At 61.0% G+C, this 57,671-nt stretch carries 41 protein-coding genes (1 of these 41 only partly in view); 18 read left to right on the top strand and 23 right to left on the bottom strand.

Annotated elements, in window-relative coordinates; all coding sequences use genetic code 11:
* Positions 1–50 precede the first annotated feature (50 nt).
* The 4 genes from ligA to OK411_RS10215 all read right to left on the bottom strand — a co-directional run bounded on the left by ligA (position 51) and on the right by OK411_RS10215 (position 7,787).
* Positions 51–2,408, bottom strand: coding sequence for an NAD-dependent DNA ligase LigA (ligA, locus tag OK411_RS10230; RefSeq protein WP_217879666.1), 2,358 nt, complete (start codon positions 2,406–2,408; stop codon positions 51–53).
* A gap of 139 nt (positions 2,409–2,547) precedes the next feature.
* Positions 2,548–3,411 (bottom strand): cell division protein ZipA, encoded by an 864-nt coding sequence (gene zipA / locus OK411_RS10225; protein WP_071171595.1) that lies wholly within the window; start codon positions 3,409–3,411, stop codon positions 2,548–2,550.
* Between the two features lie 225 nt (positions 3,412–3,636).
* A complete protein-coding gene (gene smc, locus OK411_RS10220) occupies positions 3,637–7,125 on the bottom strand; it encodes a chromosome segregation protein SMC (protein WP_217879665.1) in 3,489 nt (1,162 codons plus the stop codon).
* 2 nt (positions 7,126–7,127) lie between these two features.
* Entirely contained in the window at positions 7,128–7,787 is a 660-nt protein-coding gene (locus OK411_RS10215) for a GntR family transcriptional regulator (protein WP_039763015.1), read from the bottom strand.
* A 268-nt stretch (positions 7,788–8,055) separates the two neighbouring features.
* Between OK411_RS10215 and xdhA the strand changes: the two genes are divergently transcribed.
* From xdhA to guaD, 4 genes are all read left to right on the top strand, one after another.
* Positions 8,056–9,510: a xanthine dehydrogenase small subunit gene (gene xdhA / locus OK411_RS10210; protein WP_217879664.1), complete on the top strand. Its 1,455-nt coding sequence runs from the start codon at positions 8,056–8,058 to the stop codon at positions 9,508–9,510.
* Positions 9,503–11,896, top strand: coding sequence for a xanthine dehydrogenase molybdopterin binding subunit (gene xdhB / locus OK411_RS10205; protein WP_016773848.1), 2,394 nt, complete (start codon positions 9,503–9,505; stop codon positions 11,894–11,896). Before xdhA ends, xdhB begins: the two co-directional genes overlap by 8 nt.
* Before the next feature lie 126 nt (positions 11,897–12,022).
* Positions 12,023–12,880 (top strand): xanthine dehydrogenase accessory protein XdhC, encoded by an 858-nt coding sequence (gene xdhC / locus OK411_RS10200; RefSeq protein WP_207807386.1) that lies wholly within the window; start codon positions 12,023–12,025, stop codon positions 12,878–12,880.
* A 13-nt stretch (positions 12,881–12,893) separates the two neighbouring features.
* Positions 12,894–14,198 (top strand): guanine deaminase, encoded by a 1,305-nt coding sequence (gene guaD, locus OK411_RS10195; RefSeq protein WP_217879663.1) that lies wholly within the window; start codon positions 12,894–12,896, stop codon positions 14,196–14,198.
* Between the two features lie 250 nt (positions 14,199–14,448).
* Here the strand turns inward: guaD and OK411_RS10190 are convergent, their stop codons facing one another.
* The gene (locus OK411_RS10190) at positions 14,449–15,213 is read right to left on the bottom strand and encodes a GntR family transcriptional regulator (RefSeq protein ID WP_122611247.1); all 765 of its coding nucleotides are present in this window, start codon (positions 15,211–15,213) and stop codon (positions 14,449–14,451) included.
* Positions 15,214–15,567: 354 nt separating this feature from the next.
* Here OK411_RS10190 and OK411_RS10185 point away from each other — a divergent pair, with 354 nt between their 5' ends.
* A complete protein-coding gene (locus OK411_RS10185; protein ID WP_136493914.1) occupies positions 15,568–16,758 on the top strand; it encodes a benzoate/H(+) symporter BenE family transporter in 1,191 nt (396 codons plus the stop codon).
* A 243-nt stretch (positions 16,759–17,001) separates the two neighbouring features.
* Here OK411_RS10185 and OK411_RS10180 read toward each other — a convergent pair whose 3' ends face one another.
* Positions 17,002–17,346, bottom strand: coding sequence for a YggL family protein (locus OK411_RS10180; protein ID WP_016773843.1), 345 nt, complete (start codon positions 17,344–17,346; stop codon positions 17,002–17,004).
* 234 nt (positions 17,347–17,580) lie between these two features.
* On the opposite strand from OK411_RS10180, the gene dacB reads away from it, so the two are divergent.
* Positions 17,581–19,041, top strand: coding sequence for a D-alanyl-D-alanine carboxypeptidase/D-alanyl-D-alanine-endopeptidase (gene dacB / locus OK411_RS10175; RefSeq protein WP_073473982.1), 1,461 nt, complete (start codon positions 17,581–17,583; stop codon positions 19,039–19,041).
* A 145-nt stretch (positions 19,042–19,186) separates the two neighbouring features.
* On the opposite strand, the gene OK411_RS10170 is transcribed toward dacB, so the two are convergent.
* Positions 19,187–21,571: a diguanylate cyclase gene (locus OK411_RS10170; protein ID WP_264364816.1), complete on the bottom strand. Its 2,385-nt coding sequence runs from the start codon at positions 21,569–21,571 to the stop codon at positions 19,187–19,189.
* Positions 21,572–21,715: 144 nt separating this feature from the next.
* Positions 21,716–23,986, bottom strand: coding sequence for a bifunctional 23S rRNA (guanine(2069)-N(7))-methyltransferase RlmK/23S rRNA (guanine(2445)-N(2))-methyltransferase RlmL (rlmKL, locus tag OK411_RS10165; RefSeq protein ID WP_024012311.1), 2,271 nt, complete (start codon positions 23,984–23,986; stop codon positions 21,716–21,718).
* A 530-nt stretch (positions 23,987–24,516) separates the two neighbouring features.
* Here rlmKL and rmf point away from each other — a divergent pair.
* Positions 24,517–24,732, top strand: coding sequence for a ribosome modulation factor (rmf, locus tag OK411_RS10160; protein ID WP_003223300.1), 216 nt, complete (start codon positions 24,517–24,519; stop codon positions 24,730–24,732).
* A 298-nt stretch (positions 24,733–25,030) separates the two neighbouring features.
* On the opposite strand, the gene OK411_RS10155 is transcribed toward rmf, so the two are convergent.
* Positions 25,031–26,050, bottom strand: coding sequence for a quinone-dependent dihydroorotate dehydrogenase (locus tag OK411_RS10155; protein WP_071171588.1), 1,020 nt, complete (start codon positions 26,048–26,050; stop codon positions 25,031–25,033).
* 218 nt (positions 26,051–26,268) lie between these two features.
* On the opposite strand from OK411_RS10155, the gene OK411_RS10150 reads away from it, so the two are divergent.
* From OK411_RS10150 to cobA, 8 genes are all read left to right on the top strand, one after another.
* Positions 26,269–27,480 (top strand): CmpA/NrtA family ABC transporter substrate-binding protein, encoded by a 1,212-nt coding sequence (locus tag OK411_RS10150; protein WP_110601336.1) that lies wholly within the window; start codon positions 26,269–26,271, stop codon positions 27,478–27,480.
* Between the two features lie 15 nt (positions 27,481–27,495).
* A complete protein-coding gene (locus OK411_RS10145) occupies positions 27,496–28,071 on the top strand; it encodes an ANTAR domain-containing response regulator (RefSeq protein WP_007916390.1) in 576 nt (191 codons plus the stop codon).
* A gap of 431 nt (positions 28,072–28,502) precedes the next feature.
* Positions 28,503–29,714: a nitrate/nitrite transporter gene (locus OK411_RS10140; protein WP_125918504.1), complete on the top strand. Its 1,212-nt coding sequence runs from the start codon at positions 28,503–28,505 to the stop codon at positions 29,712–29,714.
* 7 nt (positions 29,715–29,721) lie between these two features.
* Complete coding sequence (locus OK411_RS10135) at positions 29,722–31,392, top strand: bifunctional protein-serine/threonine kinase/phosphatase (protein ID WP_122747097.1); 1,671 nt, start codon at positions 29,722–29,724, stop codon at positions 31,390–31,392.
* 419 nt (positions 31,393–31,811) lie between these two features.
* Entirely contained in the window at positions 31,812–34,265 is a 2,454-nt protein-coding gene (gene nirB / locus OK411_RS10130) for a nitrite reductase large subunit NirB (protein ID WP_136493907.1), read from the top strand.
* Complete coding sequence (gene nirD / locus OK411_RS10125; RefSeq protein ID WP_016773836.1) at positions 34,262–34,579, top strand: nitrite reductase small subunit NirD; 318 nt, start codon at positions 34,262–34,264, stop codon at positions 34,577–34,579. The genes nirB and nirD overlap by 4 nt, the downstream gene beginning before the upstream one ends.
* Complete coding sequence (locus OK411_RS10120) at positions 34,579–37,290, top strand: nitrate reductase (protein WP_264364815.1); 2,712 nt, start codon at positions 34,579–34,581, stop codon at positions 37,288–37,290. Before nirD ends, OK411_RS10120 begins: the two co-directional genes overlap by 1 nt.
* 13 nt (positions 37,291–37,303) lie before the next feature.
* The gene (cobA, locus tag OK411_RS10115; RefSeq protein WP_264364814.1) at positions 37,304–38,074 is read left to right on the top strand and encodes a uroporphyrinogen-III C-methyltransferase; all 771 of its coding nucleotides are present in this window, start codon (positions 37,304–37,306) and stop codon (positions 38,072–38,074) included.
* Between the two features lie 69 nt (positions 38,075–38,143).
* On the opposite strand, the gene OK411_RS10110 is transcribed toward cobA, so the two are convergent.
* The 8 genes from OK411_RS10110 to ppsA form a co-directional block, all read right to left on the bottom strand.
* A complete protein-coding gene (locus tag OK411_RS10110) occupies positions 38,144–39,178 on the bottom strand; it encodes an OmpA family protein (RefSeq protein ID WP_016773833.1) in 1,035 nt (344 codons plus the stop codon).
* 107 nt (positions 39,179–39,285) lie between these two features.
* Positions 39,286–39,876 (bottom strand): RNA polymerase sigma factor SigX, encoded by a 591-nt coding sequence (gene sigX / locus OK411_RS10105; RefSeq protein ID WP_016773832.1) that lies wholly within the window; start codon positions 39,874–39,876, stop codon positions 39,286–39,288.
* 90 nt (positions 39,877–39,966) lie between these two features.
* On the bottom strand, positions 39,967–40,791 hold the full coding sequence (locus tag OK411_RS10100) for a mechanosensitive ion channel family protein (protein ID WP_016773831.1): 825 nt from the start codon (positions 40,789–40,791) through the stop codon (positions 39,967–39,969).
* Positions 40,792–40,793: 2 nt separating this feature from the next.
* Positions 40,794–41,042 (bottom strand): hypothetical protein, encoded by a 249-nt coding sequence (locus OK411_RS10095; protein WP_003223293.1) that lies wholly within the window; start codon positions 41,040–41,042, stop codon positions 40,794–40,796.
* Between the two features lie 63 nt (positions 41,043–41,105).
* On the bottom strand, positions 41,106–42,101 hold the full coding sequence (locus OK411_RS10090; protein ID WP_151551273.1) for a zinc transporter ZntB: 996 nt from the start codon (positions 42,099–42,101) through the stop codon (positions 41,106–41,108).
* 21 nt (positions 42,102–42,122) lie between these two features.
* Positions 42,123–42,614, bottom strand: coding sequence for a ribonuclease E activity regulator RraA (rraA, locus tag OK411_RS10085; protein ID WP_039762996.1), 492 nt, complete (start codon positions 42,612–42,614; stop codon positions 42,123–42,125).
* Between the two features lie 211 nt (positions 42,615–42,825).
* Positions 42,826–43,815 carry an alpha/beta fold hydrolase gene (locus OK411_RS10080; RefSeq protein ID WP_136493904.1) on the bottom strand — a complete coding sequence of 330 codons (990 nt, stop codon included), beginning with the start codon at positions 43,813–43,815 and terminating at the stop codon, positions 42,826–42,828.
* Positions 43,816–44,000: 185 nt separating this feature from the next.
* Positions 44,001–46,376, bottom strand: a complete 2,376-nt coding sequence (gene ppsA / locus OK411_RS10075) for a phosphoenolpyruvate synthase (RefSeq protein WP_136493903.1) — start codon at positions 46,374–46,376, stop codon at positions 44,001–44,003.
* Positions 46,377–46,550: 174 nt separating this feature from the next.
* On the opposite strand from ppsA, the gene OK411_RS10070 reads away from it, so the two are divergent.
* The gene (locus OK411_RS10070) at positions 46,551–47,369 is read left to right on the top strand and encodes a pyruvate, water dikinase regulatory protein (protein WP_016773826.1); all 819 of its coding nucleotides are present in this window, start codon (positions 46,551–46,553) and stop codon (positions 47,367–47,369) included.
* Between the two features lie 133 nt (positions 47,370–47,502).
* Here the strand turns inward: OK411_RS10070 and prpD are convergent, their stop codons facing one another.
* The 6 genes from prpD to OK411_RS10040 all read right to left on the bottom strand — a co-directional run bounded on the left by prpD (position 47,503) and on the right by OK411_RS10040 (position 56,089).
* A complete protein-coding gene (gene prpD, locus OK411_RS10065) occupies positions 47,503–48,987 on the bottom strand; it encodes a 2-methylcitrate dehydratase (RefSeq protein ID WP_264364813.1) in 1,485 nt (494 codons plus the stop codon).
* A 186-nt stretch (positions 48,988–49,173) separates the two neighbouring features.
* Positions 49,174–50,364 (bottom strand): 2-methylaconitate cis-trans isomerase PrpF, encoded by a 1,191-nt coding sequence (gene prpF, locus OK411_RS10060; protein WP_264364812.1) that lies wholly within the window; start codon positions 50,362–50,364, stop codon positions 49,174–49,176.
* Positions 50,365–50,419: 55 nt separating this feature from the next.
* A complete protein-coding gene (acnD, locus tag OK411_RS10055; protein ID WP_110601314.1) occupies positions 50,420–53,014 on the bottom strand; it encodes a Fe/S-dependent 2-methylisocitrate dehydratase AcnD in 2,595 nt (864 codons plus the stop codon).
* Positions 53,015–53,211: 197 nt separating this feature from the next.
* Positions 53,212–54,339, bottom strand: coding sequence for a 2-methylcitrate synthase (gene prpC / locus OK411_RS10050; RefSeq protein ID WP_264364811.1), 1,128 nt, complete (start codon positions 54,337–54,339; stop codon positions 53,212–53,214).
* Positions 54,340–54,476: 137 nt separating this feature from the next.
* Positions 54,477–55,370, bottom strand: a complete 894-nt coding sequence (prpB, locus tag OK411_RS10045; RefSeq protein WP_024012298.1) for a methylisocitrate lyase — start codon at positions 55,368–55,370, stop codon at positions 54,477–54,479.
* Positions 55,367–56,089 carry a GntR family transcriptional regulator gene (locus tag OK411_RS10040; RefSeq protein ID WP_172834046.1) on the bottom strand — a complete coding sequence of 241 codons (723 nt, stop codon included), beginning with the start codon at positions 56,087–56,089 and terminating at the stop codon, positions 55,367–55,369. Before OK411_RS10040 ends, prpB begins: the two co-directional genes overlap by 4 nt.
* 414 nt (positions 56,090–56,503) lie before the next feature.
* On the opposite strand from OK411_RS10040, the gene OK411_RS10035 reads away from it, so the two are divergent.
* Both OK411_RS10035 and OK411_RS10030 read left to right on the top strand, forming a co-directional pair.
* A complete protein-coding gene (locus OK411_RS10035) occupies positions 56,504–57,040 on the top strand; it encodes an ATP-dependent zinc protease (RefSeq protein ID WP_016773819.1) in 537 nt (178 codons plus the stop codon).
* A 5-nt stretch (positions 57,041–57,045) separates the two neighbouring features.
* On the top strand, positions 57,046–57,671 hold the 5' end (the start) of the coding sequence (locus tag OK411_RS10030) for an inactive transglutaminase family protein (protein ID WP_016773818.1). 910 nt of this gene lie beyond the right edge of the window; 626 of the gene's 1,536 nt are visible here — the first part of the coding sequence; it begins with the start codon at positions 57,046–57,048; its stop codon lies beyond the right edge, outside the window.

Here is a 57,671-nt window from a genome sequence, read left to right as displayed (position 1 = left end):
GGTGCCCATCCGGAGAGGGGTAAATCTTCTCGCCACAGTGGTTCATCCGCTCAGACAGCGACGCCGTGGGTTTTGAGGAAGGCGATAAACGCTTCTTCGTCCATGACCTTCACCCCCAGTTCATTGGCCTTGGTCAGTTTCGAGCCGGCACCCGGGCCTGCGACCACGCAATGGGTTTTCGCCGACACCGAACCGGCGACCTTGGCGCCCAGGCTTTCCAGATGCTCCTTGGCCACATCCCGGCTCATCAGTTCGACCTTGCCGGTCAGCACCCAGGTTTCGCCGGACAGCGGCAGACCTTCGACGACTTTCTTCTCGCTCTGCCAATGCATGCCGAAATCGCGCAGCTGCTGCTCGGCCCGCTCGGCCAGCTGCCGATGCTCAGGCGAGGCGAAGAACTCGCGCACCGAGTTGGCCTGCTTCTCCGGCAATGCCTGGCGCATGTCCAGCCAGTCAGCGTTCATCACCGCTTCCAGCGAGCCGAAGCGATCGGCCAGCTTCTGCGCACCGCCAGGGCCGACGAAAGGAATGTGCAGTTTGTCGAGCAAGCCGCCCAGGGTGGTACTGGCGGCGAATTCGGCGCCCAACTCGCCTTGATCCTGAATCTGCAAACCATGGCCGAGCAATTCGCTGATGACCTGCTGGTTGTGCGCATCCTCAAAGAAACTGTGGATCTCGTGCGCCACTTCCAGGCCGACATCCGGCAGGTAGGTCAGCACATGCGGCAAGGCCTGTTGCACGCGTTCCAGCGAACCCAGCGAACGCGCCAGCACCTTGGCCGTTTCTTCGCCGACATCGGGAATGCCGAGGGCGTAGATGAAACGTGCCAGGCTCGGTTGCTTGCTGTCTTTAATGGCTTTGAGAAGCTTGTTGCTCGATACCTCGGCAAAGCCTTCCAGATCGACGATGTCATCGAACTTCAGCGCATACAGATCGGCCGGCGAGCTGACCAGTCCTTCGTCGACCAGTTGCTCGACGCTCTTGTCGCCCAAGCCTTCGATGTCCATGGCCCGGCGCGAGACGAAGTGAATGATCGCCTGCTTCAATTGCGCGCCACAGGCCAGTCGGCCGACGCAGCGATATACCGCGCCTTCGCTGAAGGTTTCCTTGCCCTTGCTGCGCTTGACCAGTTGCGTGCGTTCAACGTGCGAGCCGCACACCGGGCAGCTTTCAGGAATGGCCACCGGGCGCGCGTCATCGGGGCGACGCTCGATGACTACCTGCACCACTTGCGGAATCACATCACCGGCGCGGCGGATGATCACCGTGTCGCCGATCATCAGGCCCAGACGCGCGACTTCGTCCATGTTGTGCAATGTGGCGTTGGCCACGGTGACGCCGGCGACTTTCACCGGTTTCAAACGCGCCACCGGAGTCACCGCACCGGTGCGGCCGACCTGGAATTCCACGTCGAGCAGCTCGGTAAGTTCTTCCATCGCCGGGAATTTGTGCGCGATCGCCCAGCGCGGCTCGCGGGCGCGGAAGCCCAGTTCACGCTGGTCGGCGATGCTGTTGACCTTGAACACCACGCCATCGATTTCATAGGCCAGCGAGTTACGGCGCTCGCCGATGTCGCGGTAATACTCCAGGCACTCATCAATCCCCTTGGCCAGCCTCAGTTCGTGACTGATCGGCATGCCCCACTTCTGCAACTGCTGGAGGTTACCGATGTGGGTGTCGGAAATGTCATGGGAAACCTGACCGATGCCGTAACAGCAGAATTCCAGCGGCCGATTGGCGGTGATTTTCGAATCGAGCTGGCGCAGGCTGCCCGCTGCCGCATTGCGCGGGTTGGCAAAGGTCTTGCCGCCGATTTCCAGCTGCGAAGCATTGAGGCGCTCGAAACCCGCCTTGGACATGAACACTTCACCGCGCACTTCAAGCGTCGCCGGCCAGCCTTCGCCGTGCAGCTTCAGCGGAATATTGCGCACGGTGCGCACGTTAACGCTGATGTCTTCGCCTGTGGTGCCATCGCCACGGGTGGCGCCGCGCACCAGCAGACCATCCTGATACAGCAGGCTGACCGCCAGGCCATCGAGCTTCGGCTCGCAGCTGTATTCCACCGCCGCGCCGCCACCAAACAGATCGCCGGCCGGCACGTCGAGGCCTTCGCTGACGCGGCGATCGAACTCGCGCATGTCGGATTCTTCGAAGGCGTTGCCGAGGCTGAGCATCGGGATTTCGTGACGCACCTGAGTGAACGCAGTCAACGCCATGCTGCCGACGCGCTGGGTCGGCGAATCGCTGGTGATCAGTTCCGGGTTGGCCGCTTCCAGTGCCTTGAGCTCGTGGAACAAGCGATCGTACTCGGCATCGGGAATGCTCGGCTCGTCGAGAACGTGATAGCGATAGTTGTGCTGATCCAGCTCAGCGCGCAGCTCTAGAATGCGGGTTTTGGCGGCGGTCATGGGTGTTCTCTCATAAAGCAAAAGAGCAGCCGAGGCTGCTCCAGTTTTATTCCATTATCGGCGGCGGTGCCAGAAGATCGCAGCCTCGTTGCACTCGTCAGCTCCTACAGGCCGAAGGCTGCGATCTTTTGATGTGGCCTTAGCGCTTCTGGGTCAGGGCGCGGCGTTCGAATTCGACGATGCGCTGACGGTAGTGCTCAATCGTCTGCGCAGTCAGTACGCTGCGCTGGTCGTCTTTCAGTTCGCCGTTCAGTTCCTGGGACAGCTTGCGGGCTGCCGCGACCATCACGTCGAAGGCCTGCTTCGGATGACGCGGGCCTGGCAGACCGAGGAAGAAGCTCACCGCCGGAGTGCTGAAGTGGTCGATGTCGTCCAGATCAAAGATGCCCGGCTTGACCGCGTTGGCCATGGAGAACAGCACTTCGCCGTTGCCGGCCATGCTTTCGTGGCGGTGGAAAATGTCCATCTCGCCGAAACGCAGGCCGCTTTCGAGAATGTTCTGCAGCAGCGCCGGGCCTTTGAAGCCGGCCGGGTCGCGGCAGATCACGCTGATCACCAGGACTTCTTCGGCTTGCGGCTGATCTTTTTCCGCCACGGCCGCTGCAGGCTTGCTGTCTTCGGCGAAATCGTCATCGCGGCTGCTGAAGCTCGGGCCGCCGTCCAGATCGAGGTCAAGGTTCAAGTCGCCCTGCGCCGGGCCGCTGCTGCCGCGCTTGCCACGTTTCGAGCCGGATTCACGCGGCTCGCGGGCTTCGCGGTTGGGCATGCTCACCGACGGCAGATCGTGCTCGTCCAGTTGCGGCTCTTTGTGCGTATCCAGGACGCGGGCCGGGCCCAACAGCTCGGCGCTGGTGTCCTCGTCCGGCAGATTGGACAGGCTCCGGTCGAGACGGAATTTCAGCTTTCCCTTGCCGCCGCGCATACGGCGCCAGCCATCGAAAAGAATACCGGCTATCACAATGATGCCGATGACGATCAGCCACTCGCGCAGACCGATTTCCATGTAATCCCGTGCCTCTATAAAAAATGCTGAAAAATAAGGGGTTTACACTGCGTAAACCGCTTTAAAACGTGGCGCCAACTCTATGTTCTGACAGGCGTTTTGCCCACGTATACGAAAAATTGACATTAAACTAGCACGATCAAAGGCTTCGCAGCTACAAGCTTTAAGCTCCAAGCCACAAGCCGTCCACTTGCAGCTTGGAGCTTGTAACCTGCAGCTGCGCCGCTAGGCGTCCACCATCGCCATCGCCTCCTCGACATCCACCGCCACCAGTCGCGAACAGCCCGGTTCATGCATCGTCACACCCATCAACTGCTCGGCCATTTCCATGGCGATCTTGTTGTGGGTGATGTAAATGAACTGCACGGTCTGCGACATCTCTTTGACCAGGCGTGCGTAGCGTCCAACGTTAGCGTCATCCAGTGGCGCGTCAACCTCATCGAGCATGCAGAACGGCGCCGGGTTCAACTTGAAGATGGCAAAAACCAGGGCCAGTGCAGTCAGGGCTTTTTCGCCGCCGGAGAGCAAATGGATGGTGCTGTTCTTCTTCCCGGGCGGCTGCGCCATGATCGTCACCCCTGTATCGAGTAGATCTTCGCCCGTCAGTTCCAAATACGCGCGCCCGCCACCGAAAACTTTCGGGAAAAGTGCCTGCAAACCACCGTTGATCTGATCAAAGGTATCTTTGAAACGGTTGCGGGTTTCCTTATCGATTTTGCGGATGACGTTTTCCAGGGTCTCCAGCGCCTCGACCAGATCGGCGTCCTGCGCATCCAGATAACGTTTACGCTCCGATTGTTGCGTGTATTCGTCGATGGCCGCGAGGTTGATCGCACCCAAGCGCTGAATCCGTGCGTTGATGCGTTCGAGTTCTTCTTCGGCTTCGCGTTCACTGGCTTGTGCGGTCAATGTGGCGAGCACGCCGTTGAGATCGTAGCCATCTTCGAGCAATTGATCCTGCAAAGCCTTGCGCCGTACGGTCAGCGCCTGCCATTCCATGCGTTGCTGTTCGAGCTGGCCGCGAATCAGCTGCGATTGCTGCTCGGCCTGGGTGCGGCGTTTTTCCGCGTCGCGCAATTCACGATCGGCGTCTTCCAGGGCGATCTGCGCAGTCTTAAGTTCTTCGTCGACGGTCATGCGCTTGTCGAGCAACTCTTCGAGCTTGAGGCGCAGCTCTTCCAGCGGCGCCTCGCCCTCCTCCAGATTCAGACTCAACTGTTCGCGCTTTTCAGTCAGGCGCTCGGCCTGCATTTCCAGACGTTCCAGCGCCTGGCGCGTGGAGTCGTGCTGGGCGCGCAACGAGCCGAGACGCACGGCCAGTTGATGGGCGTGATCCTTGTGCTGCCGCGCTTCCTGACGCACGCGATCGAGGCGCTCGCGCAGGCTGTCGCGCTGGGCCAGCAGCAACTCGCGCTGCTCGGTGTCGAGCGCCATGGCGTCCAGTGCTTCCTGCAATTGCATGCGCGCTTCGCCGACCTGTTCGTGCTCAAGCTCGCGCTGTTCGGCGAGTTCGACCAGCTCTTCATCGAGACGGGTGCGGCGCAATGTCAGTTGCTCGGCCTTGGCCTTACCGGCGGACAATTGTGCTTTCAGTTCGCCTTGCTGGCGCGCTTCGTCCTGCAGCAAGCGGCGCAGATGTTCGCGGCCGTTTTCCTGCTGGCGCTGTTGCGCGCGCAAGGTTTGCAGGCGGGTTTCCATGGCCTCGACCGTGGCTTCGCGCTCTTCGCGTTCAAGCTGCAAGTCTTCGATTTCCTGGCCACGGGCGAGCATGCCGCTTTCCGCTTCGCTGGCGCGACGTACACGCAAGAAGTGCCGACCGACCCAATAGCCATCGCGACTGATCAGGCTCTGCCCGGCGCTCAACTGGCCACGCAAGGCCAGCGCCTGTTCAAGGCTGTCGACCGGTTTGACCTGGCCGAGCCACGGCGACAGATCGATCTGCGCCTCGACTTTGTCCAGCAGACTGCCCGCCACCCGCACGCCATCGCTGGCCGGGCTGAGCAGGCGCAAATCGCCCTGAGTGAATCCGGACAGATCAAAACCGCTGAAATCGTCGACCAGCACCGCTTGCAGATCGGCGCCGAGCACGGTTTCCACCGCCAGTTCCCAACCGGCCTCGACCTTAAGGCCTTCGGCCAGGCGCGGACGCTCGGCGAGGTTGTGTTCCTTTAACCATTCGGCGGTGCCGGTGCCCGGATCGAGCGCGGCCTGCTGCAAGGCTTCCAGCGACGCCAAACGACCGTTGAGCCGCTGCAGATCGCCCTGCGCCTGCTGCTGTGCGGTCAACGCTTGCTGTAATTCCTGACGCAGTTGTTCGAGCTTCTCGACCTGCGCTTCTTCGCTGGTCTGTAAATCTTCGAGGGTCGCTTCGGACTCGGCGAGCTGCTCGTTGAGCGCCATGATCGCCGCGTCTTCCGGGTCGGCGGACAGCAACGCACGCTCTTCAGCGAGGCGCTTCTGTCGGTCAGCCAGACGCTCCATGCTGCTTTCCAGCTGCTGGATCCGCGACTGCTGCACTTCAGCCTGACGGCGCGGTTCGGCAGCGGTCAGGTTGAAAGCATCCCACTGCTCCTGCCAGCCGTGCATGGTGGTTTCGGCTTCTTCGAGGGCCGCAGCGGCTTCCTCGGCGGCAGCGCTGGTGACTTCCTGCTCGGGGGTGAGCATGTCCAGTTCTTCGCCGAGGGTCAGCAGCAACGTGCGGTCGTGGCCCAGGTGCGACTCGGTTTCCAGACGCGCGCGCTCGGCTTCTTTCAGATCGTCCTGCAACTGGCGCAACCGCTGCTGGCCATGCTGAATGCTCTGCTCGACCCGGGCGATGTCGCCGCCGACCGAATAGAAGCGGCCCTGCACCAGATTGAAGCGCTCGGACAGGTCGTGGTGACCGTCGCGCAGGCGTTCGATGGCCGCATCAGCATTACGCTGTTCAGCGACCAGCGCTTCGAAACTGACTTCCTGATTGCCGATGATCGACTCGCGCTGGCCGACCTGCTCGTTGAGATCCTGCCAGCGCAGGGCCGAAAGTTGCGCCTTGAGCTGACGCTCTTCGGCCTTGAGTTCCTGATACTTTTTCGCCGCCTCGGCCTGACGGTGCAGACGTTCGAGCTGGCGCTCCAGCTCGTCGCGCAGGTCGGTCAGACGGGCGAGGTTCTCGTGGGTACGGCGGATGCGGTTTTCAGTCTCACGGCGACGCTCCTTGTATTTGGAGATGCCCGCCGCTTCTTCGATGAAATTGCGCAGGTCTTCCGGCTTGGATTCGATCAGCTTGGAGATCATCCCCTGTTCGATGATCGAGTAGCTGCGCGGGCCGAGGCCGGTGCCGAGGAAGATATCGGTGATGTCGCGCCGACGGCATTTGGTGCCGTTGAGGTAATAAGTGGTCTGGCTGTCGCGGGTGACTTTGCGGCGGATGGAAATCTCCGCGTAGGCGGCGTATTCGCCGAGCAGCGTGCCGTCGGAGTTGTCGAAGACCAGTTCGATGCTCGCCTGGCTTACCGGTTTGCGGCTGGTCGAACCGTTGAAGATGACGTCGGTCATCGACTCGCCACGGAGGTTCTTCGCCGAACTTTCGCCCATCACCCAGCGCACGGCGTCGATGATGTTCGACTTGCCGCAACCGTTCGGCCCGACGACCGCCGCCATGTTACTGGGGAAGTTCACCGTGGTCGGGTCGACGAAGGATTTGAACCCCGCCAGTTTGATGCACTTCAGCCGCACGCTCAGGCAACCGTCAGCGCAGACACCACCAGATCGCAGCTGCGCTGGGCATACGCCGTGAGCACGATGCGGATCTGCGGCAAATCACGGGCGAGTACGGCGGCGAGCAAGCGTTCGAACAGTTCGAGGAATTCGCTCATTTCCGCCTTGCGCTGTTCGAGGGCGAGGAAATACGCGCGGCTCATCGCCGGCTGGAGGTTCTCGACGGTTTCTTGCAGGTACGGATTGTTGGCAAACGGATAGGCGGCGCGCATCACCGCAAAGCTGTCATCGACGAAGCTGCGGATATCGCCGCGTTCGTAATTGGCGGTCAGGCGCTGCTGGATCTGCACGAACGGCGCCATGTCCGACTGCACTTGCCAGCCATTGGCCACCGAATTGCCGAGCAGGATGTACAGCTCGCTCATCAGCGTGCACAGGCTCTGCACCTTGTGCGGCGTCAGCTCGGTAACGTGGGCGCCACGACGCGGCAGGATCGCGATCAGGTGACGGCGCTCGAGGATCAGCAAGGCTTCGCGGACCGAACCGCGGCTGACGTTGAGCGCCAGCGTGACCTTCTGTTCCTGGATGCGCTCTCCCGGCTTCATTTCGCCACGAATGATGCGTTCGGCGAGGTGGTGAGCGATTTGCTCGGCGAGGCTGTCCGGCGCCTTGAACGTCATGGTTGTCCTTCAAACTCTATCGATCTGCACAAGCGGCGCAGTGTAGCGCAAATGCGCGGTCATGGCGGAGTGCCCACTCAGCGGTTTTTGGCACGAATCCCGCAAAAAAGCGCCGTGACCGATGAAGGTCAATACTGAATAGACACGCTGTTGATCGACGAAACGGATTTTCCTGACCTTTAAGTCAGAAAACCATTGACCGAAAAGTCAGACCTGCTAAATTCGGTTCACGTCGGTTAACAACAATAATGAGTCTGCGAGGCCTTCCGTGATCCAGTTTTTACTTAACCAGGAACTCCGTAGCGAGCACGCCCTGGACCCGAATCTGACTGTGCTCAATTACCTGCGCGAACACGTAGGCAAGCCCGGCACCAAAGAAGGTTGCGCCAGTGGCGACTGCGGCGCCTGCACCGTGGTGGTTGGCGAGTTGCAGACCGATGATACGGGGCGTGAACATATTCGCTATCGCAGCCTCAATTCGTGCCTGACTTTCGTCTCGTCCTTGCACGGCAAACAACTGATCAGCGTTGAAGACCTCAAGCACAAGGGCGAACTGCACAGCGTGCAGAAAGCCATGGTCGAGTGCCACGGTTCGCAGTGCGGCTTCTGCACCCCCGGTTTCGTCATGTCGTTGTTCGCCCTGCAAAAGAACAGCGATGCGCCGGATCAGGCCAAGGCTCACGAAGCGCTGGCCGGCAACCTCTGCCGCTGCACTGGCTACCGGCCGATTCTCGCCGCTGCCGAACAATCCTGCTGCGGCAAGCCAGCGGATCAGTTCGACGCCCGCGAAGCCGAAACCATTGCCCGCCTCAAGACTATCGCGCCGACCGATATAGGTGAACTCAACAGCGGCGACAAGCGCTGCCTGGTGCCGCTGACCGTCGCTGACCTGGCCGATCTCTACGACGCTTATCCACAAGCGCGGCTGCTCGCCGGCGGCACCGATCTGGCGCTGGAAGTCACCCAGTTCCACCGCACTCTGCCGGTGATGATCTATGTCGGTAACGTCGCCGAAATGAAGCGCATCGAAACCTTCGATGACCGCATCGAAATCGGCGCCGCCACCGCCCTCTCCGACTGTTACGAAGCGTTGAATGCCGAATATCCGGACTTCGGCGAACTGCTGCACCGCTTCGCCTCATTGCAGATCCGCAATCAGGGCACCCTCGGCGGCAACATCGGCAACGCCTCGCCGATCGGTGACTCGCCACCGCTGCTGATCGCCCTCGGCGCGCAGATCGTGCTGTGCAAAGGCGAAACCCGCCGCACGCTGAACCTGGAAGATTACTTCATCGACTATCGCGTCACCGCGCGGCAGGAAAGCGAGTTCATCGAAAAAATCATCGTCCCGCGCGCCAGCGCCGAGCAGTTGTTCCGCGCCTATAAAGTGTCAAAGCGCCTGGACGACGACATCTCCGCCGTCTGCGCTGCCTTCAATCTGCGCGTGGAAAATGGCGTGATCAGCGACGCGCGCGTGGCCTTCGGCGGCATGGCGGCGATTCCGAAACGCGCTGCGCACTGCGAAGCCGTGCTGCAAGGTGCACCGTTCAACAACGCGGTGATCGAACGCGCCTGCGCCGCGCTGGCCGAAGACTTCACGCCGCTCTCGGACTTCCGCGCCAGCAAGGAATATCGCCTGCTCAGCGCGCAGAACCTGCTGCGCAAATACTTCATCGAACTGCAAACACCGCACATCGAGACTCGGGTGACCGCTTATGTCTAATCATCACGCCGTAGAGAAGACCCAGGCTGAATTGGCCGAATTGTTCGCCAAGGATCTGACCACCGGTGTCGGCCGCAGCGTCAAGCACGACAGCGCCGCCAAGCATGTGTCCGGTGAAGCGCAGTACATCGACGATCGCCTGGAATTCCCCAACCAGTTGCACCTGTATGCGCGCCTGTCGGACCGCGCCCACGCGAAAATCCTCAGCATCGACACGTCGCCGTGCTACGCCTTCGAAGGCGTGCGCATTGTCATTACCCACGAAGACGTGCCGGGCCTGAAAGACATCGGCCCGCTGATGCCGGGCGACCCGCTGCTGGCCATCGATGACGTGCAGTTCGTCGGCCAGCCGGTGCTGGCAGTCGCCGCGAAAGACCTGGAAACCGCGCGCAAAGCAGCGATGGCGGCGATCATCGAATACGAAGATCTGGAACCGGTGCTCGACGTCGTCGAAGCCCTGCGCAAGCGCCATTTCGTGCTCGACAGCCACACCCATCAACGCGGCGATTCGGCTTCGGCACTGGCCACTGCTGAACACCGTATTCAGGGCACGCTGCACATCGGCGGCCAGGAGCACTTCTATCTGGAGACACAAATCTCCTCGGTGATGCCTACTGAAGACGGCGGGATGATCGTCTACTGCTCGACGCAGAACCCGACCGAAGTGCAGAAACTGGTCGCCGAAGTGCTCGACGTGTCGATGAACAAGATCGTCGTCGACATGCGCCGCATGGGCGGTGGTTTCGGTGGCAAGGAAACCCAGGCCGCGAGCCCGGCGTGCCTGTGCGCGGTGGTCGCGCACCTCACCGGCCAACCGACCAAGATGCGACTGCCGCGCGTCGAAGACATGCTGATGACCGGCAAGCGCCACCCGTTCTACGTTGAATACGACGTCGGCTTCGACAGCAGCGGCCGTCTGCACGGGATCAACATGGAGCTGGCCGGCAACTGCGGCTGCTCGCCGGACTTGTCTGCTTCGATCGTTGACCGGGCGATGTTCCACTCGGACAACTCCTACTATCTCGGCGATGCCACCATCAACGGTCACCGTTGCAAGACCAACACCGCCTCGAACACCGCTTATCGTGGTTTCGGTGGCCCGCAAGGCATGGTCGCCATCGAGGAAGTGATGGACGCGATTGCCCGGCACCTGAAGCTCGACCCGCTGGCGGTGCGCAAGGCCAACTACTACGGCAAGACCGAGCGCAACGTCACCCACTACTACCAGACCGTCGAGCACAACATGCTCGAAGAGATGACCGCCGAACTGGAAGAAAGCAGCCAGTACGCCGAGCGCCGCGAAGCGATCCGTCGCTACAACGCCAACAGCCCGATCCTGAAAAAAGGCCTGGCGCTGACACCGGTGAAATTTGGGATTTCCTTCACCGCCAGTTTCCTCAATCAGGCCGGTGCGCTGATCCACATCTACACCGACGGCAGCATCCACCTGAACCACGGCGGCACGGAAATGGGTCAGGGCCTGAACACCAAAGTTGCGCAGGTCGTGGCGGAAGTGTTCCAGGTCGAAATCGATCGTGTGCAGATCACCGCGACCAACACCGACAAAGTGCCCAACACTTCGCCGACCGCTGCCTCCAGCGGCGCCGACCTGAACGGCAAAGCTGCGCAGAACGCAGCACAGACCATCAAGCAACGCTTGGTCGAGTTCGCCGCGCGGCACTACAAGGTCAGCGAAGAAGACGTCGAATTCCGCAACGGCCACGTGCGGGTGCGCGAGCAGATCCTGACTTTCGAAGCGCTGATCCAGCAGGCGTATTTCAATCAGGTCTCGCTGTCGAGCACTGGCTTCTACAAGACCCCGAAAATCTATTACGACCGCAGTCAGGCCCGTGGGCGTCCGTTCTATTACTTCGCTTTCGGCGCAGCCTGCTGCGAAGTGATCGTCGATACCCTGACCGGCGAGTACAAGATGCTGCGCACCGACATCCTGCACGACGTCGGCGCCTCGCTGAACCCGTCGATCGACATCGGTCAGGTCGAGGGCGGTTTCGTCCAGGGCATGGGCTGGCTGACCATGGAAGAGCTGGTCTGGAACAACAAGGGCAAGCTGATGACCAACGGCCCGGCCAGCTACAAGATTCCGGCGGTGGCGGACATGCCGCTGGATCTGCGAGTGAAACTGGTGGAAAACCGCAAGAACCCGGAAGACACGGTGTTCCATTCCAAAGCCGTCGGTGAACCGCCGTTCATGCTCGGCATTGCCGCTTGGTGCGCGATCAAGGACGCGGTGGCGAGCCTCGGTGATTATCAGCATCAGCCGAAGATCGATGCGCCGGCCACGCCGGAGCGGGTGTTGTGGGGCTGCGAGCAGATGCGCCAGCTCAAAGCGGTGAAAGCTGTCGAAGCTGAAACCGCGGTTGTTTGATGATCGTTCCCACGCTCTGCGTGGGAATGCAGCCCGCGACGCTCTGCGTCGCATCCTGAACAGCGGACGCGGAGCGTCCAGTGATGCATTCCCACGCAGAGCGTGGGAACGATCTGAGAGGTGTGTATGTACAACTGGATCGACGCCCTCGCCGACCTGCAGAATCAGGGCGAGCCCTGTGTGCTGGTGACAATCATCGAAGAACTTGGCTCGACGCCACGCAACGCCGGCTCGAAAATGGTCGTCAGCGCCGACCGGATGTTCGACACCATCGGTGGTGGGCATCTGGAATTCAAAGCCATGCAGATCGCCCGCGAGATGCTCGCCAGCGGCAAGCAGGACACCCATCTGGAGCGCTTCAGCCTCGGTGCCAGCCTCGGCCAGTGCTGCGGCGGCGCCACGGTGTTGCTGTTCGAACCCATGGGCCAGGTGCAGGCACAGATTGCCGTATTCGGTGCCGGCCATGTCGGGCGCGCCCTCGTGCCGCTGCTGGCCAGCCTGCCCTGCCGGGTGCGCTGGATCGATTCGCGCGAGGCCGAGTTCCCCGAACACATTCCCCACGGCGTGCGTAAAATCGTCAGCGAAGAGCCGGTGGACGAAGTCGATGATCTGCCCGCCGGCAGCTACTGCATCGTCATGACCCACAACCATCAGCTCGATCTGGAGCTGACCGCGGCGATTCTCAAGCGTAACGATTTCACTTGGTTCGGCCTGATCGGCTCGAAAACCAAACGCGCCAAATTCGAACACCGCCTGCGTGATCGTGGTTTCGACCCGAGCGTGGTGCAGCGCATGCGCTGCCCGATGGGCATCGGCGAAGTCAAAGGCAAACTGCCTGTGGAAATCGCCATCTCCATCGCCGGTGAAATCATCGCCACCTATAACGCCAACTTCGGCCAGCACAGCGCCCGCGCCGAACCGATTGCCCGATTGCTGCCCGCCTCGCGCCGCAGCCAGTCCGCCAAACTCAAAGCCTCAAACTGATTAGAGAACCCTCATGCCTCTGACTCGCAAAGCCTACCGCGCCGCCATTCTGCACAGCATTGCCGACCCTGCCGAAGTCGGCATCGAAGCCTCTTATGAATATTTCGAGGACGGCCTGCTGGTGGTCGACGACGGCAAGATCAGTGCCCTCGGCCACGCCAGCGAACTGCTGCCAACCCTGCCGGCGGATATCGAGATCAACCATTATCAGGATGCGCTGATCACACCGGGCTTTATCGACACACACATTCACCTGCCGCAGACCGGCATGGTCGGCTCCTACGGCGAGCAATTGCTCGACTGGCTGAACACCTACACCTTCCCCTGCGAAAGCCAGTTTGATGATAAGGCCCACGCCGACGAAGTGGCCGATATTTTCATCAAGGAACTGCTGCGCAACGGCACCACCACGGCGCTGGTGTTCGGCAGCGTGCACCCGCAGTCAGTCAATTCGTTTTTCGAAGCGGCGGAAAAGCTAGATCTGCGCATGATCGCCGGCAAGGTGATGATGGACCGCAATGCCCCGGATTATCTGGTCGATACCGCCGAATCCAGCTACGTCGACAGCAAGGCGCTGATCGAGCGCTGGCACGGCAAGGGTCGCTTGCACTATGCGGTGACGCCGCGCTTCGCCCCAACCAGCACCCCGGAACAACTGACCCTGGCCGGGCAATTGCTGACGGAATATCCGGATCTGTACATGCAGACCCACATCAGCGAGAACCTCAAGGAGATCGAGTGGGTCAAGGAGCTGTTCCCGGAGCGCAAGGGCTACCTCGACGTCTACGATCACTACCAATTGCTCGGCGAACGCTCGGTATTCGCCCACGGCGTGCACCTGTGTGACGAAGAATGCGCGCGACTGGCGGAAACCGGCTCGGCGATCTCGTTCTGCCCGACCTCGAACCTGTTCCTCGGCAGCGGCCTGTTCAACCTGCCGATGGCGGAAAAGCACAAGCTCAATGTCGGCCTCGGCACCGACGTCGGCGGCGGTACCAGTTTCTCACTGCTGCAAACCCTCAACGAAGCCTACAAGGTCATGCAACTGCAGGGCGCGCGGTTGAGCCCGTTCAAGTCGCTGTATCTGGCGACCCTCGGGGGTGCGCGGGCGCTGCGCCTGGAAGACAGGATCGGTAACCTGCAACCGGGCTCCGATGCCGACTTCCTAGTGCTGGATTACAACGCCACGCCGCTGCTGAGCTATCGCTTGAAGCAGTCCAATAACATTGCCGAGACGTTGTTTGTGTTGATGACGCTGGGCGATGACCGCACCGTGGCGCAGACGTATGCAGCGGGGGCGCTGGTGCATCAGCGCTAGGTTTTCCTGCACTGATCGTTCCCACGCTCTGCGTGGGAATGCAGCCCGTGACGCTCCGCGTCACTGGACGCGGAGCGTCCCTAGAGACATTCCCACGCGGAGCGTGGGAACGATCATCCCCGGTGGTGTTTATTTAGGGGGGTTTTTGTTGCCTGTCAGATTGTCTTCGCGAGCAGGCTCGCTCCCACCTTTGAAATGCATTCCCCTGTGGGAGCGAGCCTGCTCGCGAAAGCCGCGACTCGATTTCAGATCAGAGCTTGGCCGCTGGACGCCCAGGCTTCTTGGTCTGCAACAAATGCGAGAACACCGCATGCAGATCATCCGACGCGCCTTCCTCGTCGAGGTTGAGCTTGCTGTCGATGTGATCCATGTGATGCATCATCAGGTTCACCGCCAGTTCGCCGTCGCGCTTTTCAATGGCGTCGATCAACTGCGTGTGTTCGTCGTACGAACAATGCGAGCGGTTGCCGCTTTCGTACTGGGCGATGATCAGCGAGGTCTGCGACACCAGGCTGCGCTGGAAGCTGATCAACGGTGCGTTCATTGCCGCTTCCGCCAGCTTCAGGTGGAATTCACCCGACAGACGAATACCGGCGCCGCGATCGCCGCGGGAGAAACTGTCGCGCTCATCGTTGACCATCTGCCGCAGTTCGGCGATCTGCTCGACCGTGGCATGTTGCACCGCCAGTTCAGTGATCGCCCGCTCGACCAGACGTCGGGCGAGAAACACCTGACGCGCCTCTTCAACGCTCGGGCTGGCCACCACGGCGCCACGGTTCGGCCGCAACAGCACCACGCCTTCATGGGCCAGACGCGACAGCGCGCGGCGAATGATGGTGCGGCTCACCCCGAAGATTTCCCCCAGCGCTTCTTCGCTCAACTTGGTACCGGGCGCCAGACGCTGCTCGAGGATGGCCTCGAAGATATGCGCGTAGACAATATCGTCCTGGGTTCCGCTGCGGCCGGCTTTGCCTGCTCGCGGTTGTTTCTTGAGGGGTTGCAACTGTTCGTTCATGGGCACTCGAGTCGGGAAAACTGCGGCGAATAGACCGTGACTGTAATACGGCACAGTAGGTCGCTGGCAAGTATCGCGTAAAAAACAGCGCGATTGTACACAATGAATGGTGGCAACACGACTGTACGGCTGTTTGCGCCTGCGGCTGTATTGCAACGCTGGGTTACGTTTGAGTTTAGGCTTGATCGCAGAATCCGCCTTCTACGCACAATCCCCTTATGCAGGAGCTGCCGAAGGCTGCGATCTCTTGATCTTGCTTCTTAAAATCAACGTCAAAAGATCGCAGCCTTCGGCAGCTCCTACAGGGGATGTGTTGTGGCGGACATCTCCATTGGTATAAGGAACACCGCCGTCATGACCGACGCCACCCACGCCCGCCTGCGCCCTCTGGCCGACACTTCGCCTTCCGCCATCGTCGCCGGTTTCATCGCGATGATGACCGGTTACACCAGTTCGCTGGTGCTGATGTTCCAGGCCGGGCAAGCGGCCGGGCTGACCAGCGGGCAGATTTCCTCGTGGATCTGGGCGATTTCGATCGGCATGGCTGTGTGTTCGATCGGCCTGTCGCTGCGCTATCGCACACCGATCACCATCGCCTGGTCGACCCCCGGCGCGGCGTTGCTGATCACCAGCCTGGGCGGCGTCAGTTACGGCGAGGCGATCGGCGCCTACATCACGTGCGCGGTACTGGTAACGATCTGCGGCCTGACCGGCAGCTTCGAACGGCTGGTGAAAAAGATCCCGGCCTCTTTGGCGGCAGCTCTGCTGGCAGGGATCCTGTTCAAGATCGGCAGCGAAATCTTCGTCGCCGCGCAACACCGTACCGGGCTGGTGCTGGGAATGTTCTTCACTTATCTACTGGTCAAGCGCCTGTCGCCACGCTATGCCGTGCTCGCGGCGCTGCTGATCGGCACCGCGCTGTCGGGCTTCATGGGGCTGCTGGATTTCAGTGCGTTTCATCTGGAAGTTGCCACGCCAGTCTGGACCACCCCGCACTTTTCACTGGCGGCGACCATCAGCATCGGCATTCCGCTGTTCGTGGTGGCGATGACCTCGCAGAACATGCCCGGCATCGCCGTGCTGCGTGCTGATGGCTACAACGTCCCGGCCTCGCCACTGATCACCACCACCGGCATCGCCTCGCTGCTGTTGGCGCCGTTCGGCTCCCACGGCATCAACCTCGCAGCGATCAGCGCGGCGATCTGCACCGGCCCGCATGCCCACGAAGATCGCAACAAACGTTACACCGCAGCGGTCTGGTGCGGGGTGTTCTACGGCATTGCCGGGGTGTTCGGCGCGACGTTGGCGGCATTGTTTGCGGCGTTGCCCAAGGAACTGGTGCTGTCGATTGCCGCGCTGGCGCTGTTCGGCTCGATCATCAATGGCTTGAGCATCGCCATGAACGAAGTGAAGGAACGGGAAGCGGCGTTGATCACCTTCATGGTCACGGCGTCGGGGTTGACGCTGTTTTCCATTGGTTCGGCGTTTTGGGGGATTGTGGCGGGGGTCTTGACGCTGGTGATTTTGAATTGGCGCAGAGCTTAAGATCAAAAGCCCCTCACCCTAGCCCTCTCCCAAAGGGAGAGGGGACTGACCAAGGTGCTCGGAAGATATACGCCGACGAGGGATACCAAGTCGAACTCACATCCCGAAAAGCCCACAAATCGGCCCCCTCTCCCTCGGGAAAGGGCTGGGGTGAGGGGCGAATCCACCACCAAACCCAAGCCGTACCACCCAAACCCCAGACGAAAAAAAACGGCGACCCTCAGGTCGCCGTTTTTTTCAGTATCACTTGGCCGCGTTGATCGGCTTTTCCGGATACCACACGTCCAGCAGCGGGCTGACTTCGTACTTGGTCAGCTCGGAGCGGTTTTTCAGCCAGGCTTCAACGGCAGCGCGCTGCTCTTCGTTGACCGAGCCACGCTTCTGCAGGCACACCAGACCGAAGTCGTCGCCGCCAACATAACCCAGACCGTTGGCTTCCATGGCTTCTTTGATGAATGCTTCGAGGAAAGCGTCAATGGCTTCTTCGGACAAGTCTTCTTTGAAGTCCAGGTTCAGTTCGAAACCCAGCTCTTGAAATTCATCAACGCACAGTTTTTTGCGCAGACGCTGGGAACGGTTAGTCGCCATTGGAACAATCCTCTTAAGTAATAACGGCCGGCACTTTACCAGTTTAAGCCGGCGATTGCCCGACTCTCTGGTCGCTGCGGCCGACCGCCTGTAAAAAAATAAGCGATTGGCCGGGCCTGACACGGCACAAGCTGTTACAGCTTGGGGCATAATGCCGACACTTTCATGACCACTGAGGGCCTTTTCATCCATGTCCTCGTCTTTTTTCCCCTCTTTTGCAGGGTTTTATTGCATATGATCAAATCGTTGCGTCCACTGTTTCTCGCCGGCCTTCTTCTGCCTCTGGCCCTGCCTGTCTCCGCTGCCACCATCAACACTTCCCTCACCCCGAACGTCGAAAAAGCCCTCAAGGCCAGCAAGTTGCAGCCCACTGCGCTGTCGCTGGTGATGGTGCCGCTCGACGGTCCGGGCACGCCGACGGTGTTCAACGCCGACGTCTCGGTCAATCCGGCCTCGACGATGAAACTGGTCACCACCTACGCGGCGCTGGAAATGCTCGGCCCCAACCATCAGTGGAAAACCGAGTTCTACACCGACGGCGACCTGAACGGCGGCATTCTCAACGGCAACCTCTACCTCAAGGGTGGCGGTGACCCGAAGCTGAACATGGAAAAACTCTGGCTGCTGATGCGCGACCTGCGCGCCAACGGCGTGACCCAGATTACCGGTGACCTGATCCTCGACCGCAATTTCTTCGTGCAGCCGCAATTGCCGGAATTCAACGATGACGGCAACGACGACAACAAGCCGTTCCTGGTCAAGCCCGACTCATTGCTGGTCAACCTCAAGGCCCTGCGCTTCGTCGCGCGCAATGACGGTGGCCGCGTACTGATTTCGGTTGAGCCGCCGATTGCCAGCATTCGTATCGAAAACACCGTCAAGGCGCTGCCGTCCAAGCAATGCACCGGTGGCGTGCGCTACAACCCGGTGCCGCAGGCCGATGGCAGCGTGACCGTGACCGTCGGCGGCCAGTTGGGCGAAGGCTGCAGCTCGCAGACTTACCTGTCGCTGCTCGACCATGCGACCTACACCGCGGGCGCCGTAAGGGCGATCTGGAAGGAGCTGGGTGGCAGCATTCAGGGCAAGGATCGTCTGGCACCGACGCCGAGCGGCGCCAAACTGCTCGCCCGCGCGTACTCGCCGGATCTGGCCGAGATCATCCGCGACATCAACAAATACAGTAACAACACCATGGCCCAGCAGCTGTTCCTCAGTCTTGGCCAGCGTTTCCGCAACGATGCCGACGGTGATGACGCGCGGGCTGCGCAGCGCGTGGTGCGGCAGTGGCTGGCGAAGAAAGGCATCACCGCGCCGCATCTGGTGATGGAGAATGGCTCTGGTCTGTCGCGGGCCGAGCGGGTCAGTGCACGTGAGATGGCCAACATGCTGCAGGCCGCCTGGCACAGCCCGTACGCCGCCGAGTACATCAGCTCGCTGCCGATTGCCGGCACCGACGGCACCATGCGCAAACGTCTGAAAACCACGGCGATGCGCGGCGAAGCCCACGTCAAGACCGGCACCCTGAACACCGTGCGCGCGATCGCCGGTTTCAGCCGTGACGTGAATGGCAATACCTGGGCGGTGGTAGCGATCCTTAACGACAAGGCCCCGTTCGGCGCCTCGTCGGTACTCGATCAGGTGCTGCTGGATCTGTACAAACAGCCGAAACTGCCGCAGACCGCTTCGGTGCTCTAACGCAATCCAAGCCACATCACAAAACCCTGTGGGAGCTGGCTTGCCAGCGATAGCGGACTGTCAGTCACCGAATATGCTGACTGGAATGACCCTATCGCTGGCAAGCCAGCTCCCACAGGTTTGTGGTGTATCGAGCATCAGCGGCTCAGCTCATCTCCCGCTCAACCCGATCCCGGCCATTCTGCTTCGCCGCGTAAACCCCTGAGTCAGCGCGCAGCAATAGCGCATCTGCGCCCTCCCCCGGGCGCCAGCTGGCGATGCCGAAACTCGCGGTGACCAAGCCGACCACGTCCACCGGCGCGCTGCGCAAACCTTCCCACAACTCCATCGCCAGCATGTAGGCGTGTTCGCCGTCGATGTCCGGGCACAGCACCATGAACTCTTCACCGCCCAAACGGCAGAACACGTCGGTGCGGCGCAGGCGATGGCCGATCCGCTCGCAGACTGCCTGCAGCACGCGGTCGCCGACGGCGTGGCCGAACTGATCGTTGATGCGCTTGAAGTGGTCGATGTCGAGCATGATCACCGACAGCTCACCGCCGCCACGCTCGACCCGGGCCATTTCGGTGGTCAGGCGTTCCTGGAAATAGCGGCGGTTGTGAATGCCGGTCAGCGAGTCGGTGATCGACAACGCGCGCAATTCTTCTTCCACGCGCTTGAGATCGGAGATATCCGAGATATAACCGTGCCACAGCACTCCGCCGCCCGGCAGCTCTTCCGGTGTCGCCTCGCCGCGCACCCAGCGCAGACCGCGCTCGGGCAGTTGCACGCGGTACTCCTCGCGCCAGGGGCTGAGGTTTTCCGCCGATTCGCGGATCGAGCTGCGCACGCGAATCGCATCTTGCGGGTGGATACGACTGAAGATCGCCTCGGAGTCGAGCAGCAGCACATCCGGCTCCAGCTCGTAGATTTCGCGGATGCCATCGCTGGCGTAGATCACGCTGAAGCGTCCGTCGAATTCCATCTTGAATTGGTAGATGCCACCGGGAACATGGGCGCTGAGCTTCTTCAGCAATGTGTCGCGTGCTGCCAGCACCTCGTGCACGCGTTTGCGTTCGGTGATGTCGATGCAGATCGCCAGATGACCGACCCACAGGCCTTGCTCGTCAAGCACCGGGGTGGCGAGCATGTTCACCGGCAGGTGACTGCCATCGCTGCGCACCAGGGTCCATTCGCGTGCCTCGTGGCCGCCGACTTCGCCGCCCTCGACCAGCATCGCGTGGCAAGTCGGAATGTTTTTGCCGTAGCGCGCACTCAACTCGGCCGAACGCGCCGCCAGTTCCCGTGGCAAATGCAGGTTCTCCAGGGTCATGCGCCCAACGACTTCGGCGCTGCTGTAGCCGAGCATTTGCTCGGCACCGGGATTGAAAGTGTTGATCACGCCGCGCAGGTCAGTGGCAATGATCGCGACCTGAGTGGCGGCATTCAGCACGCCGCGCAACTGACCGTGGGTGCCGCGCAACTCCTGCTCGCGCTCGTGCAACTCCTGAGTGCGCACCTCGACCAGGCGCACCGCGCGCTGGCGCTGGCTGACCAGCACATAAAGCAAGGCGCTGAGCAATGCGCTGAGCAAGCCGCCCAGAATGATCACGCTGCCCACCGACGAATGGTTGGCCTGCATGAACGCTTCGCTCGGCAGGATATCGACCTGATAGTCGTGATCGGCCATGCGCAGCAAGCGCGTCGCCGCCAGTTCGCCGGGCACCGCCTCGTTGCTCGATTCGAACAGCGCCTCGTGCTGATCCTGGGTCGACAGGTCGAGAATGCGCACCGACAGATAATCGTGCAGGGCATCGGGCAATCCATCGGCGAGCAACTGGCGCATGCTGATCACCGCCATCACATAGCCGAACGGCTGCGATTCTCCAGCGCGACTGACCGGCGCCAGCAGCAGCACACCACGCGCATACGACGGCTCGATCCCGACCAGATGCATCGGTTGCGACACCGCCATGCTGCCGAGCTGGTCGGCGCGTTGCAGGGTTTCGCGGCGCATGGGTTGGGCGAGCAAGTCGTAGCCCAGTGGTGGCGCCAGTCGGCTTTGGGTTTGCGTGTAGAGCACCGGCACGTATTCCTCGCGCGGCGCCGCCAGTTGCAGCTCGCCCTTGGCGTCCAGTTCGCGAATGGTGAAATTGCTCAGGCCCTCATCACGCACCTGCTGTTCGAACGCGGTCCGTTCGGCACCGCTGACTCGCGGCGCGTAGGTATAGGCTTGGGTGCGCAGCAATAAGGGTCGAGAGTAACCATCGAATTCAGCGCGGGACACCGATTCGGAGTTGGCGAAGAACCGCCGCAGGCCATCGAGACGTTGCTCCTGGTCCTGAAAACGTTCGGCGATGCGGCTGTAGCGTTCGTTGGCCAGCAGTTGGAAACGCTGACGCGATTGTTGCTGAAACTGGTTGAAGGTGCCCCATGCGAGCAGCCCGGTGAGAATCCCGCCGGCAAGCAACACCAGCAAAGCGACCAGCCAGGCTGAGACGTCTTCACTGATGAAACCGAGGATTTTCGGGCGCACGGGGTGCAACGGCATAAGCACGACTCACTCCGCCAGATTTGCGGGAAAACCCCATTGGCGGTGTGTGAGTTATAGCTATTAGCCACTAATTTAGCTAGCACCGCTGGATCCACCGAGCCGTTAAAAATCAACGCTCTGTGGATCCAACCAGTGAACGCGTCAACGAGCCGTGATTTTCCAGGCGCGGTGGATCTTGGTATTGCGGGCGAAATCCGGATCAATGGTCTGCGCGCTGATTTCCTCGACCGCATAACGCTCGGCGAGGTTTTCCTCCAACTGGAACTTGCGGAAGTTGTTGGAGAAATACAGCACGCCACCCGGTGCCAGCCGCGCCATCGCCAAGTCGATCAACTGCACCTGATCGCGCTGCACATCGAAGATGCCTTCCATGCGCTTGGAGTTGGAGAACGTCGGCGGGTCAATGAAGATCAGGTCGTATTCGTCACGGCTGCTTTCCAGCCACGCCATCACATCGCCCTGCTCCAGACGGTTCTTGTCCGAGAAACCGTTCAACGACAAGTTGCGCCGCGCCCAGTCCAGATAGGTTTTCGACAGGTCGACGCTGGTGGTGCTGCGCGCGCCACCCTTGGCCGCGTGCACGCTGGCGGTCGCGGTGTAACAGAACAGATTGAGGAAGCGTTTGCCGGCCGCCTCTTTCTGAATGCGCATGCGCATCGGCCGGTGATCGAGGAACAGGCCGGTGTCGAGGTAGTCGGTGAGGTTGACCAGCAACTTCACGCCACCTTCATTGACCTCGACGAACTTGCCCTGCGCAGCCTGACGCTCGTACTGCTTGGTGCCGCTCTGGCGCTCGCGGCGCTTGACCACCACGCGGTTCTTGTCGACGTTCAACGCCTGCGGAATGGCCGCCAGCGCATCGAACATGCGCGCCGAGGCTTTTTCCGGGTCGATGGATTTCGGCGCGGCGTATTCCTGAACGTGCACCCAGTCGTGGTACAGGTCGATGGCCATCGCGTATTCCGGCATGTCGGCATCATAGACGCGGTAGCAATCGATGCCTTCGCGCTTGACCCACTTGCCCATCGCCTTGAGATTTTTCTGCAAGCGATTGGCAAACATCTGCCCGCCTTCACTCAAGCGCGGCTGTTCAATCACTGGCGCCGGGGCTGGCGTCGGCTTGATCGGGTTGCCGTTCTTGTTGAACTTGCGCTCTTGCGGCTCGTCCGGGGTCTGATCGTAAGCCGCTTGCTCGCGCTCGGCCTGACGCTGTTCCGGAGTGCGACGTTCGCCAGTGACGAACTGATCGGGCAGAACCTTGATCAGCAGCAGTTTGCACGGCAGCGCGCCGTTCCAGAACGAATACTGTTTGTGGCTGCGGATACCCATGCGCTTGCCCAGATCCGGGGCGCCGGTGAACACCGCCGCTTCCCAGTTCAGGCAGGCCTGACGCAGACGCTCGCCGAGGTTCTGATAGAGATACAGCAGGCTGGCTTCGTCACCGAGACGCTCGCCGTACGGCGGGTTGCAGATCACCAGACCTTTCTGGTTCTGATCCGGGCGCGGCTCGAAGGTCGCCACTTCGCCCTGGTAGATCTTGATCCACTCGCTGAGGCCGGCGCGTTCAACGTTGTTGCGGCCTGGCTGAATCAATCGTGGATCGGCTTCGTAACCGCGAATCCACAGCGGCGGTTTGGCCAGACCGGCGGCGGCACGCTCGACGGCTTCTTCATGGAGTTTTTTCCAGAGTGCCGGCACGTGACCGAGCCACGCGGTAAAGCCCCACTGCTCGCGACGCAGGTTCGGCGCCATGTCGGCGGCAATCATCCCGGCTTCGACGAGGAACGTACCGACACCGCACATCGGGTCAGCCAGTGCGCCACCTTCGGCAGCAATACGCGGCCAACCGGAGCGAATGAGGATTGCCGCCGCGAGGTTTTCCTTCAGCGGCGCCGCGCCCTGCTGCAAGCGATAGCCGCGCTGGTGCAGGCTGTGGCCGGAAAGGTCGAGGGACAGAATCGCTTCGCCGCGATCCAGACGCAGGTGGATACGCAGGTCCGGGTTGAGTTTGTCGATGGATGGACGATCGCCCTGCGGCGTGCGCAGTTTGTCGACGATGGCGTCTTTGACTTTCAGCGCGCCGAAGTGGGTATTGTCGATGCCCGAGCCGTGGCCGCTGAACTCGACGGCCAGGGTGCCGTCGCTGAGCATGTGATCCTGCCAGTCGATGTCGAGCACGCCGTGGTAGAGGTCTTCGGCGTCCTTCATCGGGAAACGCTTGAGCACCAGCAACACACGGTTGGCCAGACGCGACCAGAGGCACAGGCGATAGGCGGTTTCCATGGTCGCCATGCCACGCACGGCGGAGGTGTGCTCGCGCGCTTCTTCAAGGCCAAGCCCGACGGCTTCCTCGATGAGCAGGCCTTCAAGGCCTTTGGGGCAAGTGAGGAAGAGTTCGAAACGATCGGACATGGTAATTCCAGAGCCTTTGGCTAGTGGGCCGGCAACGCATTGCCGACCCGGTTTTCAATCAGGCGCTTTTCTGAAAGAGCGCCCGCGTGGCACGAAGGTGTGCCGTTCCATCCCCGCTGCTCGGGTTAAAAGAGCTTAGATGCCGGGACAGATAAAAAAGTTGGTGCAACAAAAAGACTGAAAGCGACCCTTCGTCGAATATTACCCAAGCGCAAACGTGGGTCATTCTCACTAAAGGATTAACCCCCTGAGTCAGCGGGGCGCCGATCATACCGGGGTTTGCGCATTGAACGTTGAATAAATACGCGGTTACTTATCGCCATAGCATCCTTTACGTTACGTGCTTATGACAAAACGATCATTCCCTCGGTGTGACTCATTGGTTAGAACTGAGCACAGGTTGACGTCGCAACGGCGTCAACACCTTGGCTCGCCACGCCGGCAGCGAGCCGCACGATGGCAGGTTTTTTCTGCCAGACCTCAATTGAGGTCAACGCGACACTACAGTCAACAAGTGAGGGAAACACCCTATGAGAAGACTTAAGCGTGATCCGTTGGAAAGAGCATTTTTGCGCGGATATCAATATGGCGTTGGTGGCAAATCCCGTGAGCTTTGCCCATTTACTCTACCGTCGGTACGTCAAGCCTGGATCAACGGCTGGCGAGAAGGACGCGGCGACAACTGGGACGGTATGACCGGCACTGCGGGAATCCACAGACTCAACGAACTTCACGCCGTCGGCTGACACAGGGCATTTATTCCGACACGACAATCTGAATTTGCAATGAATTAACCACGCACGTCCTTCCCGGACGGCGGGCTACGGCCCAGGGGCTCCTTCGAGGAGCCCTTTTTGATGCCTGCAAAAAGGGTTAACCGGGTTCCACGTGGCGAGGGGATGTATCCCCGCTCGGCTGCGCAGCAGTCGCGAAGTCGGAATTTCAATTTAACTGGCATATCAATGTGCAAGGTTTGGGGCTGCTGGGCAGCCCAGCGGGGATAAATCCCCTCGCCACAAAGGCCCCCCAACGCCTCGGCAATCCTCAGCGCAACGCGGCGATCGCATCCACCGATTCACGAATCAGCGCCGGGCCTTTGTAGATGAAGCCCGAATAGATCTGCACCAGGCTCGCGCCAGCAGTGATTTTCTCCGCCGCGTGTTTGCCCTCGGTAATCCCGCCCGCGGCAATGATCGGCAAGCGTCCGGCCAATTCGCCCGCCAGCACTTTCACGGTATGGGTGCTCTTCTCACGCACTGGCGCGCCGGACAGACCGCCCGCCTCGTCGCCATGCTCCATGCCTTCAACACCGACACGGCTCAAAGTCGTATTGGTGGCGATGACCGCGTCCATGCCGGTTTCGATCAATGCCTGGGCAACCTGCGCAGTCTCTTCGTCGGTCATGTCCGGCGCGATCTTGATCGCCAGCGGCACATGCTTGCCGTGACGCAGGGCCAGTTCGGCGCGACGAGTGGCCAGATCCGCGAGCAATTGCTTGAGCGAGTCACCGAACTGCAGGCTGCGCAGGCCCGGGGTGTTTGGCGAGCTGACGTTGACGGTGACGTAGCTGGCGTGGGCGTAAACCTTGTCCAGGCAGATCAGGTAATCGTCGACCGCACGCTCGACGGGAGTGTCGAAGTTCTTGCCGATATTGATGCCCAGCACGCCCTGGTATTTTGCCGCAGCGACCCGCGCCAGCAGGTTATCCACACCGAGGTTGTTGAAACCCATGCGGTTGATGATCGCCTCGGCTTCCGGCAGGCGGAAGATCCGTGGTTTCGGGTTACCCGGTTGTGGGCGCGGGGTCACGGTGCCGATTTCGACAAAACCGAAACCCAATTGTGCAAAGCCGTCGATGGCCGCGCCGTTCTTGTCCAGACCTGCCGCCAGCCCCACCGGGTTCGGGAACTCCAGCCCCATGACGGTCACCGGCATTTTCGCCGGCGCCTTGCACAGCAAGCCGTTGAGGCCCAAACGTCCACCCGCGCCGATCAGATCCAGCGACAGATCGTGGGAGGTTTCCGGGGAAAGTTTGAACAACAGCTGACGGGCCAGGGTGTACATGGGCGGCAATGACTCGGGCGGCGAAAAGAGGCGGCGATTATAGCCGGGCATCGTCCCCCGGCGCGAGGCGCCTGCGCGAATCAGGCGACTGGCATATGCCTTGCACCACCCCGCTCATCAGTCTGCCGACCAATGACGGCGCGCAGGCCAGGACAATGGCGTCGTCCCCGGGTTTTGCCTGCGCAGAATCCGGGACGACGTTTTTTTTGAGGTAGCGTATGAACGAAACGTCCTTGGGGCCTCTGGCCTGGGTCAATGGCAGCGATGCGCCGGAAAAGAGCGCGATCAATCTCGGCTTCATGGCGCTGAGCGACTGCGCCTCGGTGGTGGTCGCCGCCACCCAGGGCTTCGCCCAGCCCTACGGCCTGACCCTGAACCTCAAGCGTCAGGCGTCATGGGCCAACCTGCGCGACAAACTGGTCAGCGGCGAACTGGATGCCGCGCACAGCCTGTACGGACTGATTTACGCGGTGCACCTGGGCATCGGCGGCGTCGCCCCGACCGACATGGCAGTGCTGATGGGTCTGAACCAGAATGGCCAGAGCCTGAACCTGTCCCATGGTTTGCAACAGGCTGGCGTGAACAGTCCTGAAGCGCTCGATCGGCACGTGCACCAAAGCCGCGCAAAACTGACCTTCGCCCAGACCTTTCCCACCGGCACCCATGCGATGTGGCTTTATTACTGGCTGGCGAGCCAGGGCATTCATCCGTTGCAGGACGTCGACAGCGTGGTCGTGCCGCCGCCGCAAATGGTCGCGCACCTGCAAGCCGGGCGCATCGACGGTTTTTGCGTCGGCGAACCGTGGGCGGCCAGCGCCGTGCAGCAGGATCTCGGCTTCACCCTGGCGACCAGCCAAAGCATCTGGCCCGACCACCCGGAAAAAGTCCTCGGCTGCACCCGCGAATTCGTCGAGCAATATCCCAACACCGCGCGGGCGCTGGTCATGGCCATTCTTGAGGCCAGTCGCTTCATCGAAGAAAGCCCGGAAAACCGCCGCAGCACCGCGCAATTGCTCAGCGCCACCGAATACCTCGACACTCCCGCCGCGTGCATCGAGCCGCGTTTTATGGGTGACTACGCCGATGGCCTCGGTAATCGCTGGCAGGATCCGCATGCGCTGCGTTTTCATGGCGATGGCGAGGTCAATCTGCCCTACCTTTCCGACGGCATGTGGTTCATGACCCAGTTCCGTCGCTGGGGTCTGTTGCGCGAGGATCCGGATTATCTGGCCGTCGCCCGCCAGGTTCAGCGTCTGGATCTGTATCGCGAGGCAGCGAGCGCTGTCGGTATTGCGGCTTCGCACGCCGACCTGCGCAGCAGCCAGTTGCTCGACGGCAAGGTCTGGGACGGCAGCGATCCGGCGGGCTATGCGCGCAGTTTCAAACTGCATGCCCTGAACGACACCGCCCCCCTTCTCGCCCAGCGCTGACAGGAGACCGCGAACATGTTGCGCATTCTGCTGATCAACGACACCGCGAAAAAAGTCGGACGCCTGAAAGCGGCGCTGACCGAGGCCGGCTTCGAGGTAATCGACGAGTCCGGCCTGACCATCGACCTGCCGGCGCGCGTCGAAACGGTGCGCCCGGACGTGATCCTGATCGATACCGAGTCACCGAGCCGCGATGTCATGGAGCAAGTGGTGCTGGTTAGCCGCGACCAGCCCCGGCCGATCGTGATGTTCACCGACGAACATGACCCGGGGGTGATGCGTCAGGCGATCAAGTCCGGGGTCAGTGCCTACATCGTCGAAGGCATTCACGCACAACGGTTGCAGCCGATTCTCGACGTGGCGATGGCGCGCTTCGAGAGTGACCAGGCCTTGCGCGCGCAATTGCAGGCCCGTGACCAGCAACTGGCCGAGCGCAAGCGCATCGAACTGGCCAAGGGTTTGCTGATGAAGATGAAGGACTGCAACGAGGAAGAGGCCTATACGCTGATGCGCCGCCAGGCCATGAGCCGCCAGCAGAAGCTGATTCAGGTGGCGGAGCAGATCATTGCCATGAGTGAGTTGCTGGGCTGAAATTTTCGCTGCAAATCAAGAGCCCCTCACCCTAGCCCTCTCCCGGAGGGAGAGGGGACCGACCGCGTTGTCTTGCGCTGTCCGCCGACCTGAACGACCGAGTCGATTATGGATTCACTCGAAATCTTTCAGATCGGCAAATGATTCGGCCATCCCCCGCTCGGTTCCCTCTCCCTCTGGGAGAGGGCTAGGGTGAGGGGCTTTTGCTTTTCAGCTGTTGGCACAAATCTCGCTAAGTAAACCGCACAGGTAACCAACGGCGGTTGCCCCACCTACGACAAAGACGTCGCTCACCCCGTTCGCCCCCCGGCGAATCAGGTAGCGGCGTTTTTGCGTTTTGGCCCCACAGAACGGGGCCGGTGGTGCGGCCGTGAGGCGCTCCACCTGCTGTGCATGACTCCTTTCGAGACTCTTTTCAGCCGAGGTGCGCGATGAATTCAAGCTTCTGGAAATCCGGCCATACCCCGACCCTGTTCGCGGCCTTCCTGTATTTCGACCTGAGCTTCATGGTCTGGTACCTGCTCGGCCCGCTGGCGGTGCAGATTGCCGCCGACCTGCACCTGACCACCCAGCAACGCGGCCTCGTCGTCGCCACGCCGATTCTCGCCGGCGCGGCGTTGCGCTTCGCCATGGGCATGCTCGCTGATCGCTTGTCGCCCAAGACCGCCGGGCTGATCGGCCAGGTCATCGTCATCTGCGCGCTGTTCGGTGCCTGGAAACTCGGCATCCACAGTTATGAACAGGCGCTGATCCTCGGCCTGTTCCTCGGCATGGCGGGCGCGTCGTTCGCCGTGGCCCTGCCGCTGGCCTCGCAGTGGTATCCACCAGAACATCAGGGCAAAGCCATGGGCATCGCCGGTGCGGGCAACTCCGGCACCGTGTTCGCCGCGCTGCTGGCGCCAGTGATTGCCGCCGCGTTCGGCTGGAGCAATGTCTTCGGTTTCGCCCTGATCCCGCTGGTTCTGACCTTGGCGCTGTTCGCCCTGTTGGCAAAAAACGCCCCGCAGCGGCCAAAACCGAAAGCCATGGCCGACTACTTCAAGGCCCTCGGTGATCGCGACAGTTGGTGGTTCATGTTTTTCTACAGCGTCACCTTCGGCGGTTTCATCGGCCTGGCCAGCGCCCTGCCCGGTTACTTCAACGATCAATACGGTCTGAGCCCGGTAACCGCCGGCTACTACACCGCTGCCTGCGTGTTCGGCGGCAGCCTGATGCGGCCACTGGGTGGCGCGCTGGCCGATCGCTTCGGCGGCATTCGCACCTTGCTGGCGATGTACACCGTCGCTGCCATCTGCATCGCCGCCGTCGGCTTCAATCTGCCAAGTTCCTACGCGGCGCTGGCGCTTTTCGTCTGCACCATGCTCGGCTTGGGCGCGGGCAACGGTGCGGTTTTCCAACTGGTGCCGCAGCGTTTTCGTCTGGAGATCGGCGTGATGACCGGGCTGATCGGCATGGCCGGCGGTATCGGCGGCTTCGCCCTCGCGGCCGGCATGGGCGCGATCAAGCAAAGCACCGGCAGCTATCAACTGGCACTGTGGTTGTTCGCCAGCCTCGGCGTGCTGGCATGGTTTGGCCTGCACGGCGTCAAGCGTCGCTGGAGAACCACCTGGGGTTCGGCGGCAGTAACGGCGGCGCGGGTCTGAGGCCTCAATGGCCCTGCAACTGAGCTTCGCCGAAGCCAGCGCCACCGGCCCGCGCGCGGAGAATCAGGACGCCCTGCGTTCGGTGACACCGGCGCCGGCACTGGCGGTGAGCAAGGGTTATCTGTTCGCCATCGCCGACGGCGTCAGCCAGTGCGCCGATGGCGGCCTCGCCGCGCGTTCGACCTTGCAGGCGCTGGCGCTGGACTACTACGCGACGCCGGAAACCTGGAGCGTGGCCCAAGCGCTGGATCGCCTGCTGCTTGCGCAAAATCGCTGGCTGCAGGCCAACGGCGGCGGGCAACCGCTGCTGACCACGGTCAGCGCGCTGGTGATGCGCGGTCGACGCTTCACCCTCGCCCATGTCGGCGATTGCCGGGTCTATCGCTGGCACGCCGAGCGCTTGCAGCGCATCAGCGAGGATCACGTCTGGGAGCAACCGGGCATGCAACACGTGCTCAAACGTGCGCTCGGGCTCGATCAGCATCTGGTCCTGGATTTCCTCGACGGCGAACTGCGTGAGGGCGAAAGCTTCGTGCTGCTCAGCGACGGCGTCTGGTCGACCCTGGGCGATACCGCGATCGCCGCGATTCTGCGCGATCAAGTGGATCTGCCCAGCGCGGCGCAAACCTTGGTCAACGCCGCGCATCTGGCCGGCAGTCAGGACAACGCCAGTGCCCTGCTGGTGCGCGTCGATGCGCTGGGCGAAGCGAGCATCGGCGATGCGCTGGTGCAATTGCAGCAATGGCCACTGCCGCCAACGCTGAAACCCGGGCAAGCGTTTGAAGGCTGGCAGGTGCAAGGCATCATCGGCCAGAGCCAGCAATCATTGCTATATCGCGTGCTCGATAGCCAGGGCCAGCCTTGGCTGCTGAAGACCTTGCCGACGCGGCTGGCCGACGATCCGCAAGCCGGGCAGGCATTGCTGTCGGAGGAATGGTTTCTCAAGCGCGTGGCCGGCCGGCATTTTCCGCAAATCCATGCCTGCACTCAGCGTCAACATTTGTATTACGTCATGCGCGAATACGCCGGGACGACGCTGGCCGACGTGTTTCAACACAGCGGCCCGTTGCCTTTGGCGCAGTGGCAGGACATCGCCGAGCGGCTATTGCGCGCGGTCGGGCTGCTGCATCGGCGGCAGATTCTGCATCGCGACATCAAACCGGAAAACCTGTTGCTGGGGGATGATGGCGAGCTGCGCCTGCTGGATTTCGGCCTGGCTTATTGCCCGGGACTGTCCGAGGACGCGCCGTCGACCCTGCCGGGAACGCCTAGTTTTATCGCCCCGGAAGCGTTTCGCGGCGAACCACCGAGTGCACAACAGGATTTGTATTCTGTCGGTGTCACTCTCTATTACCTGCTCACCGGGCATTTTCCCTATGGCGAAATCGAAGCGTTCCAGCGGCCCCGATTTGGCGTACCGGTGAATGCCAGTCGCTATCGCCCGGATCTGCCGGAATGGCTGGCGCAAAGTCTGGAACGCGGCGTCGCCGCCGATCCGCAGCAACGCTTCGAAACCGCTGAAGAGTGGCTGCTGGTGCTGGAACAGGGTGAGCGGCAAAGTTTGAGTGTGCGGCCCCGGCCTTTACTCGAGCGGGAGCCGTTGAAGGTCTGGCGGACCATGGCGCTTCTGGCATTGCTCGGGAATGTGGTGCTGCTGGTTTTGTTGTTTCATGGCTGAGATTGAGTTGCGCCATTCGCGAGCAGGCTCGCTCCCACAGGGGATTGGCGTCGTTCGCAGACACCTTGTGGGAGCGAGCCTGCTCGCGAAGGCATTCGGCTTCACACCGCATAACCCCAAGAATTAACGCGCCACGAACGAGCAACACGCCTCGATTCGGTGCAAAAAAATCTCCTGTCACAACCCCAATCCCCAATAAATCCGCGTCCCCCCGAGTTGGCACAACCACTGCATAACCCTTTTCACCATACATAAAGCCCAACCTTCAACGACGAAGGCTGCGCTTCCCGAGAGAACGGGACCAGGACAAAGGCGTCCTCGCTAGGCAACTAGCGGGACGCCTTTTTTTGTTTGCGCAAAATTTGTCGAGCAAGGCCCGACGGCCCACCAGAGGCCAGCCGCAGCTCCCGGAGAACCTGATGAAAAAACTCAAACTGGTGATGATCGGCAATGGCATGGCCGGGGTGCGTACCCTGGAAGAACTGCTCAAGCTGAGCGACGAGCTCTACGACATCACCGTCTTCGGCGCCGAACCGCACACCAACTACAACCGCATCCTGCTGTCGCCGGTGCTGGCCGGCGAGCAGACGTTCGAAGAGATCGTCCTCAACGACCTCGACTGGTATCTGGAAAACAACATCAAGTTGCTGCTCAACCGCAAAGTGGTGGAGATCGACCGGGTCAAACGCCGAGTGATTGCCGAGGACGGCACCGAAGCCGAGTACGACCGTCTGCTGATCGCCACCGGCTCGACCCCGTTCATCCTGCCAATCCCCGGCAACACTTTGCAGGGCGTGATCGGCTATCGCGACATCGCCGACACCCAGGCCATGATCGACACCGCCAGGACCCACAAGCACGCCGTGGTCATCGGCGGCGGCCTGCTCGGCCTCGAAGCGGCCAATGGCCTGATGCTGCGTGGCATGCACGTCACCGTGGTGCACCTCGGCGAATGGCTGCTGGAGCGGCAATTGGACAAGACCAGCGGCCAGCTTCTGCAATCGGCGCTGGAATCCCGTGGCCTGCACTTCCGCCTATGCGAACAGACCCAAGCCCTGCACGATGCCGGCAATGGCCGGGTCGGCTCGGTGCAGTTCAAGAACGGCGACATCATTCCTGCCGATCTGGTGGTGATGGCCGCCGGCATCCGCCCCAACACCGAACTGGCAGAAAAGGCCGGCATTCCGTGCAATCGCGGGATTCTGGTCAGCGACACCCTGCAAACCTACGACCCGCGCATCTACGCAATCGGAGAATGCGCCAGCCATCGCGGCATAGCCTACGGCCTCGTTGCGCCGCTGTTCGAACAAGCCAAGGTCTGCGCCAATCACCTCGCGCAACTGGGTTTCGCTCGCTATCAGGGCTCGGTGACTTCGACGAAATTGAAAGTCACCGGCATCGACCTGTTCTCCGCCGGCGATTTCATGGGCGGCGAAGGCACCGAGACCATCACCCTCTCCGACCCGATCGGCGGCGTGTACAAAAAACTGGTGATCAAGGATGACGTGCTGGTCGGCGCCTGTCTGTACGGCGATACGGCAGATGGCGGTTGGTATTTCCGGCAGATTCGTGAGAATCACGCCATCGGCGAGATCCGCGATCACCTCATGTTCGGCGAAAACGCTTTAGGCGACGTAGGACATCAGGGCCAGGACAAAGCCATGGTCATGGCCGACAGCGCCGAAGTGTGTGGCTGCAACGGTGTGTGCAAGGGCACCATCGTCAAGGCGATTCAGGAACACGGCCTGTTCAGCGTCGATGAAGTGAAGAAACACACCAAGGCTGCCAGCTCCTGCGGTTCCTGCGCCGGCCTTGTTGAACAGATCCTGATCAATACAGTGGGTGGCGCGGCCGACGTCAAACCGAAAAGCGAAAAAGCCATCTGCGGTTGCAGCGACCTCAACCACGGGCAGATTCGTCAGGCGATCCGTCAGGAACACCTGCTGACCATCGCCGAGACCATGAGTTACCTGAACTGGCGCACGCCCAATGGCTGCGCGACCTGTCGCCCGGCGCTCAACTACTACCTGATTTCCACTTGGCCGGGCGAGGCCAAGGACGACCCGCAATCGCGTCTGATCAACGAACGCGCCCACGCCAACATCCAGAAGGACGGCACCTATTCGGTGGTGCCGCGCATGTGGGGCGGCGTGACCAATCCGTCGGAACTGCGGCGGATCGCCGATGTGGCCGACAAGTACAACGTGCCGATGGTCAAGGTCACCGGCGGTCAGCGCATCGACTTGCTGGGGATCAAGAAACAGGATCTGCCCGGCGTCTGGAAAGACCTCGACATGCCGTCCGGCCACGCCTACGGCAAATCCATCCGCACCGTGAAAACCTGCGTCGGCAGCGAGTTCTGCCGCTTCGGCACACAGAACTCGACGCAACTGGGCATCGAACTCGAGCACGACCTGTTCAACATGTGGTCGCCGCACAAAGTGAAGCTGGCAGTGTCCGGTTGCCCACGCAACTGCTCGGAAGCGGGCATCAAGGACGTAGGAATCATCGGCGTCGACTCCGGCTGGGAGATGTACATCGGTGGCAACGGCGGGATCAAGACCGAAGTCGCCGAGTTCTTCGTCAAGCTCAAGACTGCCGAGGAAGTCCGTGAATACAACGGCGCGTTCCTGCAGCTCTACCGCGAAGAAGCCTTCTACCTCGAACGCACCGTGCACTACCTGCAACGGGTCGGCATGGAGCACATCAAGAAAAACGTGCTCGAAGATGCCGAGCGGCGCAAGGCTTTGAACGAGCGCCTGCAATTCTCCCTGTCGTTCGAACAGGACCCATGGAAAGAGCGCTTGGCGCAGCCGCAACTGAAGAAAGAATTCGACGTGATCCCCGTGAAAAACCTGGAGGTGCCGGCATGAACTGGCTCGATATCTGTGCGCTGGAAGAGATCAACGCCCTCGGTTCGCGGATCATTGCCGGGCCGAAAGGAGACATCGCGATTTTTCGCACAAGCGACGACGAGGTTTTCGCCCTCGATGACCGCTGCCCGCACAAGGGCGGCCCGCTGTCGCAGGGCCTGATCTATGGCAAGCGCGTGGCCTGCCCGCTGCATAACTGGCAGATCGACCTGGAAACCGGCGAAGCTCAGGCGCCGGACATCGGCTGTGCCCATCACCATCCGGCGCGGGTCGAGAACGGCCGGGTGCAACTGGCCCTGCGGGACGCCATCTGATGAACCGTCAGACGACCGCCTCGATCTGCTGTTACTGCGGGGTCGGCTGCGGCGTACTGATCGAGCATGACGGCGAGCGCATCCTCGGCGTCAGCGGCGATCCGACGCACCCGGCCAACTTCGGCAAACTGTGCAGCAAAGGCTCGACGCTGCACCTGACCGGCGACCTCGCCGCCCGCGCCTTGTACCCGGAACTGCGCCTGGGCAAAGGCCTGGCGCGCAGCCGTACTGACTGGGATACCGCCCTCGACCACGCGACCAACGTGTTTGCCGAAACCATCGCCGAACACGGCCCGGACAGCGTGGCGTTCTACATCTCCGGGCAGTTGCTCACCGAGGACTACTACGCCTTCAACAAACTGGCGCGGGCGCTGGTCGGCACCAACAACATCGACAGCAATTCGCGGCTGTGCATGTCCTCGGCGGTGGTCGGCTACAAACGCAGCCTCGGCGCCGACGCACCGCCGTGCAGCTATGAGGATCTGGAACTCAGCGACTGCGTGATGATCGTCGGCAGTAACATGGCCTACGCCCATCCGGTACTTTTTCGCCGGCTGGAGGAAGCCAAATCCCGTCGCCCGCAGATGAAAGTCATCGTTATCGACCCGCGTCGCACCGACACCTGCGATCTGGCCGACCTGCATCTGGCGATTCTTCCGGGCACAGATGTCGCGTTGTTCCATGGGATTTTGCATCTGCTGCTGTGGGAAGACTGGATTGATCGCGATTTCATCAAGGCGCACACCGAAGGCCTCGTCGAACTCAAAACGCTGGTCCGCGATTACACCCCGCAAATGGTTTCGCAGCTGTGCGGCATCAGCATCGAGCAACTGCAGCAATGCGCAGAATGGGTCGGCACGGCGCCGAGCTTCCTGTCGCTGTGGTGCATGGGCCTGAATCAGTCCACCGCCGGCAGCGCGAAAAACAGCGCGCTGATCAATCTGCACTTGGCCACCGGGCAAATTGGCCGGCCCGGTGCAGGACCTTTCTCCCTGACCGGTCAGCCGAACGCCATGGGCGGGCGGGAAACCGGCAGTCTGTCCAATCTGCTGCCGGGTCACCGCGATGCCGCCAACCCGGAACATCGCGCCGAAGTGGCGGCGTACTGGGGCGTGGAGAGCTTGCCCGAGGCGCCGGGCCTGAGCGCCATCGAACTGTTCGAAAACCTGCGCAGCGGCAAAATCAAAGCGCTGTGGATTGCCTGTACCAATCCGGCGCAATCGATGCCTGATCAGAGCGCAGTCCGCGCAGCGCTTGAGGCCTGCCCGTTTGTGGTGTTGCAGGAAGCCTTTCGCACCACCGAAACCGCTGCGTTTGCCGACCTGCTATTACCCGCCGCCAGTTGGGGCGAGAAAGAAGGTTCGGTGACCAACTCCGAGCGGCGCATTTCCCACGTGCGCAAAGCGGTTGTCGCACCGGGCGAAGCGCGGCCGGACTGGGCCATCACGGTGGATTTCGCACAGCGTCTGGAGAAACGTCTGCGCCCCAGGCAGCCAAGCCTGTTCGCTTTCGATCAACCTTCGCAGTTGTTTGATGAATTCAAAGCGCTGACCCGTGGGCGAGACCTGGATCTGTCCGGGATCAGTCATGCCTTGATCGACGAGATCGGTCCGCAGCAATGGCCCTTCCCTGCCGGCGCCCGCCAAGGCACGCCACGCTTGTACGGCGACGGCATTTTTCCTACAGCCAATGGCCGCGCGCAGTTCATTGCCGATCCGTATCGCGCCGCCAAGGAACAACGCGACGCGCGCTTCCCGCTGACTTTGATCACCGGTCGTCTGCGTGACCAGTGGCACGGCATGAGCCGCACCGGCACCGCCGCGCAATTGTTCGGCCACGTCAGCGAAGCCGTGCTGAGCCTGCACCCTGACGAGATGCGCCGGCACCGCTTGCAGCCCGGCGATCTGGTCAGTTTGAAAAGCCGCCGTGGTGCAGTGATTGTTGCGGTCGGCAGCGACGACAGCGTGCGTCCGGGCCAGGCGTTCCTGCCGATGCACTGGGGCGATCGCTATCTCAAGGGCGGCGTCAACACGCTGACCTTGCCGGCGCTTGATCCGCTGTCCAAACAACCGGAGCTCAAGCACAGCGGCGTGCGTCTGGAGGCAGTCAACCTGCCGTGGCAGCTGTTCGCCTTGATCGAGGGTGATGTCCAACGGCATTTCGAGACGCTACGACCGCTGTGCGAGGCGTTTTCCTACGTCAGCTTCAGCCTTGTCGGTCGTGAGCGGCCAGCGCTGCTGATACGCGCTGCACACGGCCAGGCGCCGGATCCACAGCTGCTGGGCGAGATCGACCAGTGCCTGTCACTGCTGGATGGCCCGGTTCTAGCCTATGACGATCCGCGTCGCGCCATTGGCAAGCGCGTGCGCATCGAAAACGGCCGTATCACCGCCATTCGCCTGGCCGGCGAAACCCTTGCGCAACACTGGTTGCAGAGCCTGTGGCTGGAGGGCCGCGCCGACCAACAACTGCGGCGCTGGCTGCTCGCGCCGATGAGCGCGCCGCCGGGTACTGTCGGCGCCATTGCGACCGACAAGACCTTGTGCAATTGCGAAAACGTCAGCCTCAACGCAGTCTGCGCCGGCATTCGCCAGGGCCTGGATCTGCAAGGCCTGAAAAACAATCTCCGATGCGGCACGCAATGCGGTTCCTGCGTGCCGGAAATCAAGCGTCTGCTGGCTGCCGAAGCGCGGCCGGTCGCGGTCATTTAACGAGGACAACACCATGAATGCGAAAGTCTGGCTGGTGGGCGCAGGCCCTGGCGATCCGGAGTTGCTGACGCTCAAAGCGGTGCGCGCATTGCGCGAGGCCGATGTGGTGATGATCGATGATCTGGTCAACGACGCGGTGCTGGAGCACTGCCCGGCTGCGCGGGTGATCCCGGTGGGCAAACGCGGCGGCTGCCGTTCGACCCCGCAGGCGTTTATCCATCGGCTGATGCTGCGTTATGCCCGCCAGGGCAAATGCGTGGTGCGCCTGAAAGGCGGCGATCCGTGCATTTTCGGCCGCGGTGGCGAAGAAGCGCAGTGGTTGCGCGAGCGCGGGGTTGAAGTGGAACTGGTCAATGGCATCACCGCCGGGCTGGCCGGGGCGACCCAGTGCGATATTCCGCTGACGTTGCGGGGCGTGGCGCGCGGGGTGACGCTGGTGACTGCGCACACCCAGGATGACAGCCAGTTGAACTGGCAGGCGTTGGCGCAAGGCGGGACGACGCTGGTGGTTTACATGGGCGTGGCCAAGCTGGGCGAGATTCGTGATCAGCTGCTCGCCGGAGGGATGGCGGCGCATACGCCAGTGGCGATGATCGAAAACGCCTCTTTGGCGCATCAGCGTGAATTTCGCAGTGATCTGACTGCGATGGCTGAGGATGCCTCGGCGTTTGAATTGAAAAGCCCGGCGATTCTGGTGATTGGTGCGGTGGCGGCTGTTGCTCAAGGGCAAAAGATCGCAACCTTCGGTAGCTCCGGGACGGCGTACAACGTGCAGGCGCTTTAAGCGGCGAAGCCAAATCGCAGACAAAGAAAAGCCCGGCCTGAGCCGGGCTTTTCCATCAGCGGCAGCTAATTACTTAGCTTGAGCTTCAACCTGCGCTTCTACGCGACGGTTTACAGCGCGGCCAGCGTCAGTTTTGTTGTCAGCAACTGGGCGGGATTCGCCGTAGCCAACAGACTGAACGCGGGACGATTCAACACCGTACTGGTTGGTCAGAACTTGCTTAACGGCGTTTGCACGACGCTCGGACAGTTTCTGGTTGTAAGCGTCAGGACCGACGGAGTCAGTGTGACCTTCAACAGTAGTGGTGGTGGATGGGTACTGCTTCATGAAGTCAGCCAGGTTCTTGATGTCGCCGTAGCTGTTTGGCTTGACTACCGACTTGTCGAAGTCGAATTTCACGTCCAGCTCAACACGAACAACTTCAGCAACTGCTGGGCAGCCATCAGCGTCAACGGTTACGTTGGCTGGGGTGTCCGGGCACTTGTCAACGTTGTCGCAAACGCCATCGTTGTCGCTGTCGGAGCAGACTTCAGCAGGTGCTGGAACTGGAGCAGCAGCTGGCTTGGAGCCGCCACCGAAGTTCACACCGATACCGACGCTAGGAGCCCACTCGGTGTCGCCCTGGTCGATGTTGTACTGAGCTTCAACGCCGGCACGGGCGTAGAAGTTCTCGGTGAAGTACAGCTTGGCACCGCCGCCAACGTTGGCGAAGGTGGAACGGTTACGACCGTTCGAACCGTTCTGGTCGATGCTCTGGTCAGAGAAACCGGCCGAAACGTATGGACGAATCATGTCGCCTGGGTTGTTGAAGTGGTACAGAGCGTCCAGAGCGGTGTTAGCGCCTTTGACGTTCTTGCCATCGTCGGCACGTACGTTGTGCACTTCGTCGTAGCCCAGACGCAGTTCAACGTCGTCGGTCAGGAAGTAACCGATCGAACCGCCGAACAGGTTGCCGTTGTTCTTGAAGTTACGAGCGCTGTCGAATTGTTCTTTCTTAGCGAAGCCTTCGATTTCAACTGCGCCTTGGCCTTGTGCCAGAGCGCCGAACGAAGTGGCGGCAATCAGAGAACCAATGGCCAAGCCCAAGGTGTTTTTCAGTTTCATCCGTTAAATCCCCATCTGGTGATTGTGAAGCAGTCCCGCAAACCGGGGGACAACTCGGCGGCAAGTCTATCAGAACTTGCCTACACGTAAGAGATATTTGCGCTGAACTAAGTTTCAGCAATGCCTGCAAATTTCTCACGCAATTTATCTAGAGCGCGTTTGTAACGCATTTTTGTCGCACTCAAACCCATGTGCATGATGTCTGCGATCTCCTGAAACTCCAGCTCTGCGACAAATCGTAGCACCAGAATTTCGCGGTCAATCGGATTCACATACACCAGCCAGCGATCAAGCCCACCCTTCTCCTCCGGTTTCGGCGCCTTTTCTTCAGACGCTTCTTCAAGAGGGTCCAGACTGAGAGCGTCCATCAAGCGACGCTTACGCCGTTCCTTCCGATACTGCGTGATGCATTCGTTGTAAGTGATGCTGTAAAGCCAGGTTTTGAACTTCGATTTCCCCTCGAAGTTCTTCAGGCCGTACAGCACCTTCAGCATCACTTCCTGACAGACATCGTCTGCGTCGCGATCGTTCCCAAGATATCTCGCGCAGACGTTAAATAATGTTCGCTGGTAACGCCGCATCAACTCTTCGTAGGCGCGCGTTACGTGAAACAGCTCGGTATGCGAGCGCGCGACCAACTCCTCATCAGAGAGCTCGCGGGGGTCGTAGCGCGTGGATAGCGGTTGGGCTTTATTCAAAACAAGTCGTGCCGACAGTCAGGTCAATGTCCGCCACAACCAGCCTCGGCTGGCATTTTGCGGCGGCATACATTAGCAGGGTTTGCCGGTTTAGCGGCTACTCACATGCTGTTCCAGCAGGATCCGATTGGAGAGAGAGACTAGCTCACCCTCATCGGTCAGCAATGTGGTTTTAACCGTGCCGATCTCTTCGATCTGGCCTTCGACCTCGCCAACACGCACTTGTTGCCCAACCTCGTACAGCTCACGCACATAGATTCCCGCAAGAATCTGACCGGCAATTTCCCGGCTTCCCAAACCCATGGCCAGCGCAACTGCCAGACCAACGGTAATCAATACGATAACAATCACATGGTTCAGCAGGTCAGTCTTGACCTCGAGCTGGCTGATCGCAACCGAGATGCTGATGATGATCACCAGCCCCTGCGCGATCCGCCCCAACCCCGAAGCGTAGTCCAGGCCTACGCCTTCTGCTGCGCCGCGCACCAGCCCGTTGGCCAGTTGCGCCAACAGGACCCCGACCAGCAACACCAGCGCGGCGCCGAATACTTTCGGCAGATACAACGCCAGCATGTCCAGCGTAGCTGAAACTCGCTCGAGGCCAAGGGATTCTGCCGCAGAAACCAGAAAAATCAGCAGAACGAACCAGTAGACGATTTTACCGATCAGCGTCGAGATCGGCACCTGCAGCCCGGCACGCGACATTAGCTTGGTCAGCCCGGTGCCGCCCATCAGGCGATCGAGGCCCAGTTTTGCGAGCAATTTGGAGAGCAAGGTGTCGAGCAGCTTGGCCACGACGAAACCCAACAGCAGCACAACCAGTGCGCCGAACAGGTTCGGAATGAAGTTAGCGACTTTGGTCCACAACGCAGTCATTGCAGTGACGAGGCTCTGAGTCCAGAGATCAAGTTCCATATTCAATCAGCCTTATCAGCAGTGCGAGCGGTAGTTTTACGAAGACGGGAAACCGGCGAGACATGCGCCGAGCCATTGTTCAGGGCGATCATCAGCGCGGGCAGCCAGCGGCCCAGCAGGCTGAACAGATCACCGGCGCCGACCTGGCGGTTGGCGGTTTTGAGTACGCGGCCCAGGCACGCATCGTCGTCGCGGCTGGACGGCGAAGCGTTGAGCATGTCGCGCAAAGACTGTTCAAACGGATCGTGCATACGCACCTCTCGTGATGTCTGTGAAAGACGCGGGCAGATTTGCTCGGGTCACATGCGCCATGTTCACACCCAGCGCAATCGACGGAACAACCACCACTGGCCGCATGCCAGGGCGAGCACCGTCAGACAGGCGATCAGGAAGCCATACGGGCTTTCGGCGAACGGAATACCGCCGACATTTATCCCGAGCAGACCGGTGATGAAACTCATCGGCAAAAAGATGCAGGTAATGATGCCGAAGCGATACATGGTGCGGTTCATGTGCACGCTCAAACGCCGGTCTTCGGCCTCCAGCACAAGCCCCACGCGCTCTCGAGTCAATTCCAGCTCTTCCAGATAACGGGTCAGGCTGTTGTTCAATTCGTTCCAGTAGTCGGCGTCGTCTTCGACGAACCACGGCAGTTTGATCCGCGTCAGCTGTCCGAAAATATCCCGCTGTGGGGCGAGAAAACGCTTCAGCCCAGCGGCTCTGCGGCGGATGTGCAAAATGGCCCCGTGCTCGGGGGTATACCGTTCGTCGGCGTCGAGTTTTTCTTCCTCTTCATCGACCACTTCCGACAGGCACGCAACCAGATCCTGCACTTTATTGGTGAGGAACTGCGCCAGATACAGCATCAATTCAGAGGAAGTTTTCGGCCCTTTGCCCTCAACCAGCAGCGCCAGCAACTCATCCGTAGCCCGCAACGGACGCAAGCGCAGGGAAATCACCCGCTGAGCCGAGGCGAAAATCCGCACCGAGACCATGTCTTCCGGCTCGGCGCCGGGATTGAGATTGACCCCGCGCAGAAACAGCAACAGCTCGGAGTCGGGCAATGGCAACAGACGCGGGCGGGTATTCTCTTCCAGCAACAGATCGCAGGTGAATTCATTGAGCCCGCTGGATTTGCGCAGCCAGGTACGGGTCTGCGGATGGCTGCGATCCCAGTGCAGCCACAGGCTTTCATGGGCCTGCAGCTGCAAATCGTCGAGCTCAGTCCGGGCTATCGAACGCGCACCGCCCTTGCCGTCCAGCACCAGGGCATGCACCAGCCCCCATTGCGCGTTTTCTTCCTCGAACATCCGCATCCCTTGTCGAAAATCTTATTCAGGCATTTTCAGCGGAGTCGGCGAAACGATCACGCCGTTGTTGTCCGCATAAATGTACTGGCCTGGGTGGAACGTCACGCCGGCGAAAGTCACCGGGACGTTGAGGTCGCCAATGCCGCGCTTGTCGGTTTTCATCGGATGGCTGGCCAGCGCCTGCACGCCGAGATCGGTCTGCGCAATGACGTCGACGTCACGGATGCAACCGTAGATCACCAGCCCTTCCCAACCGTTCTGCGCGGCCTTGGCGGCGATCATGTCGCCCAGCAGGGCGCGACGCAGCGAACCGCCGCCATCGACCACCAGCACTTTGCCTTTGCCGTTGAGTTCGGCCTGCTCCTTGACCAGCGAATTGTCTTCGAAGCATTTGATGGTCACGATTTCGCCGCCGAAGGAATCCCGGCCGCCGAAATTGCTGAACATCGGTTCCAGCACCTGCACCAGCTCCGGGTAGGCGTCGCACAGGTCAGGCGTAAGGTAATGTTCCATCGAAAAACTCCTGTAACAAGGAAGACGATCAAGGGATGCCGCATTCTGATGAGACGAGTTCCGGCGGTCGCTGTTTACCTTAGTCCATGGCATGGTCGCTGACGCAACCTGAACAAAACCTGAAACGTAATAGCTAAACAGTCACGAAATATGACCAGAACCGCACAATGCGTCATATCTTAGCCGCAAGCCAGGCTGAACGGAACGCCCTTCACACTGCGGCGGCCAGATTCGCTGGCTGCTCAAGCAACGGTGTCTGCTGATCCTTCAACCAGCGCGCCACCAGCGGCCACACTTCAGCCTGCGCTGCTTTGCTCACCAGCATTTCGACATGGCCGAAATTATCCGAGAAGCCCTGCTCGCGGCCCAGGTTGATGAACTGCTTGTGCTCGGCGCCGATCTGTTCGAACAGCTTGCGGCAGGCCCACGCCGGATCCTGATGATCACCCGCTGCCGTCACAGCCAATACCGGCACCTGCACCTCGGCAAGCCCGGCCCACCAATCCTTGTCCTTGTCGCCGAAGCGGCCGAACAAGCCGTACCAGCGCATGCTTTCGATGGCCAGGCCGATCGGCTCGTCTTCCGGGCCGCGTTTGAGACGTGAGCCGGACAACTGCGCGAAACGTTTGAGAATAAAGCGCCCGCCCCACTCCACCGGTGGGATTTTCAACGGCCAGTAGGTGCGGCTGACCTGGGTGCCGAAAAACGCCGCCGAGGCCACGGCCGGTTCGCCGAGATATTCGCCACCGAGCGCCGCCGCCAGGGTGATGCCGCCCAGCGAATGGCCGATCCAGTGCGGGATCTGTCCGCTCTGCTCACGCACGAACGCGGCAATCGCCGGCAGATCGTAGCGGGCGTAGTCGGCCACGCGGTTGCGCCGATAGTCTTCGTTGCGCTGGGACAGGCCGTGACCGCGCATTTCCGGAATCCACACGTCGAAGCCCAGCCGCGTCAGATACGCGCCGAGCCCGAGGCCTTTGGGGGAAAACCAGAAGCGCCGATTGGAAAAGCTGCCGTGCAACAGAATCACCGGCACGCCGCGTGGCGCCGTGTCATCGGCCATGCCCAGGCGGGTGACGGCGATCTCCACGGACCAGTCCGGGCTGTTGCCGGGTTTCAATCGATAGACGTCTTCGCTCAGATCGCCGCGCCGCTCGGCGCTGATCAGCGCGACAGGAAACAGGTTGCTGCTGCTTTGCATAATGCTCTTGCACAAAAAAGGGCGGCATCCGCTGGAGCCCGCCCTACTTCAATCTCAAGGCCCGGCCCATGTGGGAGCGAGCCTGCTCGCGAAAGCGGTGTATCAATCAACATCCATGGTGAATGTTGCTCCGTCTTCGCGAGCAGGCTCGCTCCTACAGGGGGCGCGGCCCGTTCACATGTTGATCAAGCCTGTGCCTGACCTTCGGCGAGGAAGAACCAGGTTTCCAGCACGGTGTCCGGGTTCAGCGACACGCTTTCGATGCCCTGTTCCATCAGCCACTTGGCCAGATCCGGGTGGTCCGAAGGACCCTGACCGCAGATGCCGATGTACTTGCCGGCCTTGTTGCAGGCCTGAATGGCGTTGGCCAACAGCTTCTTCACCGCCGGATTCCGCTCGTCGAACAGGTGCGCGATGATCCCCGAATCGCGGTCCAGACCCAAAGTCAGTTGGGTCAGGTCGTTGGAGCCGATCGAGAAACCGTCGAAGAATTCGAGGAATTCCTCGGCCAGAATCGCGTTGGATGGCAGTTCGCACATCATGATCACGCGCAGACCGTTCTCGCCGCGCTTCAAGCCGTTCTCGGCGAGCAGATCGACCACCTGGCTGGCTTCGCCGAGAGTGCGGACGAACGGCACCATGATTTCAACGTTGGTCAGGCCCATCTCGTTGCGCACACGTTTCAGCGCGCGGCATTCGAGTTCGAAGCAGTCGCGGAACGATTCGCTGATGTAACGCGAAGCGCCACGGAAGCCCAGCATCGGGTTCTCTTCTTCCGGCTCGTAGAGCTTGCCGCCGATCAGGTTGGCGTATTCGTTGGACTTGAAGTCCGACAGACGCACGATGACTTTCTTCGGCGTGAACGCTGCAGCCAGGGTGCTGATGCCTTCCACCAGTTTGTCGACGTAGAAGTCGACCGGGTCGCTGTAACCGGCAATACGCTTGTCGACGCTGTCCTTGATTTCCTGCGGCAGGCCGTCGTAGTTCAACAGCGCTTTCGGGTGCACGCCGATCATGCGGTTGATGATGAATTCCAGACGCGCCAGACCAACGCCGGCGTTCGGCAATTGGGCGAAGTCGAAGGCGCGGTCCGGGTTGCCGACGTTCATCATGATCTTGAACGGCAGCTCCGGCATGGCGTCGACGGAGTTCTTCTTGATGTCGAAGCCCAGTTCGCCTTCGAAAATGTAGCCGGTGTCGCCTTCGGCGCAGGATACGGTCACGCCCTGGCCATCCTTCAGCAGCTGGGTGGCGTTGCCGCAACCTACCACAGCCGGGATGCCCAGCTCACGGGCGATGATCGCCGCGTGGCAGGTACGCCCGCCACGGTTGGTGACAATGGCGCTGGCGCGCTTCATCACCGGTTCCCAGTCCGGGTCGGTCATGTCGGAAACCAGCACGTCGCCCGGCTGGACCTTGTCCATTTCCGAGACGTCTTTGATGATGCGTACTTTGCCGGCGCCGATGCGCTGGCCGATCGCCCGACCTTCCACCAGCACGGTGCCGGTTTCCTTGAGCAAGTAACGTTCCATCACGTTGGCCTGGGTGCGGCTTTTCACGGTTTCCGGACGCGCTTGCACGATGTACAGCTTGCCGTCGTCACCGTCCTTGGCCCACTCGATGTCCATCGGGCAGCCGTAGTGCTTCTCGATGATCATCGCCTGCTTGGCCAGCTCACTGACTTCGGCGTCGGTCAGGCAGAAACGCGCGCGTTCGGCCTTGTCGACATCGACAGTCTTGACCGAACGACCGGCCTTGGCCTCGTCGCCGTAGATCATCTTGATGGCTTTGCTGCCCAGGTTGCGGCGCAGGATGGCCGGACGACCGGCTTCCAAGGTGCCTTTGTGTACGTAGAACTCATCGGGGTTGACCGCGCCTTGTACGACGGTTTCGCCCAGGCCGTAAGCGCCGGTGATGAATACCACGTCACGGAAACCGGATTCGGTATCGAGGGTGAACATCACGCCGGCGGTGCCGGTTTCCGAACGCACCATGCGCTGCACGCCAGCCGACAGGGCGACCAGTTTGTGGTCGAAGCCCTGGTGCACGCGGTAGGAAATCGCACGGTCGTTGAACAGCGAAGCGAACACCTCTTTGGCGGCGCGGATAACGTTTTCCACACCACGGATGTTCAGGAAGGTTTCCTGCTGACCGGCGAAGGACGCGTCCGGCAGGTCTTCGGCGGTGGCGGAAGAACGCACGGCCACGGCCACGTCAGGGTTGCCGGCCGACAGCGCGGCGAACGCGGTGCGGATCTCGGTGTTGAGCTTTTCAGGGAATTCGGCGTCCATGATCCATTGGCGGATCTGCGCGCCGGTCTTGGCCAGGGCATTGACGTCGTCGACGTCGAGCGCGTCGAGGGCCTTGTGGATCTGATCGTTCAGGCCGCTCAGTTCGAGGAAGTCACGATAGGCCTGAGCCGTCGTGGCGAAGCCGCCGGGGACCGAAACACCGGCGCCTGCCAGGTTACTGATCATCTCGCCCAGGGATGCGTTCTTGCCCCCCACATGCTCAACATCGTGTTTGCCGAGCTTATCGAGGGAAACTACGTACTCTACCAAGGTGATCTCTCCACTAACTGTGTTGGAAAAGCTCAGAAACCGGCGGCCCGGGGGAGCCTTGGCCGGTTGTATGGCCTGGACCTGGAAAATAAGTGAGAATGCGGGCCAATGGCGGCCGGCAAATCGCGCCTATCATATCCAAGATTCGTTACTAGCTTAAGGCCCAAGGTGCAAATGAAACGATCTGCTTTCTTCATCTCCGATGGCACCGGCATTACCGCCGAAACCCTGGGTCAAAGCCTGTTGGCGCAGTTCGAAAACATTACCTTCAGCAAATTCACGCGGCCCTACATCGACAGCGTGGAAAAAGCGCGGGCCATGGTACAACAAATCAACAAAGCCGCTGAAACCGACGGCTTTCGCCCGATCATCTTCGACACCATCGTCAATCAGGACATTCGTGAGATTCTCGCAACGTCCAATGGTTTCATGATCGACATTTTCTCGACCTTCCTCGCGCCGCTCGAACAGGAGCTCACCGAGCATTCTTCCTACACCGTCGGCAAATCCCATTCGATCGGACACAACTCCAATTACATGGAGCGCATCGAGGCGGTGAACTTCGCCCTCGACAACGATGACGGCGCGCGCACCCACTATTACGACAAAGCCGATCTGATACTAGTGGGCGTGTCGCGATGCGGCAAAACGCCGACGTGTCTGTACATGGCCATGCAGTTCGGTATCCGCGCGGCCAACTATCCGCTGACCGAAGACGACATGGAACGCCTGACCCTGCCCACCGCCCTGCGCGCCCATCAGCACAAGCTGTTCGGCCTGACCATCGACCCCGACCGCCTGACCGCGATCCGCAATGAGCGCAAGCCCAACAGCCGTTATTCGAGCTACGCCCAGTGCGAATTCGAAGTGCGCGAAGTGGAAAACCTGTTCCGCCGCGAGAACATTCCGCACATCAATTCCACGCATTTCTCGGTGGAAGAGATTTCGGCGAAGATTCTCGTGGAAAAAGGCGTTGAGCGGCGGTTCAAGTAGGTTTGCGGTGCCTGATCTGACGCTATCGCGGGCAAGCCCGCTCCCACAGGTTCTGAAGGCGTTCACAATTTCTGTGTTCATCACCATTCCCTGTGGGAGCGGGCTTGCCCGCGAAGAACGATAACGCGGTCCGTCAGATCACAAACAGGTCGATGAATCGATTCACCGGCGTGGCTTCAAGCTGCGCCTGATCCTCGCACAGCGCAAAAATCTCAGCGCAACGCTGCCCGGCAAACCGCGCGGCCAGATTGGCCTTGAACTTGTCCTCCAGCAACGGAATGCCCTCGGCGCGGCGGCGGCGATGGCCGATCGGGTACTCCACCACGACGTTGTCGGTGCTGCTGCCGTCCTTGAAAAACACCTGCACGGCGTTGGCGATCGAGCGTTTGTCAGGCTCAAGGTATTCGCGGGTGAAGCGCGGTTCTTCAACGATGAGCATTTTTTCGCGCAGCACATCGATGATCGGATGCGCCTTGTGGAAGTCGTCTTCGTAGTGCTCCGCCACCAGATTGCCGAATGCCAGCGGCACGGCGGTCATGTATTGCAGGCAGTGGTCGCGGTCGGCGGCATTGGCCAGCGGGCCGACCTTGGAAATGATGCGGATCGCCGATTCATGGGTGGTGATGACGATGCGGTCGATCTCATGCAGCCGATTGCGAACCAGCGGATGCAAGGTCACCGCCGCCTCGCATGCCGTCTGCGCATGGAATTCGGCGGGGAAACTGATCTTGAACAGCACGTTTTCCATCACGTAACTGCCGAGCGGCCGGGAAAAGCTGAAAGCGCGTTTGTCCGCAGGTTTCAGCGCCAGATCGTTGTTGGTGTGGCTGAACGATACGTCATAGAAGCCCCACTGCTTCGCGCTCAGCACACCGGGAATGCCCATCTCACCGCGCATGGCGATGTCGGCCAGACGCACGCCGCGACTCGTCGCATCCCCCGCCGCCCAGGATTTGCGTGAGCCGGCGTTTGGCGCATGGCGATAGGTGCGCAGCGCCTGACCGTCGGCGAAGGCGTGGGACAGCGCCGACAGCAGCTGCTCGCGATTGGCGCCCATCAGTCGGGCGCTGACGGCGGTCGAGGCGACTTTCACCAGAATGACGTGATCCAGTCCTACCCGGTTAAAGGAGTTTTCCAGAGCGATCACGCCTTGAATCTCGTGGGCAATGATCATCGCTTCCAGCAGATCGCGGACCGTCAGCGGCGCTTCACCGTTAGCGATGCGTTTCTGTGACAGGTGATCAGCAACGGCGAGGATGGCACCGAGGTTGTCCGATGGATGGCCCCATTCGGCGGCAAGCCAGGTGTCGTTGTAGTCCAGCCAGCGGACTATGCAGCCGATGTCCCAGGCGGCTTTGACCGGGTCGAGACGATAACTGGTGCCGGGCACGCGCGCACCGAACGGTACAACCGTGCCTTCGACGATCGGGCCGAGGTGTTTCGTGCATTCGGGGAAACGCAGGGCCAGCAGACCGCAGCCCAGCGTGTCGATCAGGCAATTGCGCGCGGTGTTCAGCGCCTCGGCGGATTCGGGCTTGAAGGTGAGGACGTAGTCGGCGATGTCCTGCAGGACTGCATCGTAATCGGGGCGGTTGTTCAGGTCGACGTTGGCGCTCATGTTCGATTCACTCGTGAAGTGGTTCGTTGATGGGACCTCGGTTCAGGGCTAACGATTTCTTATGATTGAAGTGCAATCCACTGTGGGAGCGAGCCTGCTCGCGAAGGCTGAGTGTCAGTCAACATTTGCATGTCTGATGCATCGCTTTCGCGAGCAGGCTCGCTCCCACAGGGATATTGCTGTTGCTTAAAAGCAATCGCCGGGCACGCGGACATAGCCTTCCATGAGCACCCGCGCACTGCGGCTCATGATGGCTTTCTTCACCACCCACTCGCCATTCTCCAGCGTCGCCTCGGCGCCCACGCGCAACGTCCCGGACGGATGGCCGAAACGCACCGCGTTGCGTTCGATCCCACCAGCAGCAAGATTTACTAACGTCCCGGAAATCGCCGCCGCCGTGCCGATCGCCACCGCTGCCGTGCCCATCATCGCGTGGTGCAGTTTGCCCATCGACAACGCGCGCACCAGCAGGTCCACGTCACCAGCAGCGATCGCTTTACCGCTCGACGCCACGTAATCCGCAGGCTTGGCGACGAACGCAACTTTCGGCGTGTGTTGCCGCTTGGCGGCTTCTTCCAGATTGGCGATCAGGCCCATGCGCAACGCACCGTAAGCACGAATTGTCTCGAACATCAGCAGCGCTTGCGGATCGCCGTTGATCGCGCCTTGCAGTTCGGTGCCGGTGTAGCCGATGTCTTCGGCGTTGACGAATATCGTCGGGATCCCGGCGTTGATCATGGTCGCCTTGAACGTGCCGACACCCGGGACCTCAAGCTCATCGACCAGATTGCCGGTGGGGAACATCGAGCCACCGCCGCCCTCTTCTTCCGCCGCCGGATCCATGAATTCGACCTGCACTTCGGCCGCCGGAAAGGTCACGCCGTCGAGTTCGAAATCACCGGTTTCCTGCACTTCGCCGTTGGTGATCGGCACGTGGGCGATGATGGTCTTACCGATGTTGGCCTGCCACACGCGCACCACCGCTACGCCGTTGTGCGGAATGCGGCTGGCGTCGACCAGACCGTTGCTGATGGCGAACGAACCGACCGCCGCCGAGAGGTTGCCGCAGTTGCCGCTCCAGTCGACGAACGGCTTGTCGATCGACACCTGGCCGAACAGGTAATCGACGTCGTGATCGGCGCGGGTACTTTTCGACAGGATCACGGTTTTGCTGGTACTCGACGTCGCGCCGCCCATGCCGTCGATCTGTTTGTCGTAGGGATCGGGGCTGCCGATCACTCGCAGCAGCAACGCGTCGCGCGCCGGGCCTGGGACCTGCGCTGCTTCGGGCAGATCCTTGAGGCTGAAGAACACGCCTTTGCTGGTGCCGCCGCGCATGTAAGTCGCAGGGATTCTGATTTGTGGTGCGTGAGCCATGATTGCTCCTTCTAAGCCGCCAAGGGACTCATCACCCCTCGGCCGCTAAACCTGTTTAAACGGCTACCGCCGATCCTTCGAGGAAGTCCTGTGCGAAGCGCTGCAACACGCCGCCGGCCTCGTAGATCGACACTTCTTCAGCGGTATCGAGACGGCAGGTCACCGGCACTTCGACGCGCTCGCCGTTCTTGCGATTGATCACCAGCGTCAGATCCGCACGCGGCTTGCGCTCGCCGATCACGTCGTAGGTTTCGCTGCCATCGATGGCCAGGGTGTGGCGGTTGGTGCCGGGTTTGAATTCCAGCGGCAACACACCCATGCCCACCAGGTTGGTGCGGTGAATGCGCTCGAACCCTTCAGCGGCAATCGCCTCGACACCGGCCAGGCGCACGCCTTTCGCCGCCCAGTCACGGGACGAACCCTGGCCGTAGTCAGCGCCAGCGATGATGATCAGCGGCTGCTTGCGCTGCATGTAGGTTTCGATGGCTTCCCACATACGCATGACCTGGCCTTCCGGCTCGACGCGCGCCAGCGAACCCTGTTTGACCTTGCCGTTTTCCACGACCATTTCGTTGAACAGTTTCGGGTTGGCGAACGTCGCGCGCTGGGCCGTCAGGTGGTCGCCACGGTGGGTGGCGTAGGAGTTGAAGTCCTCTTCCGGCAGGCCCATTTTCGCCAGGTATTCGCCGGCGGCGCTGTCGAGCATGATCGCGTTCGATGGCGACAGGTGATCAGTGGTGATGTTGTCCGGCAGCACCGCCAGCGGGCGCATGCCCTTCAGCGGACGGGCGCCGGCCAGCGCGCCTTCCCAGTACGGCGGACGGCGGATGTAGGTGCTCATCTCGCGCCAGTCGTACAGCGGCGCGACTTTCGGCCCGGTGTCTTCATGCACGGCAAACATCGGAATGTAGACCTGACGGAACTGCTCAGGCTTGACCGAAGACTTCACCACCGCATCGATTTCTTCATCGCTCGGCCAGATGTCTTTCAGGCGGATGTCCCGGCCATCGACCACGCCCAGCACGTCTTTCTCGATATCGAAACGGATGGTCCCGGCGATCGCGTAGGCAACCACCAGCGGCGGCGAGGCGAGGAATGCCTGTTTGGCGTACGGGTGAATGCGGCCGTCGAAGTTGCGGTTGCCGGAAAGCACCGCGGTCGCGTACAGATCGCGGTCGATGATCTCTTGCTGGATCAGCGGATCGAGGGCGCCGGACATGCCGTTGCAAGTGGTGCAGGCAAACGCCACGACGCCGAAACCGAGCTGTTCCAGCTCAGTGGTCAGCCCCGCTTCATCGAGGTACAGCGCCACGGTTTTCGAACCGGGCGCCAGCGAGGATTTGACCCACGGCTTGCGCGTCAGGCCGAGCTTGTTGGCATTGCGCGCCAACAGGCCGGCGGCAATGACGTTGCGCGGGTTGCTGGTGTTGGTGCAACTGGTGATGGCGGCGATGATCACCGCGCCGTCGGGCATTTGCCCCGGCACGTCATCCCACTGGCCGGAGATGCCTTTGGCCGCCAGATCCGATACCGCAACGCGGGCGTGCGGGTTGCTCGGGCCGGCCATGTTGCGCACCACCGAGGACAAATCGAAGGTCAGGCCACGCTCGTATTGCGCACCTTTGAGGCTGTCAGCCCACAGGCCGGTGAGCTTGGCGTATTGCTCGACCAATTGAACCTGCTGGTCTTCACGACCGGTCAGTTTCAGGTAATCGATGGTCTGCTGGTCGATGTAGAACATCGCCGCCGTGGCGCCGTATTCCGGGGCCATGTTGGAGATGGTCGCGCGGTCACCGAGGGTCAGCGCTGCCGCGCCTTCGCCGAAGAACTCGAGCCAGGCGCCAACGACTTTCTGCTTGCGCAGGTATTCGGTCAGGGCCAGGACCATGTCGGTAGCGGTGATGCCCGGTTGCAGCTTGCCGGTCAGTTCGACGCCAACGCTTTCCGGCAGACGCATCCACGACGCACGGCCGAGCATCACGCTCTCGGCTTCAAGGCCGCCGACGCCGATGGCAATCACACCCAGCGCATCGACGTGCGGGGTGTGGCTGTCGGTGCCGACGCAAGTGTCGGGAAACGCCACGCCTTCGCGCACCTGAATCACCGGCGACATTTTCTCCAGGTTGATCTGGTGCATGATGCCGTTGCCCGGCGGGATCACATCGACGTTCTTGAAGGCCTTTTTGGTCCAGTTGATGAAGTGGAAACGGTCTTCGTTGCGGCGATCTTCGATGGCGCGGTTCTTCTCGAAGGCCTGGGCATCGAAACCGCCCGCCTCGACGGCCAGCGAGTGGTCGACGATCAATTGCGTCGGCACCACCGGGTTGACCTGCGCCGGGTCGCCGCCCTGCAAAGCGATGGCATCGCGCAGGCCAGCGAGGTCGACCAGCGCGGTCTGGCCGAGGATGTCATGGCAGACCACCCGCGCCGGGAACCACGGGAAATCGAGATCGCGTTTGCGTTCGATCAGTTGCTTGAGGGAATCGGTGAGCGTGGCCGGGTCGCAGCGACGCACGAGGTTTTCCGCGAGCACGCGGGAGGTGTACGGCAAGGTGTCGTAGCTGCCAGGCGCAATCGCCTCGACCGCCGCGCGGGTGTCGAAGTAATCCAGCGGCGTGCCGGGCAGGTTCTTGCGGAATTCTGTGTTCATCGGGTCAGGACTCGGGTCACGGTGGTTGCAAAGGGTGGGCCAGAAACCTGAGTTACACACCGTCCACTGTGGGAGCGAGCCTGCTCGCGAAAGCGGTAGATCAGTCGACATCCTTGTTGGATGCCAGTCCGTCTTCGCGAGCAGGCTCGCTCCCACAGGGTCTAGCGGGGTTCTCTGGTTCCGGGTCAGCTCACCATTCAGCGACGTTCGATTGGCACGAACTTGCGCTGTTCGACGCCGGTGTATTCGGCGCTTGGGCGGATGATGCGGTTGTTGGCGCGTTGTTCGAACACGTGCGCGGCCCAGCCGGTCAGGCGCGAGCAGACGAAGATCGGCGTGAACAGCTTGGTCGGGATGCCCATGAAGTGGTAAGCCGAGGCGTGATAGAAGTCGGCATTCGGAAACAGTTTCTTCTGCTCCCACATGGTCTTGTCGATGGCCTCGGAAACCGGGAACAACACCTTGTCGCCGACCTCGTCCGCGAGTTTTTTCGACCAGCCCTTGATCACCTCGTTGCGCGGGTCGCTGTCCTTATAGATCGCGTGGCCGAAACCCATGATCTTGTCCTTGCGCTCGAGCATGCCGAGGGTGCCTTTGATCGCCTCTTCCGGCGAACCGAAGCGCTCGATCATTTCCATCGCCGCTTCGTTGGCGCCACCGTGCAACGGGCCACGCAGCGAACCGATGGCCGCCGTCACGCACGAGTACAGATCCGACAAGGTCGAAGCGCATACGCGCGCGGTGAAGGTTGAGGCATTGAATTCGTGTTCGGCGTAGAGGATCAGCGACACGTTCATGACTTTGACGTGCAGTTCGCTTGGCTTCTTGCCGTGCAGCAAGTGCAGGAAGTGGCCGCCGATGGTCGGTTCGTCGCTGACGCAGTCGATGCGCTTGCCGTCGTGGCTGAAGCGATACCAGTAGCACATGATCGCCGGGAACGCGGCGAGCAGACGGTCGGTCTTGTCGCGCTGTTCGGAGAAGTCTTTCTCCGGTTCGATGTTGCCGAGGAACGAGCAACCGGTACGCATGACGTCCATCGGGTGGGCGTCGGCGGGAATTCGTTCAAGCACTTCCTTGAGTGCCTGCGGCAGGTCGCGCAGCTTGCTCAGTTTGCTTTGATAGTCGGCCAGTTGCGCTGTTGTCGGCAGTTCGCTGTACAGCAGCAGATAGGCGACTTCTTCAAATTGCGCGTCGGCGGCCAGTTCACGCACGTCGTAGCCGCGATAGGTCAGCCCGGCACCGGCCTGGCCCACGGTGGACAGTGCGGTTTGCCCGGCTACCTGGCCACGGAGCCCGGCGCCACTGAGTACTTTTGCTTCGGCCATTGTGTTCTCCAATCTTCTTGAATTTGTATGGGGAAACTTGTGGGAGCGAGCCTGCTCGCGAAAGCGCTGGATCAGTCGACATCAATCTTGGATGTCAGTCCGTCTTCGCGAGCAGGCTCGCTCCCACAGGGTTTTGTTCAGCCTTTCTTCTGTGCAAACAACGCATCGAGCTTCTGCTCGAACGTGTGGTAATCGATACGATCGTAGAGCTCCATGCGAGTCTGCATGGTGTCGATGACATTCTGTTGCGTGCCATCGCGGCGGATCGCGGTGTAGACGTTTTCCGCTGCCTTGTTCATCGCGCGGAACGCCGACAGCGGGTAAAGCACCAGCGAGACGTCAGCGCCGGCCAGTTGTTCGGTGGTGTACAGCGGCGTTGCGCCGAACTCGGTGATGTTGGCCAGGATCGGTGCTTTCACACGATTGGCGAACAGCTTGTACATGTCCAGTTCGGTAATCGCTTCCGGGAAGATCATGTCGGCGCCGGCTTCGATGCACGCTGCCGCGCGATCAAGTGCCGATTCCAGACCCTCCACTGCCAGTGCGTCGGTACGCGCCATGATCACGAAGCTGTCGTCGGTACGGGCATCGACGGCGGCTTTGATGCGATCGACCATTTCCTGCTGGCTGACGATTTCTTTATTGGGGCGATGGCCGCAGCGCTTGGCGCCAACCTGGTCCTCGATGTGAATCGCCGCCGCGCCGAACTTGATCATCGACTTGACCGTGCGCGCGACATTGAAGGCCGACGAGCCAAAACCGGTGTCAACATCCACCAGCAGCGGCAGGTCGCAAACATCGGTGATACGGCGTACGTCGGTGAGCACGTCGTCCAGCCCGGTGATGCCCAGGTCCGGCACGCCCAGAGAACCTGCGGCCACGCCGCCGCCGGACAGGTAGATCGCCTTGAAACCGGCGCGCTTGGCCAGCAGCGCGTGGTTGGCGTTGATCGCGCCGACCACTTGCAAAGGATGCTCGCTGGCGACCGCATCGCGGAAGCGCTGGCCCGGCGTGTTCAGGTTGGAAGTCATGCATCACCTCGTTCAGTGGCTGTCTTGTTGTGGGCGCCGTCCTCGTAGTGACGGGCGATGTTGCGTTTCGAGGCGCCGATGTGGCGGCGCATCAACAATTCCGCGAGCTCGCCGTCACGGTCGGCGATGGCATCGAGAATGCGGTGGTGTTCGGCGAAAGCCTGGTGCGGGCGATTCGGCGTGGTGGAAAACTGGATGCGGTACATGCGCACCAGTTGATACAGCTCGCCGCAGAGCATCTGCGTCAGCGTGCGATTGCCGCTGCCCTGGATGATCCGGTAATGAAAGTCGAAATCGCCTTCCTGCTGGTAGTAACCGACGCCGGCCTGAAACGCCGCATCGCGCTCGTGGGTTTCCAGCACCCGGCGCAGTTCGTCGATTTCCTCGACGCTCATGCGCTCGGCGGCGAGGCGGCAGGCCATGCCTTCGAGGGATTCACGGATTTCGTAGAGTTCGATCAATTCGGCATGGCTGAGCGAAACCACCCGCGCACCGACGTGCGGCACACGCACCAGCAGGCGCTGGCCTTCCAGACGATGGATCGCCTCACGCAGCGGCCCCCGACTGATGCCATAAGTACGCGCCAGTTCCGGCTCGGAGATCTTGCTGCCCGGGGCGATTTCGCCTTTGACGATAGCGGCCTGGATGCGGCGGAAGACGTTTTCCGACAGCGTCTCGGAATCGTCGCCATTGATGACCGGGGGATCGAGTTGATCCAGCATGATTGTCGACACCTTTAAATCCAATGCGGCAAAAACTAGCCAATCTGGCCCGATGAGTCAAAGGATAAATAGGTATTGTCGACAATCGTCTAATAACCGCAATCTACTGGGCACTCAGCCAGTGTGGGAGCGAGCTTGCTCGCGAAAGCGGAATGTCAGTCAACGTGGCTTCGAATGGCACGCCGCCTTCGCGAGCAAGCTCGCTCCCACAGGGGCTGCCACAAGGATAATTGCTCAACGCCTATGGGTCGGCGCAAGCGCTGGCGCCATAAAACCACCGTGCTAGAATGCCGCCCGCATTTGCGGGTCTTTAGTACGGCTTGCCATAAAAAGCTGCCAGGCACACGCGGGGGCTTGCGCACGGTTGCGCGGGCACCTGAACCGATAACGGAACGCTGCGCACCAGGATTTATGAGACTCAAGCCTTTCCCCACCTTTTTTGCTCTGTTTTGCCTGCCGGGCCTCGCCGCCGCGGGGGAAAAAACCGTGTACGGCCTCAACGAATACGCTTCGCTTGACGGCATCAATCTCGAAGTTGCGGCCAAACTCGACACCGGGGCGAAAACCGCCTCGCTGAGCGCCCGCGACATCAAACGTTTCAAACGCAACGGTGAATCCTGGGTACGTTTCTACCTGGCCATCGACACCGCGCATTCACACCCCATCGAACGGCCGCTGGCGCGGGTCAGCAAGATCAAGCGCCGCGCCGGCGACTACGATCCGGAAGAAGGCAAGCAGTACACCGCCCGTCCGGTGATCGAGCTGGATATCTGCATGGGTTCGGCAATGCGCAGCATCGAAGTGAACCTCACCGACCGAAGTGCGTTCCAATACCCGCTTTTGATCGGCTCCGAGGCGCTGAAACGCTTCGACGCGCTGGTCGACCCCAGTCTTAAATACGCTGCCGGCAAACCTGCCTGCACCATCGCCGCTCACACCGCCGAGTAATTTCCATGCGTTCTCTAACCTTCCACCTGAAAATCCTGATCGCCGTGCTGGTGCTGCTGGGCGTTTCGGTTACGGCCTATCAGATTTTCGTGCTCGGCATCCCGGTGACCGAAGACGCCACCGACGACCTGTGGAACATCGACGCCAAGGTCGAGTTCGTCGCCAGCACCAAGGATCCGGTGAAGATCCAGATGTTCGTGCCGCCGTTGAGCCGCGATTACGTGAGCCTCAACGAAAGCTTCATCTCCAATAACTACGGCGTCGCGGTCAACCGCATCGACGGCAACCGCAAGGTGACCTGGTCGGCCCGTCGCGCCAAGGGCAACCAGACGCTGTATTACCGTCTGGTGCTGACCAAGCGCTACACCGCGGAAAAATCCAAGGTCAAAGGCCCGACCTTCCGTGACAGCATGGTCATCGAAGGCCCGGAAAAAATCGCCGCCGAAGCCCTGCTCGCGCCGATCCGCCAACACTCGGCCGACGTCGAAACCTTTATTGGCGAGGCGATCAAGCGCGTTAACAATGTCAACGACGACAACGTCAAATTGCTGCTGGCTGGCGATCCGTCGACTTCGCACAAAGCCAAGATCGTCGAACTGCTGCTGTCGATTGCCCACGTTCCGGTAGAAAA

It is taken from the genome of Pseudomonas sp. RG1, assembly GCF_025910115.1.
In the GTDB taxonomy this organism is placed as follows: Bacteria; Pseudomonadota; Gammaproteobacteria; order Pseudomonadales; family Pseudomonadaceae; genus Aquipseudomonas; species Aquipseudomonas atacamensis.
Note: the sequence above shows the minus strand (reverse complement) of the source record. Positions and strands in the feature narration are given on the sequence as shown.

Bases quoted from the DNA above. Each gene is read 5' to 3' on its own strand.
- ligA (WP_217879666.1), bottom strand. From the start codon at position 2,408: ATGACCGCCGCCAAAACCCGCATTCTAGAGCTGCGCGCTGAGCTGGAT.
- zipA (WP_071171595.1), bottom strand. From the start codon at position 3,411: ATGGAAATCGGTCTGCGCGAGTGGCTGATCGTCATCGGCATCATTGTG.
- OK411_RS10215 (WP_039763015.1), bottom strand. From the start codon at position 7,787: ATGACGTTCAAGGCGCCGGACAGCCTCGCCGAGCAAATCGCTCACCAC.
- xdhB (WP_016773848.1), top strand. From the start codon at position 9,503: ATGTCTAATCATCACGCCGTAGAGAAGACCCAGGCTGAATTGGCCGAA.
- xdhC (WP_207807386.1), top strand. From the start codon at position 12,023: ATGTACAACTGGATCGACGCCCTCGCCGACCTGCAGAATCAGGGCGAG.
- guaD (WP_217879663.1), top strand. From the start codon at position 12,894: ATGCCTCTGACTCGCAAAGCCTACCGCGCCGCCATTCTGCACAGCATT.
- OK411_RS10190 (WP_122611247.1), bottom strand. From the start codon at position 15,213: ATGAACGAACAGTTGCAACCCCTCAAGAAACAACCGCGAGCAGGCAAA.
- OK411_RS10185 (WP_136493914.1), top strand. From the start codon at position 15,568: ATGACCGACGCCACCCACGCCCGCCTGCGCCCTCTGGCCGACACTTCG.
- OK411_RS10180 (WP_016773843.1), bottom strand. From the start codon at position 17,346: ATGGCGACTAACCGTTCCCAGCGTCTGCGCAAAAAACTGTGCGTTGAT.
- dacB (WP_073473982.1), top strand. From the start codon at position 17,581: ATGATCAAATCGTTGCGTCCACTGTTTCTCGCCGGCCTTCTTCTGCCT.
- OK411_RS10170 (WP_264364816.1), bottom strand. From the start codon at position 21,571: ATGCCGTTGCACCCCGTGCGCCCGAAAATCCTCGGTTTCATCAGTGAA.
- rlmKL (WP_024012311.1), bottom strand. From the start codon at position 23,986: ATGTCCGATCGTTTCGAACTCTTCCTCACTTGCCCCAAAGGCCTTGAA.
- rmf (WP_003223300.1), top strand. From the start codon at position 24,517: ATGAGAAGACTTAAGCGTGATCCGTTGGAAAGAGCATTTTTGCGCGGA.
- OK411_RS10155 (WP_071171588.1), bottom strand. From the start codon at position 26,050: ATGTACACCCTGGCCCGTCAGCTGTTGTTCAAACTTTCCCCGGAAACC.
- OK411_RS10150 (WP_110601336.1), top strand. From the start codon at position 26,269: ATGAACGAAACGTCCTTGGGGCCTCTGGCCTGGGTCAATGGCAGCGAT.
- OK411_RS10145 (WP_007916390.1), top strand. From the start codon at position 27,496: ATGTTGCGCATTCTGCTGATCAACGACACCGCGAAAAAAGTCGGACGC.
- OK411_RS10140 (WP_125918504.1), top strand. From the start codon at position 28,503: ATGAATTCAAGCTTCTGGAAATCCGGCCATACCCCGACCCTGTTCGCG.
- OK411_RS10135 (WP_122747097.1), top strand. From the start codon at position 29,722: ATGGCCCTGCAACTGAGCTTCGCCGAAGCCAGCGCCACCGGCCCGCGC.
- nirB (WP_136493907.1), top strand. From the start codon at position 31,812: ATGAAAAAACTCAAACTGGTGATGATCGGCAATGGCATGGCCGGGGTG.
- nirD (WP_016773836.1), top strand. From the start codon at position 34,262: ATGAACTGGCTCGATATCTGTGCGCTGGAAGAGATCAACGCCCTCGGT.
- OK411_RS10120 (WP_264364815.1), top strand. From the start codon at position 34,579: ATGAACCGTCAGACGACCGCCTCGATCTGCTGTTACTGCGGGGTCGGC.
- cobA (WP_264364814.1), top strand. From the start codon at position 37,304: ATGAATGCGAAAGTCTGGCTGGTGGGCGCAGGCCCTGGCGATCCGGAG.
- OK411_RS10110 (WP_016773833.1), bottom strand. From the start codon at position 39,178: ATGAAACTGAAAAACACCTTGGGCTTGGCCATTGGTTCTCTGATTGCC.
- OK411_RS10100 (WP_016773831.1), bottom strand. From the start codon at position 40,791: ATGGAACTTGATCTCTGGACTCAGAGCCTCGTCACTGCAATGACTGCG.
- OK411_RS10095 (WP_003223293.1), bottom strand. From the start codon at position 41,042: ATGCACGATCCGTTTGAACAGTCTTTGCGCGACATGCTCAACGCTTCG.
- OK411_RS10090 (WP_151551273.1), bottom strand. From the start codon at position 42,101: ATGTTCGAGGAAGAAAACGCGCAATGGGGGCTGGTGCATGCCCTGGTG.
- rraA (WP_039762996.1), bottom strand. From the start codon at position 42,614: ATGGAACATTACCTTACGCCTGACCTGTGCGACGCCTACCCGGAGCTG.
- OK411_RS10080 (WP_136493904.1), bottom strand. From the start codon at position 43,815: ATGCAAAGCAGCAGCAACCTGTTTCCTGTCGCGCTGATCAGCGCCGAG.
- OK411_RS10070 (WP_016773826.1), top strand. From the start codon at position 46,551: ATGAAACGATCTGCTTTCTTCATCTCCGATGGCACCGGCATTACCGCC.
- prpD (WP_264364813.1), bottom strand. From the start codon at position 48,987: ATGAGCGCCAACGTCGACCTGAACAACCGCCCCGATTACGATGCAGTC.
- prpF (WP_264364812.1), bottom strand. From the start codon at position 50,364: ATGGCTCACGCACCACAAATCAGAATCCCTGCGACTTACATGCGCGGC.
- acnD (WP_110601314.1), bottom strand. From the start codon at position 53,014: ATGAACACAGAATTCCGCAAGAACCTGCCCGGCACGCCGCTGGATTAC.
- prpC (WP_264364811.1), bottom strand. From the start codon at position 54,339: ATGGCCGAAGCAAAAGTACTCAGTGGCGCCGGGCTCCGTGGCCAGGTA.
- prpB (WP_024012298.1), bottom strand. From the start codon at position 55,370: ATGACTTCCAACCTGAACACGCCGGGCCAGCGCTTCCGCGATGCGGTC.
- OK411_RS10035 (WP_016773819.1), top strand. From the start codon at position 56,504: ATGAGACTCAAGCCTTTCCCCACCTTTTTTGCTCTGTTTTGCCTGCCG.